This window comes from Actinocatenispora comari, assembly GCF_017312725.1.
Taxonomy (GTDB): domain Bacteria; phylum Actinomycetota; class Actinomycetes; order Mycobacteriales; family Micromonosporaceae; genus Actinocatenispora; species Actinocatenispora comari.
Map to the genome: position 1 here is coordinate 1 of NZ_BOPO01000045.1, position 57,020 is coordinate 57,020.

The 57,020-nt window shown below is 73.0% G+C and carries 50 protein-coding genes (1 of these 50 running past the window's edge); 27 read left to right on the forward strand and 23 right to left on the reverse strand.

The genetic code is table 11. From position 1 onward, the window contains the following. The 3 genes from NUM_RS13280 to NUM_RS13290 form a co-directional block, all read right to left on the reverse strand. On the reverse strand, window positions 1–353 hold a 353-nt coding region (locus tag NUM_RS13280; protein WP_207123995.1), incomplete at its 3' end, for a helix-turn-helix domain-containing protein. A gap of 122 nt (window positions 354–475) precedes the next feature. Continuing rightward, complete coding sequence (locus tag NUM_RS13285; protein WP_207125136.1) at window positions 476–1,270, reverse strand: ABC transporter permease; 795 nt, start codon at window positions 1,268–1,270, stop codon at window positions 476–478. Continuing rightward, window positions 1,267–2,133 (reverse strand): ATP-binding cassette domain-containing protein, encoded by an 867-nt coding sequence (locus NUM_RS13290; RefSeq protein ID WP_207125137.1) that lies wholly within the window; start codon window positions 2,131–2,133, stop codon window positions 1,267–1,269. Before NUM_RS13290 ends, NUM_RS13285 begins: the two co-directional genes overlap by 4 nt. A 128-nt stretch (window positions 2,134–2,261) precedes the next feature. On the opposite strand from NUM_RS13290, the gene NUM_RS13295 reads away from it, so the two are divergent. Next, window positions 2,262–3,230, forward strand: a complete 969-nt coding sequence (locus NUM_RS13295) for a TetR/AcrR family transcriptional regulator (RefSeq protein WP_207125138.1) — start codon at window positions 2,262–2,264, stop codon at window positions 3,228–3,230. A gap of 207 nt (window positions 3,231–3,437) precedes the next feature. Here the strand turns inward: NUM_RS13295 and NUM_RS13300 are convergent, their stop codons facing one another. Genes NUM_RS13300 through NUM_RS13310 form a run of 3 tightly spaced genes read right to left on the reverse strand, consistent with a single transcriptional unit; the run spans window position 3,438 to window position 7,882 of the window. Further along, the gene (locus tag NUM_RS13300; RefSeq protein ID WP_207125139.1) at window positions 3,438–4,421 is read right to left on the reverse strand and encodes a DUF2804 domain-containing protein; all 984 of its coding nucleotides are present in this window, start codon (window positions 4,419–4,421) and stop codon (window positions 3,438–3,440) included. Between the two features lie 15 nt (window positions 4,422–4,436). After that, entirely contained in the window at window positions 4,437–6,242 is a 1,806-nt protein-coding gene (locus NUM_RS13305) for an ABC transporter ATP-binding protein (RefSeq protein WP_207125140.1), read from the reverse strand. After that, complete coding sequence (locus tag NUM_RS13310; protein WP_207125141.1) at window positions 6,239–7,882, reverse strand: ABC transporter transmembrane domain-containing protein; 1,644 nt, start codon at window positions 7,880–7,882, stop codon at window positions 6,239–6,241. The genes NUM_RS13305 and NUM_RS13310 overlap by 4 nt, the downstream gene beginning before the upstream one ends. Before the next feature lie 392 nt (window positions 7,883–8,274). Between NUM_RS13310 and NUM_RS13315 the strand changes: the two genes are divergently transcribed. The 4 genes from NUM_RS13315 (at window position 8,275) to NUM_RS13330 (ending at window position 12,495) form a co-directional block, all read left to right on the forward strand. After that, window positions 8,275–9,336 (forward strand): iron chelate uptake ABC transporter family permease subunit, encoded by a 1,062-nt coding sequence (locus tag NUM_RS13315; RefSeq protein WP_207125142.1) that lies wholly within the window; start codon window positions 8,275–8,277, stop codon window positions 9,334–9,336. Between the two features lie 68 nt (window positions 9,337–9,404). Beyond that, window positions 9,405–10,421: a FecCD family ABC transporter permease gene (locus NUM_RS13320; RefSeq protein ID WP_207125240.1), complete on the forward strand. Its 1,017-nt coding sequence runs from the start codon at window positions 9,405–9,407 to the stop codon at window positions 10,419–10,421. 26 nt (window positions 10,422–10,447) lie between these two features. After that, on the forward strand, window positions 10,448–11,419 hold the full coding sequence (locus NUM_RS13325; RefSeq protein ID WP_207125241.1) for an ABC transporter ATP-binding protein: 972 nt from the start codon (window positions 10,448–10,450) through the stop codon (window positions 11,417–11,419). A gap of 35 nt (window positions 11,420–11,454) precedes the next feature. Further along, window positions 11,455–12,495: an iron-siderophore ABC transporter substrate-binding protein gene (locus NUM_RS13330; RefSeq protein ID WP_207125143.1), complete on the forward strand. Its 1,041-nt coding sequence runs from the start codon at window positions 11,455–11,457 to the stop codon at window positions 12,493–12,495. 97 nt (window positions 12,496–12,592) lie between these two features. Here NUM_RS13330 and folK read toward each other — a convergent pair whose 3' ends face one another. After that, complete coding sequence (gene folK / locus NUM_RS13335; RefSeq protein WP_207125144.1) at window positions 12,593–13,111, reverse strand: 2-amino-4-hydroxy-6-hydroxymethyldihydropteridine diphosphokinase; 519 nt, start codon at window positions 13,109–13,111, stop codon at window positions 12,593–12,595. A 127-nt stretch (window positions 13,112–13,238) separates the two neighbouring features. Here folK and NUM_RS13340 point away from each other — a divergent pair, with 127 nt between their 5' ends. After that, on the forward strand, window positions 13,239–15,302 hold the full coding sequence (locus NUM_RS13340) for a glycogen debranching N-terminal domain-containing protein (RefSeq protein WP_207125145.1): 2,064 nt from the start codon (window positions 13,239–13,241) through the stop codon (window positions 15,300–15,302). A 179-nt stretch (window positions 15,303–15,481) separates the two neighbouring features. Beyond that, window positions 15,482–16,408, forward strand: coding sequence for a zinc-binding dehydrogenase (locus NUM_RS13345; protein WP_225918546.1), 927 nt, complete (start codon window positions 15,482–15,484; stop codon window positions 16,406–16,408). A gap of 133 nt (window positions 16,409–16,541) precedes the next feature. Here the strand turns inward: NUM_RS13345 and NUM_RS13350 are convergent, their stop codons facing one another. After that, window positions 16,542–17,357, reverse strand: a complete 816-nt coding sequence (locus NUM_RS13350; RefSeq protein WP_207125147.1) for a class I SAM-dependent methyltransferase — start codon at window positions 17,355–17,357, stop codon at window positions 16,542–16,544. Window positions 17,358–17,574: 217 nt separating this feature from the next. Here NUM_RS13350 and NUM_RS13355 point away from each other — a divergent pair, with 217 nt between their 5' ends. The 5 genes from NUM_RS13355 (at window position 17,575) to NUM_RS13375 (ending at window position 22,658) form a co-directional block, all read left to right on the forward strand. Continuing rightward, window positions 17,575–17,976, forward strand: coding sequence for a hypothetical protein (locus tag NUM_RS13355; protein ID WP_207125148.1), 402 nt, complete (start codon window positions 17,575–17,577; stop codon window positions 17,974–17,976). Between the two features lie 728 nt (window positions 17,977–18,704). Next, entirely contained in the window at window positions 18,705–21,224 is a 2,520-nt protein-coding gene (locus NUM_RS13360; protein ID WP_207125149.1) for a sensor histidine kinase, read from the forward strand. A 32-nt stretch (window positions 21,225–21,256) separates the two neighbouring features. Then, a complete protein-coding gene (locus tag NUM_RS13365; protein WP_207125150.1) occupies window positions 21,257–21,685 on the forward strand; it encodes a roadblock/LC7 domain-containing protein in 429 nt (142 codons plus the stop codon). 4 nt (window positions 21,686–21,689) lie between these two features. Further along, window positions 21,690–22,064, forward strand: coding sequence for a DUF742 domain-containing protein (locus NUM_RS13370; RefSeq protein WP_207125151.1), 375 nt, complete (start codon window positions 21,690–21,692; stop codon window positions 22,062–22,064). A gap of 45 nt (window positions 22,065–22,109) precedes the next feature. Next, window positions 22,110–22,658 (forward strand): GTP-binding protein, encoded by a 549-nt coding sequence (locus NUM_RS13375; protein WP_207125242.1) that lies wholly within the window; start codon window positions 22,110–22,112, stop codon window positions 22,656–22,658. 9 nt (window positions 22,659–22,667) lie between these two features. Here the strand turns inward: NUM_RS13375 and NUM_RS13380 are convergent, their stop codons facing one another. From NUM_RS13380 to NUM_RS13390, 3 genes are read right to left on the reverse strand one after another with little or no spacing between them, the layout of a single operon-like run. Continuing rightward, window positions 22,668–23,483: a hypothetical protein gene (locus NUM_RS13380; protein ID WP_207125152.1), complete on the reverse strand. Its 816-nt coding sequence runs from the start codon at window positions 23,481–23,483 to the stop codon at window positions 22,668–22,670. Beyond that, window positions 23,480–24,139 (reverse strand): hypothetical protein, encoded by a 660-nt coding sequence (locus NUM_RS13385; protein ID WP_207125153.1) that lies wholly within the window; start codon window positions 24,137–24,139, stop codon window positions 23,480–23,482. The genes NUM_RS13380 and NUM_RS13385 overlap by 4 nt, the downstream gene beginning before the upstream one ends. Window positions 24,140–24,160: 21 nt before the next feature. Continuing rightward, window positions 24,161–25,249 carry a hypothetical protein gene (locus NUM_RS13390; protein WP_207125154.1) on the reverse strand — a complete coding sequence of 363 codons (1,089 nt, stop codon included), beginning with the start codon at window positions 25,247–25,249 and terminating at the stop codon, window positions 24,161–24,163. A gap of 381 nt (window positions 25,250–25,630) precedes the next feature. On the opposite strand from NUM_RS13390, the gene NUM_RS13395 reads away from it, so the two are divergent. Beyond that, entirely contained in the window at window positions 25,631–25,876 is a 246-nt protein-coding gene (locus tag NUM_RS13395; RefSeq protein WP_207125155.1) for a hypothetical protein, read from the forward strand. Between the two features lie 55 nt (window positions 25,877–25,931). Here NUM_RS13395 and NUM_RS13400 read toward each other — a convergent pair whose 3' ends face one another. The 5 genes from NUM_RS13400 to NUM_RS13420 all read right to left on the reverse strand — a co-directional run bounded on the left by NUM_RS13400 (window position 25,932) and on the right by NUM_RS13420 (window position 30,044). Further along, complete coding sequence (locus NUM_RS13400; RefSeq protein WP_207125156.1) at window positions 25,932–26,378, reverse strand: hypothetical protein; 447 nt, start codon at window positions 26,376–26,378, stop codon at window positions 25,932–25,934. A gap of 183 nt (window positions 26,379–26,561) precedes the next feature. Continuing rightward, on the reverse strand, window positions 26,562–27,461 hold the full coding sequence (locus NUM_RS13405; protein WP_207125157.1) for a diacylglycerol/lipid kinase family protein: 900 nt from the start codon (window positions 27,459–27,461) through the stop codon (window positions 26,562–26,564). A 149-nt stretch (window positions 27,462–27,610) separates the two neighbouring features. Then, window positions 27,611–28,648 (reverse strand): ABC transporter permease, encoded by a 1,038-nt coding sequence (locus tag NUM_RS13410; RefSeq protein ID WP_207125158.1) that lies wholly within the window; start codon window positions 28,646–28,648, stop codon window positions 27,611–27,613. Further along, window positions 28,645–29,559: an ABC transporter ATP-binding protein gene (locus NUM_RS13415; RefSeq protein ID WP_207125159.1), complete on the reverse strand. Its 915-nt coding sequence runs from the start codon at window positions 29,557–29,559 to the stop codon at window positions 28,645–28,647. The genes NUM_RS13410 and NUM_RS13415 overlap by 4 nt, the downstream gene beginning before the upstream one ends. Next, complete coding sequence (locus NUM_RS13420) at window positions 29,556–30,044, reverse strand: GntR family transcriptional regulator (protein WP_207125160.1); 489 nt, start codon at window positions 30,042–30,044, stop codon at window positions 29,556–29,558. Before NUM_RS13420 ends, NUM_RS13415 begins: the two co-directional genes overlap by 4 nt. Window positions 30,045–30,309: 265 nt before the next feature. Between NUM_RS13420 and NUM_RS13425 the strand changes: the two genes are divergently transcribed. Beyond that, entirely contained in the window at window positions 30,310–31,695 is a 1,386-nt protein-coding gene (locus tag NUM_RS13425) for a glycosyltransferase family 39 protein (protein ID WP_207125161.1), read from the forward strand. Between the two features lie 167 nt (window positions 31,696–31,862). On the opposite strand, the gene NUM_RS13430 is transcribed toward NUM_RS13425, so the two are convergent. Beyond that, window positions 31,863–32,564, reverse strand: coding sequence for a dienelactone hydrolase family protein (locus NUM_RS13430; RefSeq protein WP_207125162.1), 702 nt, complete (start codon window positions 32,562–32,564; stop codon window positions 31,863–31,865). A gap of 737 nt (window positions 32,565–33,301) precedes the next feature. Here NUM_RS13430 and NUM_RS13435 point away from each other — a divergent pair. Next, complete coding sequence (locus tag NUM_RS13435) at window positions 33,302–34,042, forward strand: NAD-dependent epimerase/dehydratase family protein (RefSeq protein ID WP_207125163.1); 741 nt, start codon at window positions 33,302–33,304, stop codon at window positions 34,040–34,042. Window positions 34,043–34,149: 107 nt separating this feature from the next. Here NUM_RS13435 and NUM_RS13440 read toward each other — a convergent pair whose 3' ends face one another. After that, window positions 34,150–34,545 carry a hypothetical protein gene (locus NUM_RS13440; protein ID WP_207125164.1) on the reverse strand — a complete coding sequence of 132 codons (396 nt, stop codon included), beginning with the start codon at window positions 34,543–34,545 and terminating at the stop codon, window positions 34,150–34,152. A 223-nt stretch (window positions 34,546–34,768) separates the two neighbouring features. After that, window positions 34,769–35,563 carry a 4'-phosphopantetheinyl transferase family protein gene (locus NUM_RS13445; protein WP_207125165.1) on the reverse strand — a complete coding sequence of 265 codons (795 nt, stop codon included), beginning with the start codon at window positions 35,561–35,563 and terminating at the stop codon, window positions 34,769–34,771. Window positions 35,564–35,622: 59 nt separating this feature from the next. Between NUM_RS13445 and ligA the strand changes: the two genes are divergently transcribed. Further along, window positions 35,623–38,715: an NAD-dependent DNA ligase LigA gene (gene ligA / locus NUM_RS13450; protein WP_207125166.1), complete on the forward strand. Its 3,093-nt coding sequence runs from the start codon at window positions 35,623–35,625 to the stop codon at window positions 38,713–38,715. A gap of 81 nt (window positions 38,716–38,796) precedes the next feature. Here the strand turns inward: ligA and NUM_RS13455 are convergent, their stop codons facing one another. Then, window positions 38,797–39,744, reverse strand: coding sequence for an ArsR/SmtB family transcription factor (locus NUM_RS13455; protein ID WP_207125167.1), 948 nt, complete (start codon window positions 39,742–39,744; stop codon window positions 38,797–38,799). A 91-nt stretch (window positions 39,745–39,835) separates the two neighbouring features. On the opposite strand from NUM_RS13455, the gene NUM_RS13460 reads away from it, so the two are divergent. Continuing rightward, entirely contained in the window at window positions 39,836–41,062 is a 1,227-nt protein-coding gene (locus tag NUM_RS13460) for an MFS transporter (protein WP_207125168.1), read from the forward strand. Window positions 41,063–41,188: 126 nt separating this feature from the next. Here NUM_RS13460 and NUM_RS13465 read toward each other — a convergent pair whose 3' ends face one another. From NUM_RS13465 to NUM_RS13475, 3 genes are all read right to left on the reverse strand, one after another. Beyond that, the gene (locus tag NUM_RS13465) at window positions 41,189–41,803 is read right to left on the reverse strand and encodes a nucleoside/nucleotide kinase family protein (RefSeq protein WP_207125243.1); all 615 of its coding nucleotides are present in this window, start codon (window positions 41,801–41,803) and stop codon (window positions 41,189–41,191) included. Between the two features lie 93 nt (window positions 41,804–41,896). Continuing rightward, window positions 41,897–42,721, reverse strand: coding sequence for an MOSC domain-containing protein (locus NUM_RS13470; RefSeq protein WP_207125169.1), 825 nt, complete (start codon window positions 42,719–42,721; stop codon window positions 41,897–41,899). Window positions 42,722–42,865: 144 nt separating this feature from the next. Next, window positions 42,866–45,037, reverse strand: coding sequence for an MMPL family transporter (locus NUM_RS13475; protein WP_207125170.1), 2,172 nt, complete (start codon window positions 45,035–45,037; stop codon window positions 42,866–42,868). 126 nt (window positions 45,038–45,163) lie between these two features. On the opposite strand from NUM_RS13475, the gene NUM_RS13480 reads away from it, so the two are divergent. From NUM_RS13480 to NUM_RS13525, 10 genes are all read left to right on the forward strand, one after another. Then, window positions 45,164–45,886 (forward strand): TetR/AcrR family transcriptional regulator, encoded by a 723-nt coding sequence (locus tag NUM_RS13480; RefSeq protein WP_207125171.1) that lies wholly within the window; start codon window positions 45,164–45,166, stop codon window positions 45,884–45,886. A 290-nt stretch (window positions 45,887–46,176) separates the two neighbouring features. Beyond that, entirely contained in the window at window positions 46,177–47,133 is a 957-nt protein-coding gene (locus tag NUM_RS13485) for a tellurite resistance/C4-dicarboxylate transporter family protein (RefSeq protein WP_207125172.1), read from the forward strand. 139 nt (window positions 47,134–47,272) lie between these two features. Beyond that, window positions 47,273–50,887 carry a nitrate reductase subunit alpha gene (locus NUM_RS13490; RefSeq protein WP_370466987.1) on the forward strand — a complete coding sequence of 1,205 codons (3,615 nt, stop codon included), beginning with the start codon at window positions 47,273–47,275 and terminating at the stop codon, window positions 50,885–50,887. A 46-nt stretch (window positions 50,888–50,933) separates the two neighbouring features. Further along, window positions 50,934–52,676: a nitrate reductase subunit beta gene (gene narH, locus NUM_RS13495; RefSeq protein WP_207125173.1), complete on the forward strand. Its 1,743-nt coding sequence runs from the start codon at window positions 50,934–50,936 to the stop codon at window positions 52,674–52,676. Next, complete coding sequence (gene narJ, locus NUM_RS13500; RefSeq protein ID WP_207125248.1) at window positions 52,669–53,268, forward strand: nitrate reductase molybdenum cofactor assembly chaperone; 600 nt, start codon at window positions 52,669–52,671, stop codon at window positions 53,266–53,268. Before narH ends, narJ begins: the two co-directional genes overlap by 8 nt. Next, window positions 53,268–54,026, forward strand: coding sequence for a respiratory nitrate reductase subunit gamma (narI, locus tag NUM_RS13505; RefSeq protein ID WP_225918548.1), 759 nt, complete (start codon window positions 53,268–53,270; stop codon window positions 54,024–54,026). The genes narJ and narI overlap by 1 nt, the downstream gene beginning before the upstream one ends. A 98-nt stretch (window positions 54,027–54,124) precedes the next feature. Then, window positions 54,125–54,505, forward strand: a complete 381-nt coding sequence (locus NUM_RS13510) for a RidA family protein (RefSeq protein WP_207125174.1) — start codon at window positions 54,125–54,127, stop codon at window positions 54,503–54,505. 253 nt (window positions 54,506–54,758) lie between these two features. Further along, window positions 54,759–56,045, forward strand: a complete 1,287-nt coding sequence (locus NUM_RS13515; protein ID WP_207125175.1) for an MFS transporter — start codon at window positions 54,759–54,761, stop codon at window positions 56,043–56,045. Window positions 56,046–56,076: 31 nt separating this feature from the next. Continuing rightward, the gene (locus NUM_RS13520; RefSeq protein WP_207125176.1) at window positions 56,077–56,448 is read left to right on the forward strand and encodes a DUF427 domain-containing protein; all 372 of its coding nucleotides are present in this window, start codon (window positions 56,077–56,079) and stop codon (window positions 56,446–56,448) included. 72 nt (window positions 56,449–56,520) lie between these two features. Beyond that, window positions 56,521–57,020, forward strand: the 5' portion of a protein-coding gene (locus NUM_RS13525; protein ID WP_207125177.1) for a TetR/AcrR family transcriptional regulator. Its footprint extends 85 nt past the window's final position; the window shows 500 of its 585 coding nt (coding positions 1–500); the start codon lies at window positions 56,521–56,523; its stop codon lies beyond the right edge, outside the window.

Genomic DNA, 57,020 nt, shown 5'->3' on the forward strand with positions numbered 1-57,020 from the left:
CGGCGCGACAAGCCCAGCCGTCGTAGCCAGCGACCCACGGTCGTGATGCTGACGGTGATGCCTTCTGCCGCCAACTCGACCGTGATCAACCGCGCGGACAGCTTCCGGTGCCGGCGCAGGTCTTCGATGCGGTCCACGACCGCTTGGTCGAGTCGATGCGGGCTACGCCGTGGCCTGGAGCGCCGGTCGACCAGACCCGCCTCGCCTTCGGCCCGGTACCGGTTGACCCACTTCGACAGACACTGCCGTGACACGCCTGCCTCAGCGGCCACATGCGCGATCGGACGGGTGTGGCAGCGTCGGACCAGACGCAGCCTGCCGGCCGGGGTCAACGGGGCATTACGGTGGGACACGACGGGTCTCCTCGACGGCCAGGGCGTGTTGTCAGCGCTTCACATCCTGACCGCCAGGAGACCCGTCCCTGCTAGCGGCCCAACTACCTCCCCGGCGTCAACAACCTCACGAACCACAACAGCTAGCGGTCCCGGCTGCGCGGGAAGCGCCAGACGACGAGAACGGCGGCGACGGCGATGATGCCGCCGCACCACGCGAGCGCCGCCCATGGCGCCGTCTCGCCGCCCACCAGCAGGCCGCGGATGGTCTCGATGATCGGGTTGACCGGTTGGTACGTGGCGACCGGCTGCAGCCAGCCGGGCATGGTGTCGATCGGCGCGAACGCACTCGACACGTACGGCAGGAACAGCAGCCCGAACCCGTACGCGCCGGCCGCCTCCGGGCTGCCCGCGGCCAGGCCGACGAACGCGAACAGCGCGGTGACCGTGATGATCCACAGGGTCACGAGACCGAGCGCGCCGAGCCACTCCACCGGGGTGGCGTCCGGCCGGAAGCCGACGGCGACGGCCACCCCGATCACCACCGCGGTCGCGACCAGGTTGCGGATCATGCTGGCCACGGTGTGCCCGACCAGGACGGTGGCGGCGGGGATCGGCATCGAGCGGAATCGGCGCATCGCGCCGCGGGTGAGGTCCCGGTTGACCGAGACGGCGACCGACGACGCGCCGAAGCCGGCGGTGATCAGGATGACGCCGGGTACCACGTAGTCGATGTACCCGTCGCCGGAGATGGCGCCGCCGAAGACGAACGTGAACATCAGCATCAGCATGATCGGCAGAGCGACGGCCATCACCAGGCCCTCGCCGTCACGCAGGCTGTGCCGGATGCTGCGGCCGACGAAGATCGTGCTGGCCCGCAGCGGGCCGGTGCCGTACCGCACGGTCGGGGTGTGGGCGGGCTGGGTGAGGGTGCTCATGCGGAGATCTCCTCCCGGTGGGTCAGCGCGGCGAACGCGTCGTCGAGGGTCGGCGAGCGCAGCTCGACGTGCGCGCCCAGCTGGCCGGTGTCCAGGTCCGCGACGGCGCGGCGGAGCGAGTCGGCGGTGCCGTCGGTGTCGATGCTGCGCAGCTCGCGACCGTTCGCGTCGAGCAGCACCAGCCGCTGACCGCCGACCCGGGCGGTGAGTTCCGCCGCGGTCCCGTCGGCGATGATGCGGCCGCGGTCGAGCACCGCGATGCGGTCGGCGAGCGCCTCGGCCTCGTCCAGGGTCTGCGTGGTCAGGAAGATCGTGGTACCGGCCGCGGCCAGGCCACGGACGTCGTCCCAGACCTTGGCCCGGCTGGCCGGGTCGAGCCCGGTGGTCGGCTCGTCGAGGAACAGCACGCTCGGCTGCCGCAGCATGGAGGCCGCGAGGTCGAGCCGGCGGCGCATGCCACCGGAGTAGGTGGACACCGTGCGTCGTGCCGCCTGCCGCAGGCCGAACTGGTCGAGGAGGTGGTCGGCGCGGGCGGTCGCGGCACCGCCGAGGCCGAGCAGGCGGCCGAGCATCACGAGGTTCTCCCGGCCGGTGAGCAGCTCGTCCAGGGTGGTCTCCTGGCCGGTGACCGACAGCTCGCGCCGGGCCGCGGCGGGATCGGCGAGCACGTCGACGCCGGAGATCGTGACGGCGCCGGAGTCCGGCAGTACCAGCGTGGTGAGGATCGAGACCAGTGTGGTCTTGCCGGCGCCGTTGGGTCCCAGCAGCGCGAACACGCCGCCACCGACATCCAGGTCGAGTCCGTCGAGGACCGGCTCGCGGTAGGTCTTGCGCAGTTCTGCGACGTGGATGCTGCCGTGCATGGTGCTCCTTCCGTCGATGGTGGGCGACGCCGTGCGCGGCAGAAGCCGTATGCGTCGTACACAGTATGCGTCGAAAACAGTATGCGGTCAACACAGTGTGCATGGCATACAGTGTCGACGGAGGTCAGATGGCACACGATGAGGACGTCTCGCGCACCGTCTCGCTCGCCTGGGGGGTGGCGGCGGCCCCGCAGCGCGGGCCGAAGCGCGAGCTCAGCCACGAACGGATCGTCGAGGCGGCGATCGAGATCGCCGACGCCGAGGGGCTGTCGGCGGTCACGATGCAGCGGGTGGCCCAGTCGTTCGGCTTCACCACGATGGCGCTGTACCGCTACGTCGCCACCAAGAACGAGCTGTACACGCTGATGCTCGACGGGGCGGTCGGTGACACGGCGGTCCCGGTCGACACCGACGACTGGCGGACCGGCCTGGAACAGCTGGCCCGGTGGCTGCTCGACATCTACTGGGCACACCCGTGGCTGCTCGACATCCCGCCGACGGCGGAGTCGCTGCTGCTGCCCGGCCAGGTACGGGTCGTGGACGCCGGGCTGCGGGCAATGCGGACCCTGCCGATCACCGACGACGAGCGGCTGGGGCTGATGCAGCTGATCTCGACGTTCGTGCGCGGGCACGCCCGTACGGTGCACGAGGTCCGGCACGGCCCCGGGGTCTCGGCGGCGACCCGGGATCTCGCCCGGGAGGTCGTCACGATGGCGCGGTTCCCCGGCCTGGCGCCGCTGATCGAATCCGGTGCCTTCTTCGGCGATCCCGCCCAGCTGCCCGGGGACACCGACGGTGCCGACCCGGACAGCTTCGCGCTCGGGTTGAAGGTGCTCCTCGGCGGCATCGAGGCGGCGTTCGGCCAGCGCGCGACCCCACCCGATCCGGCGGGCTGCCCCGAACTGGACCCGCAACAGGCGCTGGAACGCGCCGAGCAGGAGTTGCAGCAGGCGATCGCCATCCGCAAGGCGACGCAGCGCCGGGCGACCGAACTGGCCAAGGCGGAGAACCGGGCCCGAGCCGCCCGCGACAAGGCCAAGCAGGAGGCGAAGACAGCCGCGAAGGCCGCCACGCAGGAGAAGCCCGCGCCGCGGTAGCAGCCCAGGACGCTCTGGAAGCCCGCGCCGCGGTGGCAGCCCGCGCCGATCGGGAAGCCCGCGCCGCGGTAGCAGCCCACGCCGATCGGGAAGGCCACGCCGCGGTAGCAGCCCCCAACCGTGCGGGGGAAGGCCGGCGTGCGCCAGCAGGTCGCTCCGTGGTGGCGGAGCGCTCGTCGGTGGCCGCCGGCGCCGTCCGGCGCGCGGTCACCAGCGCTGGTTGGCCTCCTCGGCCCAGCCGGTCAGGCCGGTCAGCTCGACCCGCTCGCCGTCGTCGGTGGCGGCCCAGCCGTCGAAGTGGCCGAAGCACTGGTGCGTGGACGAGGCGACCACGCCGAGGTTGGTGCGGGATGCCTTGACGTGGAAGGGAACGAACCGCACGTCGACCCGGTCGCCGTGGATGCGCCACGGCGCGCGCCAGTCGCCCTGGTCGTACTCCCAGGTCAGTTCGGCGCCGATCTTGTGCAGCCGGCCGTCGACGAACAGCGCGTTCTCGGTCGTGCCGGTGCCGACGGTCCACCGGCCGCCGAGTTGCAGGCCCCGGCCGGGCGCGCAACCGGCCGCCCAGTTCCACGAGATCCGGTACGGCCAGCGGCCCCGGCCGTGATCGAGCACCGCGAACGAGTCGGCCGCCTCGACGCGGTGTTCGGTGTCACCGAGCCGCAGCGTGCCGGACACCGGTCGGCCGAGATCCTTGACCGTGTACTGGAACCGGCGAGCGCTCCACGGCACCACCACGCCGAGCGACTCGTGCCCGGCCGGCAGCGGGACGGTCAGGTCCAACTCGACGCCGGGCAGCCGCGCGCCGATCGTCGACCCGGCCGGCCCCTGCTCGATCCGGATCGCCAGGGCGCCGGCCCGGCCGACGACCGTACCGGCGCCGCTGCGGTCCGGCAGCACGGTGCCGCGGGCGAACGGCACGACCGCCTGCCGGCCGTGCTCGACGCCGGTGTCCCGGTCGCGGACCCAGACCTCGTGCAGCGCCGCGTAGTCCAGCGACGAGACGGTCAGCCCGATCAGGTGCCGCGGCGTGACGACTCCCCAGTACTCCCAGCGCTTGGTGCGGCCCCAGCCGCGCAGGTTGGCCCGGTGCAGCGGGGTGCGGGTCCAGCCGACGGCGGCGGGGTCGAGCCGGCCCCGGCCGGTGCACAGCTCGACCGGTTCGGTGATCTCGCGCTCCCGGGTGCCCATCGCCCCACCGTACCGTCAGTCCACAGTGGACGTCGACGCCCCGGCGCGGGGCGGTGCCCCGCCGGCGCCGGCCGCCGCCGTGGCGGTGGTCCAGGTGCGCCAGAGCCGGGCGTAGCGGCCGTCGGCGGCGAGCAGCGCGTCGTGCGTACCGGACTCGACGATCCGGCCGGCGGCGAGCACCACGATGCGGTCCGCGGTCGCCGCCTGGGCCAGCCGGTGCGTCACCACGATCGCGGTGCGTCCGGTCAGTGCCGCGTCGGCGGCGGCCTCCAGCTCGCGGGCGGCGGCCGAGCCCGCCTCGGCGCTCGCCTCGTCCAGGATCGCCACCGGCGGGTCGCGCAGGATCAGCCGGGCCAGCGCGATCTGCTGCTCCTGCGCGGCGGTGAGCCGGTGCCCACCGGTTCCCACCCGGGTGTCCAGACCGCCCGGCAGCGCGGTGACCCAGCCAGTGGCGCCGACCCGGGCCAGCGCCGCGGTGAGTGTCTCGTCGGTGGCCTCGGGCGCGGCGAGCCGCAGGTCGTCGCGCAGCGTACCGGCGAACACGTGGGTCTCCTGGGACAGCAGCAGAACGCTGGCCCGGACCGTGTCGTCGGACAGCTCGGCCAGCGGTACGCCGCCGATCTCGACCACGCCCGCGTCGGGCTCGTGCAGCCCGGCCGCGACCCGGGCCAGCGTGGTCTTGCCGGCCCCGCTGGTACCGATCAGGGCGACGCGTTCGCCGGCCGCGACGGCCAGGTCGATGCCGCCGAGCACCTCGTGCCCGGCCCGGTAGCTGGCGTGCACGCCCCGCACGGTCACCGCGGCGCCGGTCGGCCGGCCGGTGTCGGCCCGGTCGGTACGCGGTGCGTGCAGCACCCCGACCAGGCGGGTCAGGCTCGCGCCCGCCTGCTGCACCGTGTCGGCGAGCGCCAGCACGGTGTTGATCGGATCGAACAGCCGGGAGAAGTACAGCGCCGCCGCGGCCGCCGCGCCGATCGTCACGGCATGGCTGCCGACCAGCACGAAGCCGACCGCGAGGATCGCGGCCAGGCCGACGAACTCGGCCACGTTGAGCCGCCCGAAGAACCTGGTGAGTACCCGCGTCGCGGCGAGCTGCTGGCGCACCGCGACCCGCGAGGCGTCGAGGACAGCGGTGCGCTGGGCGCCGGTGAGCCCGAACGCGCGGACCGTCGCCGCCCCGCCGCTCGCCTCCAGCAGCTGGCTGCCGCGGGCGCCCTCGCTGCGCCGGTTCGCCGCGTAGATCGGCGACGAGGTCTTCAGGTACCAGCGCAGCGTGTGCGCCTGGATCGGCACCGCGAGCAGCGCCGCCACGCCGAACCGCCAGTCCAGTACGGCCAGCCCGGCGATGGTGAGCACGATGGTCAGCAGCGAGCTGACGAACACGCCGAGGGCGTCCTGCGCCGCCTCGGACACGTGCTCGATGTCGCCGGTGACCCGGGCGATCAGGTCACCGGTACCGGCCCGCTCGACGGTGCTGGTCGGCAGCCGCAGCGCCGTGTCGACCACCTCCTCGCGCAGCTGCGCCAGCGCCGGTTCGGTGGTCCGGGCGACGAGCACGCCGCCGGAGTGGGTGAGTACCGCCTGCGCCGCCGCGGCGCCGACCAGGGTGACCAGCGCGACGGTGACCATGGTCGGCGGTCGCTCGCCGGTGATCGCGTCGACCAGCCACCCGATCGCCAGCGGTACGGCGAGGCCGGTCACCGAGGCGAACAGCAGCGCCGCGGCCGCGCCGGCCAGCACCCGCCGCCGGGTGCCGAGCAGCCGGCGCAACGCGCGCAGCGTCTGCCGCCCGCTCGCCACCGGCAGCAGCTCGGGCGTCACGGCGCCACCGCCTCCGGCCGCGCCGCGGCGAGTGGAACCGTGCGGTCGCAGGCGGCGAGCAGCACCGGGCTGGTGGTGAACACGAGCGTGGTACGGCCGCGGCGCAGCTCGGCGAGGCCCCGCGCGATGGCCGCTTCGGTGACGGAGTCGACCGCACTGGTCGGGTCGCGCAGCACCAGCACCGGGGCCTCGGTGGCGAGGGCCCGGGCCAGCGCCACCCGCTGCCGCTGCCCGCCGGACAGCGCGTACCCGCGCTCGCCGACCTCGGTGTCCGCCCCGTCCGGCAGCGCGTCGAGCACCTCGTCGACGGTGCTGGCGGTCATCGCGGCGGCGACCGCCTCCGGCCCGGCCGCGGCGGCGGCCACGTTGGCGGCGACCGTACCGGCGAACAGCGTCGGCTCGTCCGACACCACCAGGGTCGCCGCCCGCCGGGCCGGATCGAGGGTGGCGAGGTCGACGCCGTCCAGCAGGATCCGGCCGGCCGCCGGCTCGGCCTGCCGGGACAGGCAGGCCAGTACCGCGTGGATGTCGGCCGGCCGGTCGGTGACCACGCCGGTCAGGCGGCCCGCCGGTACCGTCAGGTCGAGACCGGCGAGCGGGCCGGTGCACAGGCCCTCGATGCGCAGCTCGCCGGCGCCGGCGGGGTCCGGCGTGCCGGTGCCGACGGTGACGGCGGGCGGCGCGGCCAGTACCGCGGCGATCCGCTTGGCGGAGGCGAGCGCGCGGGCTCGGGCCACGCTGAGCGAGGTGAGCCCGGTCAGCGGCCCGATCAGGAACTGGGCCAGGCCCAGCGCCGAGATCACGCTGCCGACGCTGATCGTTCCGGCCAGCGCGAGCCGCCCGCCGACCAGCGCGATCGCCGCCAGGTAGCAGCCGTTGAACAGTGCGGCGAGCCCGCGCACCGACGCCGAGGTGCGCGCGGCGGCGATCGACGCGTCCCGCGACCGGGCGCTGTCGCGGCGGTACCCGTCGCTCGCGGCACCGGCCGCCCCGATGCCGCGCAGTACTCGCAGCCCGGTGACCAGGTCGGTGGCGAGCGCGGCGGTGCGCGCCGCGGCCTGCTGTTCGGCCCCGCTGCGGGTCTCGAACCGGCGGGACACCCGGTGCGTGACGGCGAGCAGGATCGGCGCTCCGGCCAGTACCAGCAGGCCGAGTGGCCAGGAGATCCGCAGCACCACGACGGCGGCGAACGCCACCGCGCAGGCGGCGGAGAAGCCGCCGGCGACGGTACCGAGGAAGCGGCCGACCCGGTCGGCGTCGGAGGAGGCGATGCTGACCAGCTCGCCGGGGTGCCAGCGGTCGGTGACCCCGCCGGCCGGATCCAGGATCCGGTCGGTGAGCCGCAGCCGGAGCCGGTGCCCGCCGTGCTGCGCGGCGCGGATGGCGGCCCGCGCGCCGAACCGGTACGTCAGGGACAGCAGCACGAACGCCGCGGCCAGTACGACCAGCCAGCGCAGGATGTCGCCGGTGCTGCCGCCGTCGACGGCGTGGTCGACGACCAGCCCGATGGTGACCGGGACGAGTGCCTCGCCGACCTCGTGCGCGGCGAACAGCAGCGCCGCGGCGGCGAGTGCCGCACGGTGCCGGGCCAGCGTCGCGGTGAGCAGGCGACCGCCCGTACCGGGGTCGGGGGATGGCATGAGGGTACCCTAAGTTCGAGCTCGCCGGATCGTCCAGGTGATGTGGCGAGCGCCCTTCGGTCCCCGGGTTCGGCCGCCGGCCGGATCGTTCCGGCCAGGTCGGCCGCCAACGGTCGCCGCGGCGGTTCGGCGGCGCGCGAGGGCATCGGCGCGCGGTGTCGGGTCGGTCGGCTCACACCGGCGTACCCCCGCTTGGCAACTTCAGCAGGTTAGCCTAACCTAATCGACGGCGACGCGGGAGGGAACGCGCCGCCGCGTCGTGCGCCGGTACGGGTCGGGCACCCCACGGCCGCCGGCGCCCGGGACGGCACAGGGGGTCGGATGGCGGGCACGGTCGTGCCGGTGCGCGCCCCGTACCGGGCCGTAATCGAGCGTCTCGCGGGAGGTCCTCGATGACCACCAGCGCACCGACCCGCCCCACGCCGAGCCGGGGGAGCGGCACGCCCGGCCTCGCCCGTACCGGCGGCGGCCGCGGCGGCTGGTTCGCCCTGACGCTGCTGGTGCTTGCGGCGGTGGTGCTGCTGTCCGTCGCCATCGGGGCGAAGAACATCGCCCCGCACACCGTGCTGGACACGCTGTTCGGGCACCGCGGCTCCGACGACGACCTGATCGTGCTGGACGTACGGCTGCCGCGGACGGTGCTCGGGCTGCTGGTCGGCGCCGCGCTCGGGGTCGCCGGCGCGCTGATCCAGGCGATGACCCGCAACCCGCTGGCCGATCCGGGCATCCTCGGCGTCAACGCCGGCGCCTCGTTCTTCGTCGTGCTCGCCGTCGGCGCGTTCGGCCTGACGAGCATCTGGTCCTACATCTGGTTCGCGTTCCTCGGCGCGGTGCTCGCCACGGTCGCGGTGTACCTGGTCGGCTCCGCAGGCCGTGGCGGCGGCAGTCCGGTCCGGCTCACCCTGGCCGGGGTGGCGCTGTCCGCGGTCCTGACCGGCATCGGCTCCGGCATCACGCTGCTCGATCCGGCCGCGTTCGACCAGCTGCGGTACTGGAAGGCGGGCTCGCTGGCCGGCCGCGGCTACGACATCGTGCTGGCGGTGCTGCCGTTCCTGCTCGCCGGGCTGGCCGTCGCGGTCGCGATCTCGCGTTCACTCAACGCGGTGGCGCTGGGCGACGAGCTCGCCGCCGGGCTCGGCGTGCGTACCACCAGGATCCGGCTGTTCGGGGTGGTCGCGGTGACGCTGCTGTGCGGCGCGGCGACCGCCGCGGTCGGGCCCGTCGCGTTCGTCGGGCTGATGGTGCCGCACGTCGCCCGCTGGCTGATCGGGCCGGACCAGCGCTGGATCATCGCGTTCAGCGCGGTCCTCGCGCCGGTCCTGCTGCTGGTCTCCGACGTGCTCGGCCGGCTGGTGGCCCGGCCCGGCGAGTTGCAGGTCGGCATCGTCACCGCGGTGGTCGGCGCGCCGGTGCTGATCTACCTGGTACGCCGCAGGCAGGCGAGCGGCCTGTGAGCCTCGGTACGCAGCACAGCGACGGGCCGGCCGCGCCGAGCCGGGTCGACTTCGGCCGCCGGGTACGCATCCTGCGCCGCCGCCGCGGGTCGGTGTCGCTGCGCATCGACCTGCGTACCGCCGGAGTCTGCCTGGCGCTGACCGGGCTCGGCGTGCTGGTGGCGCTGATCGCGTTGGGGCTGGGCGACTTCCGGGTCTCGGTACCCGACGTGGTGCGGGCCCTGTTCGGCGCCTCGGACCGGGCCGTCGGGATGGTCGTGGTCGACTGGCGGCTGCCCCGCGTGCTGCTCGCCCTGCTGCTCGGTGCCGCGCTCGGCCTCAGCGGCGGGATCTTCCAGTCGCTGACCCGCAACCCGCTCGGCAGCCCGGACATCGTCGGCTTCAACACCGGGGCGTACACCGGTGCGCTGCTGGTGATCGTCTTCGTCGGCGGCGACCACTACCTGACCGCCGGTGGCGCGCTGGTCGGCGGCATCGTGACCGCGGCGGCGGTGTACCTGCTGGCGTTCCGGCGCGGCGTGCAGGGGTTCCGGCTGATCATCGTCGGCATCGCCGTCGCCGCCATGCTCGGCTCGGTCAACACCTGGCTGCTGCTGCGTGCCGACCTGCAGACCGCGATGTCGGCCGCGGTGTGGGGCGCCGGTTCGCTCAACGGGCTCGGTTGGGGCAGCGTCACCCCGGTGGCGGTCCTGCTCGCCGTACTGCTGCCGTGCGTCGCCGTGCTCGGCCCGAAACTGAAGTACCTGGAGCTGGGCGACGACACCGCCCGCGCGCTCGGGCTGCGGGCCGAACCGTTGCGGTTGGGCCTGATCGTGGTCGGCGTCGCGCTGACCGCGGTGGCCACCGCGGCGGCCGGGCCGATCTCGTTCGTCGCGCTGGCCGCACCGCAGGTCGCCCGCCGGCTCACCCGTACGCCGGGCGTCGGGTTGCTGCCCGCGGCACTGCTCGGCGCGGTACTGCTGCTGGTGTCCGACCAGCTCGCGCAGCACGCGCTGCCGGCCGACCTGCCGGTCGGCGTGGTCACCGTGTCGATCGGCGGCGCATATCTGATCTGGCTACTGGTCAAGGAGGCGCGCAGGCAGTGACGACCGAACATGCAGGCCCGCGGGCGCTGCCGGCCGACCGCGAGCGCGCGCCGGCGCGGCTGCACGCCGACGGGGTACGGCTCGGCTACGACGACGCCGTGGTCGCCGACGACCTGTCGGTGGCGATCCCGGACGGCGAGTTCACCGTCATCATCGGCCCGAACGCGTGCGGCAAGTCGACCCTGCTGCGCGCGCTGGCCCGGCTGCTCAAGCCGCGGACCGGCGGCGTCTACCTGGACGGCAAGCTGATCGAGCGGTACCCGGCGAAGCAGGTCGCCCGCCGTCTCGGCCTGCTGCCGCAGACCTCGGTGGCGCCGGACGGCATCACCGTGGCCGACCTGGTCGCCCGCGGCCGGCACCCGCACCAGAAGCTGCTGCGCCAGTGGTCGTCCACCGACGAGGCGGCGGTGGCCGCCGCGATGGCGGCGACCGGCGTCACGGAGCTGTCCGCCCGCCGGGTCGACACGCTGTCCGGCGGTCAGCGGCAACGGGTCTGGGTGGCGATGGTGCTCGCGCAGCAGACCGAACTGCTGCTGCTCGACGAGCCGACCACCTACCTGGATCTGACCCACCAGCTGGAGATCCTGGAGCTGTGCCGGGACCTGCACCGCGAGCACGGCCGCACCCTGGTCGCGGTGCTGCACGACATCAACCACGCCTGCCGGTACGCCACCCACCTGGTCGCGATGCGCGACGGCCGGATCGTCGCCGCCGGACGGCCGGAGGCGATCGTCACCGCGGAGCTGATCGAGGAGGTGTTCGGGCTGCGCAGCCTGGTCGTTCCGGACCCGGTGTGCGGCGCGCCGATGGCCGTGCCGTACACCCGATCCACGCCGGGCCCGCCCGCCGCGCCGGTCACTTCTCGACCGGACTCGGCCAGCTCGCCCACATCGGATTCACCCCGGCCGTCCACATCGGACTCACCCCGCCCGTCCACATCGGACTCACCTCGGCCGGCCGCGTCCGACGCCCCCTCGACAGTCCACATCGGACACTGATCGCTCGTTGCTCGCACAACTCGGAGACTGACACCATGCATCTTGCCAAGCGCCTCACCACCGTCGTCGCGGCGGCCGGGCTGTTGTTCGGCGTCGCTGCCTGCTCGACCGGGCCGTCCGGCGGCACCGACCAGGGCAGTACGGCCAAGGCGGACGCCGGGGCCTACCCGGTGACGATCGACTCGGCGCTGGGAGCGGTGACGCTGAAGAAGCAGCCCAAGCGGGTCGTCACGATCGGCTGGGGCAGCCAGGACGCGGCGCTCGCCCTCGGAGTGGTACCGGTCGGGATGCAGGACATGAGCACCGACGCCGGCGTGGCGGGCGGCATCCTGCCGTGGGACGAGCCGAAACTGCACGGCGCCGAGCCGACGCTGTTGAAGGTCAGCACCGACTCGATCCCGTACGAGAAGATCCTGGCGCTGAAGCCGGACGTGATCCTCGCCGTCTACTCCGGCATCACCAGCCAGCAGTACCGGAAGCTGTCGGAGATCGCACCGACCGTCGGGTACCCGGACAAGCCGTGGATCACTTCCTGGCAGGACCAGCTGTCGATCGTGGGCAAGGCGCTGGGCCGCTCGACGCAGGCGAAGAAGCTGACCGCGCAGACGAACGCGACGATCGCCGCGGCGGCAAAGAAGCACCCGGAGTTCCGGGGGAAGACGGCGGCGTTCGGCTCCGGCACCGAGGCCGGGAACTTCAACTTCTACTACGACACCGACGCCCGGGTGCAGCTGCTCAGGCAGCTCGGCTTCGACCTGTCGCCGTCGGTCAGCAAGCTCGGCGTCGGCGACTCGACCGCCTCGTTCGCCAAGGCGGTCAGCCTGGAGAAGATGCCGCAGATCGACACCGACGTGCTGGTCTCCTGGTACCTGGACGCCTCGACCCGGTCCGGCATCGAGAAGAGCCCGCTGTTCCGGCGCAACCCGGCCGTCGCCCGCGGTGGCTACGTGCCGATCACCGACCCGGTCTTCGTGTACGCGACGAGCGCGGTCGACGTGCTCTCGCTGCCCTGGATGCTGGACCGCTACCTCCCGCTGCTGAGCAAGGCGGCCACCGGCAGGAGCACCGCGAAGTAACGCGGCCGCCACGCGCCGGCAAGCGGTCGCCACGAGGCGCGGGTGTCACGGGACGGCGCGGCCCGCGCCCACGCAACGGTGCGCGGGTGCTGCGCGGTCAGAGCGGGCCGATGCGGGTCACTCCCGGTACGTCGGCCGCGACCGGTTCGGTGCGCAGCAGCGCGGTGATCGGGCCGTGGCCGGGTAGCTCCGCGGTCGGCTCGATCTCGGCCCAGGGCACCAGGACGAAGGCCCGCAGGTGCGCCCGCGGGTGCGGCAGCGTCAGTACCGGGTCGTCCTGCCGCACCGGTTCTGGCCCGCCGGGCCCGTCGCGCCACACCGCGATCACGTCGACGTCGAGGGTGCGCGGCCCGTACCGCCGGGCGGGGTCACGGACCCGGCCGCCCGCGGCCTCCAGCTCGTGTGCCAGCGCGAGCCACCCGTCGGCGTCGACGGCGTCGTCGGCGACCACCGCAACCGCGTTGAGGTAGGGCGGCTGGTCCGGATCGCCCCACGGCGGCGTCTGGTATCCGCCGGACACCGCGACCAGCCGGTCACCCAGCCCGCGCAGCGCCGCCCGCAGCGTCGCCTCCCGGTCGCCGAGGTTCGCCCCCAACGCCAGCACCGCTCGACTCACCGGACCACCCCCGGGGCCAGTCTGCCGTACCCGCGGCAGCGACGTCGATCGGCGTCGGCTGCCGATACGCTGGGCGCAACGAGGGGCCCCGGCCGGACGGCGCGGTGAGCCAGCGAGGGGGAGCACGGTGCGGCCACAGCCATTCCTGCACGAGTTGGTGACGGTACTGGCGGCGCCCACGGTGGCGCTGTCCGGCGCGGACGGCCAGCTGCGTCCCGGCGGTACCCAGGGGGTGCTGAGCGCCGACCGGCGCATCCTCACCGAGCTGACCGTCACGCTGGACGGCGTCGAGCCGACCCCGCTCGGGTACCGGCTGGGCGCGGCCGAGGCGGCCACCTTCACCGGCGTCGCCCGGCAGCTCGGTGACGCCGGCGCGGACCCGACCGTCCTGGTGGTCCGGGACCGCACCGCGACCCCGGACGGCCTGACCGAACGCATCACGGTACGCAGCCGGGCGCACGCACCGGTGCACACCAGGCTGGCGCTGCGGGTCGGCGCCGATCTCGCCGGGCTGCCGGCGATCAAGCTCGGTGAGCCGGTGCCGCCGGTACCGCCGCGGCGCGACACCGACGCGGTGCTGCGCTTCGCGGCGCCGGGGTCGGCGGACGGCGCGGTGCTGCGGGTCGACGTGCTGCCGGACGAGGTGCTGCTCGACGATGCCGGCGCGCAGCTGTCCTGGCCGCTGGATCTCGACCCCGGTGCACAGTGGACGGTGCTGGTGCGGGCCCGCGGCGAAGGCCGGCGCGGGCCGTTCCGGGCGGCGCCGACGCTGCCCTGGTCGACGCCGCGGATCCGGTCCGCCGCACCGGACCTGGACCGGACGATCGAGCGCGGGGTGGCGGACCTGGCCGGCCTGGCGATGGCCGACGACGAGCAGCCCGACGAGGTGTTCCTGGCCGCCGGCTCGCCGTGGTTCTTCACCCTGTTCGGCCGCGACTCGCTGTGGGCGGCCCGGATGCTGCTGCCGCTGGGCACCGGGCTCGCCGCCGGTACGCTGCGGATCCTGGCCCGCAACCAGGGCCGCCGGGACGATCCGGCCACCGGCGAGGCGCCCGGGAAGATCATCCACGAGGTCCGCGACGAGTCCGGCGGCGTCGGCCTGCCGCCGCGGTACTACGGCACCGTCGACGCCACCGCGCTGTGGGTGGTGACGCTGCACGAGGCGTGGCGGTGGGGGATGCCGGCCGCCGAGGTGCGCGAGCTGCTGCCGGCGCTGCGTGCGGCCCTGGGCTGGCTGTCCGGGCCGGCCGACGCGGACGGTGACGGCTTCGCCGAGTACGTCGACGCGAGCGGCTCCGGGCTGGTCAACCAGGGCTGGAAGGACTCGCCGGACGCGGTCCAGTTCGCCGACGGCACGCTCGCCGCGCCGCCGATCGCGCTGTGCGAGGCGCAGGCGTACGACCACCAGGCGGCGCGGGCCGGCGCGGCGCTGTTGACCGCGCTCGGCTCCGACGCGGACGCCGACACGGCGGCGGCGCTGACCGGGTTCGCCGACCGGCTGCGCGAGCGGTTCCGCACCGCGTACTGGGTGTCCGACGCGCACGGCCGGTTCCCCGCGCTGGCTCTGGACGGGACGAAGCGGCCGGTGCCGGTGGCGAGCTCCAACCTGGGCCACCTGCTCGGTACCGACCTGCTGGACGCCGACGAGGCGGCCGCGGTGGCGCACCGGCTCGGCGCCGCAGACCTCGCCGACGCGTACGGGCTGCGTACCCTCTCGGCCGAGGTGGCCGGGGCCAACCCGCTCGGGTACCACACCGGGTCGGTGTGGCCGCACGACACCGCGATCGCGATCGCCGGCCTGGCCGCCGAGGGGCACGGTGCGCTCGCCGCCCGGCTCGCCGGCGGGCTGCTCGCCGCCGCACCCGCGTTCGGGTACCGGTTGCCGGAGCTGTTCGCCGGCACCGGCCGGGACGAACCGGTACTCGCCTACCCGGCGTCCTGCCGGCCGCAGGCGTGGGCGGCGGCGGCCCCGGTGGCGTTGCTCGCGGCGGCACTCGGACTGCGCCCCGACGTACCGAACGGGACGCTCACCGTGGCGCCGGACCCGGCGTTCGCCGACTGGTTCCCGCTGACCGTGTCCGGGCTGCGGCTCGCCGGTGCGCCGCTGTCGATCGAGGTCGCCGCCGACGGTACGGCCGCGGTCGAGGTGGCCGCCCCCGACATCACCGTCACCAGCGGCGCCACCCGGTAGCCGGCGGAGCCAGCCCCCGGCGCGGTACACGGCCGAGCGGGGCCCTTCGCGGGCGGGCATGCCGTCGCCGGCTCGGCGCCGACCGCCGACGTCGCCTCGGCCGCCGTGGTCGCCCGCGAGCGCGCTAGCTTTTGTCGGGGCGGAACGCTCCGCCGAGGAGGGGGGATCCGGTGCGGGCGGTGGTGCAACGGCAGTGGGGCGGCCCGGAGGTGTTGCGGATCGAGCAGGTGCCCGACCCGGTGCCCGGGCCGGGGCAGGTGTCGATCGCTGCGCAGGCCTGTCCGATCACGTTCGTGGAGACGCAGATCCGCGCCGGTGGCGGCCCACCCGCCGCGCGCACGCTGCCGTACCGGCCGGGCAACGGCACCGCTGGTGTGGTGCGCGCGGTCGGCCCGGACATGCCGGCCGAGCTGGTCGGTCGGCGGGTGGTCGCGGTGACCGGCGGCGGCGGTTACGCCGAACAGGCGGTGGTGGCGGCCGACGAACTGATCGACGTGCCCGATGCGGTCACGCTCGACGATGCCGCCGCGTTGCTCGCCGACGGCCGTACCGCGATCGCGCTCGCGGCCGCCGCCCGCATCACCGCCGGTGACCGGGTGTTGGTGCTCGCCGCCGGCGGTGGGCTGGGCAGCCTGCTGGTGCAACTCGCGCGGTCCGCCGGCGCCGAGGTCGTCGGCGCCGCCGGGAGCGCGGCGAAGCGTGCACTCGCCGCGCGGGTCGGTGCCGCGACCGTCGTCGACTACACCTCCGACGGCTGGGCCGACCGGCTCGGTGCGGTCGACGTGGTGTTCGACGGCGTTGGCGGTCCGGTCGGCGCGGCCGCGTTTCCGCTGGCTCGTGCCGGTGCGCGCTACGTCGTGCACGGTGCGGCGAGCGGCGCGATGACCGTGCCCCCGGCCGACACCGGCGTCGAGGTGGTGCCGTTGTCCGCGGTCTCGTTCGGTCCCGGTGGCGCGAGGGCCCGGTCGGCCGAGGCGCTGGAGCTCGCCGCCGCCGGTCGGTTGCGGCCGACGATCGGGCAACGCTTCGCCCTCGACGAGGCCGCCGCCGCACACGCCGCGATCGAGTCCCGGCGCTCCCTCGGCAAGACGCTCCTCGTCCCCTGATTCCGGTCCGCCCTGGACCGACGCGTCGATGGCCCGCACGAGCCCGCGGCGGGTCTCCAGCGGTTCGCCTCGGGTCACGGCGAGTCCGTGATCGACGCCTGGGTGCGCCGACCTCGCTCGCCGAGCTGGTGCGTCAGAACCGGAACCGCACGATCCGGGTGGAGCGTTTCATGCCCGGTACCAGGTTCAGGAGGCGGTACATTCGGCGAGTCCGCGCCGGAGCCTTGGCCAGCAGCACCGGCGCGTCGTACATCGGCGCCTCGTCGACGTACCGGAGCCGCGGATGCCAGTCGGCCAGCGTGGCGGGGTCGTTGAAGCCGCAGCGGAACCGGGTGCCGTACCGGCGCAGCGTGGGGTCCCACTTCGAGGTGCGCCACGCCCAGACCGGCACCGTGTCGAGCTGTATCTGACCGGTGGGGAAGGCATCGACGACGCTGGTCAGCAGCCGGCGCAGGTCGGGCTCGGTCAGGTAGGGAACGAGCCCCTCGGCGATCACCAGTACCGGCCGGCCGCGGGGGAGTCGCTCCAGCCAGGTCAGGTCGGTGACGCTGGAACCGATCAGGGTGTGGTGCTCGCGTGGCGGCAGGCACTGCCGTCGCAGCTCGATGACCGCGGGGTAGTCCAGGTCGTACCAGTCGACGGTGGCCGGCGGGTCGGTCCGGTACACCCGGGCGTCGAGGCCGCAGCCCAGGTGCAGCACCGCCGCGTCCGGATGGTCGGCGAGGAAGCTGCGGGCCCAGTCGTCGTGGGCCTTGGCCCGCACCACCGCGACCAGGCCGAGCTGGCTGGTGCCGAACGCGCGGTTGTCGTAGTCGGGGTCGAGGCGGCGCATCGCCTGCTCCGCGTGGTCGTCGCCGAGGATCGGGTCCGGCAGCCGGTTGTCCAGCGTCTTGGCCCTGAGCACGGGGCTGAGGGTCTTCTGCACTCCGACGAGTTCACCGTCGTTCATGACTGCGAGGGTACACAGAGTTCATAACTTTGTGAAACTTGTGAAGTGTCGACTGCTGCACGCCGGGCCCCGGCGAGAGCAGAGTCCGCCTCGCCGGCTGCGAAGTTCACTGGTACTTCAACATTCAGCCACGGTCGAAGGTTGTCGCACCGTCGGCCGGCGAGCTGATCTGCTCTGGATCGTCTGGCTGGCAAGCACTCTGGAGCAGGAGAGCAGCATGAAGCAGTCTCGAGGGCGTCTGGTTCACCGCATCATCACCCTGGCCGCGGCCGCCGTGGCCGGTCTCGCGCTCTTGGCGGCCGGCCCGTCGGCCGCGTCCGCCGGTACGAGCCGGCAGGTCGGTCCGGCCATGTGGTACGACTGCGGGAGTCCCTACCCGTGGACGAAGACCTTCACCGCCGACGGAGTTCGGATCCGTACCCGTCCCGCCACCGGCACCGTGGTGGGCCTGGCCTACCAGGGCGACCGGTTCACCATCACCGATGACGCGACCGTCAACGGAGACATGTACTGCTACGGCACCGATCTGCGCACCGGGGTACGAGGATGGGTTCCGTTGATCTACTTCGGCACCGGCACCTGCATCAACTGCGTGGCACCGGCAGGTAGGTCCGAATGACCCAGGCCGACGGCCCGGTGCCGTCGGCTGCGGAAACCCGGGCGACGTGCGGACGCCCGCCGTCCGATGCGCTCCGACGCGATGGCGACCGTGGACCGTCCGAACCTGCACCGAGGACCATCGCGACGCCCGGTGGCGTGGAGTACCCCGCCCCGCGGGACGAGCAGCCGGCGGGTCCGGTCAGCGATGTTCGTCATCTGAATCGCGCCTTCGCCCGGACCGTGCGTGGTCCGTGAAGCGGCTCGTCCCCTCATCGGGGGTGAGGTTGAACACGTGGAGGCGGTCGGCCCGGCGCCCTGGGTGCGGGCTGATCAGCGCGGCTGGAGCCGGTGTGAGCCGCATCGCCTGCACGGAGCCCGGCCCCGGTCGTGTCGGCCGGGTTTGTCGGGTTACGCACGCGGAGCATCGGTGTTTTACTGCCCGGTTCGGCAGGTCGCGGTGTCGGCGCCGCGACGCTGCCCGACGTGCGTGGGAGGCGCGTCTGCCGTGCGGTTGGCGCGATTTCGGACAGGGTAGAGTGCGGGGCCGTGCATGGCATAAGTCGCCATAGTCCCGTCAACACCGTCATTGGGGCTGTCCTGCCTCGTTGAGGTTGGCTGAGACCTCGACGGCGACCATCGGCGCGGCTCGATGGTCTGGTACGACGTGGCGGCACAGTGTGTGGACGGGAACGGCGCCGGTGCGGGGGCACGCGCTTGCAATATGTCAACCGTTGTTGATGGAGCGCAATGACTAGTCAGCAGACCCATCAGCGCCAGGCGGGTCGGGACCGCCGACCCCGGCGCCAACGATCGATTCGGCAAGGTGTTGTTCGTGTCGCGCTGGTTCCCAGCGTCGCGCTGATCGCGTTGTGGCTGGCCGGCGCCTCGTATCTGGGGTACACCGGCATCTACGCACGTCAGGTCGCGTCGAGCGTGCGGCAGGTGTCGATCCCGGCGGTCAACGGCCTCGCGTCCCTGCAGAAGGAACGTCAGCTGAGCATGGCGGAGCTGGCCAAGTCGGTGGCGACGCCGGCGGGTACGCGGGAGCTGAACGCTCAGCGCGGCACCAGTGACGAGGGCCTGGCCTCGATGCAGAGCGCCGCGAAGGCGGCGTTGGGCAGTGCCCCGGCATCGATCAAGGACCAGATGGCGACGGTCACGGGCTACCTCGGCGAGCTGCCGACGATCCGCTCGCAGGTCGATGCGAGAACCATCAGCCCGCAGAAGGTCTACGCGTTCTACAACAAGATCCTCGACGCGTCCATTCAACTGTTCAACACCCAGGCGCGCATCATCCCCGACTCGACCGCGTCGCAGGGTGGTTTCGCGGCCACGGACCTGTTCCGGGTGTCCGACCTGATGTCGCGAGCGGGATCCCAGGCCGCTGGTGCCTTCGCGGCGAAGAACTTCAGTACGAGCGGCTACCTGACCTACGTCCAGCTCGTGGGCGCGTATCACTCGCAGCTGAGCAACGTCGAGGCGAACCTGCTGCCCGATGTTCGTGCCGGGGTTCGGCGCATGATGCGCAGCGACGAGTGGTCTCGGCTCACCGCCGCGGAGAACGCGATCCTGGCCGACGGCGCCTGGCATCGCGGCGTACCGGCCGGGCTTCCGGTGGATGCCGCCGGATGGGGCAAGCTGACCGACCAGGTCTCCGACGATCTGATCGGGCTGGCCAAGTCGCAGGCGGACGAGGTTTCCGCGCAGGGGTTGTCCACCGGTAACCAGAACCTCGGCTGGGCGATCGGCGGCAGTGTCGCCGCCGCCGCGGTGGTGGCCCTGGCGATCCTGTGGGCCCTGCGCCGGTCCAGCGTGCTGGTCGGCCGGACGCTGATCCCTCGTATCCGCCAGCTCGGTGAGGACGCCAACCTCATCGTGCGAACCCGTTTCCCGCAGATCCGGGAACGGCTGGCGGCGGGTGAACGGGTCGATGTGCGGGAGGAGCTCGGCCAGATCAACTCCGCCGGTGACGACGACGCCGAGCAGGGCCAGGACGAGATCGACAACGTACGAAAGACGCTCAACGACGCCGTCGTGCTTGCCGCCGACGCCGTGGTCAGTGAGGGCCAGGCACGTGCCGGCGTGCTGCGCGTGTTCCTTGGCATCGCGTACCGCAACCAGCGTCCACTGCAGCAGGCCAGCCGCGCACTCGACACCGAGGAGCGTGCCGAGGAGGACCCGGCCCGGCTGGAGAAGTGGTTCCGGGTTCACCACCGGGTCAACCAGGTTCGAGGCGTCAACGAGAGCCTGATCATCCTCGGCGGCGGCAAGCCGGGGCGGAAGTTCCAGTCGCCCATTCCGTTGCTGCAGGTGATGCAGGCCGCCAAGGCGCAGGCCGAGGACTACGACCGGGTCAAGCTGGAGACCGCCCCCGAGGTCCGGGTCCGTGGCGACGCGGTGAACGGTACGGTCCACCTGCTCACCCAGCTTCTCAACAACGCGATCGGGTTCTCCAGCTCCGAGTCCGACGTGCGGGTGCGCGGTGTGTATGTGGACCGGGGTATCGCCATCGAGGTCGAGGACCGCGGCATCGGGATGGCGCCAGAGGATCTCGACCGGGCCAACGCCATGCTCAAGCAGGCGCCGGAGTTCAACATCAACGCGTTGGGCGACGGATCCCAGCTCGGCTTCTGGGTCGTCGCGCAGCTGGCCAAGCAGCTCGGGATCACGGTCACGCTGACGACGTCTCCCTACGGTGGCGTGCTGGCGGTCGTCCTGATTCCCAAGGCACAGCTGGACAACGCGGCAGAGCGCAGCGGTGACATCTCCCGCATGGCCGGCAGCATCGACGTGCCGCGCGACGTCGAACAGACGATGCAGATGCCGGCCTTCGTCGGCGCCCCACCCGCGCCGCGCCGGCCCGATCCGGCTTCCAGCGCAGCGCGTACCAACGGCGCCGCGCACCGCCTCGACAACGGTCAGGCGCACCGTCCCGCGCCGACCGCTCGGCCGGTCAGCCCGGCCCCGCGCATCCCCCCGACGGTAGGCCCCGCCTCGTCGAGCCCCCGGGCCGTCGGCGAGGAGCCCCCGGCCCGCGTGACCGCGATCAGGCAGCAGCCGCCGACCCCCGACCACGCTGCGCGGCCCGAGCGGCCGCCGTTGCCGGAGCGTCAACCGCAGCAGCACATCGCGCCGCAGCTTCGCGAGGATCTGGAACACCCCGGCGCGCCGGAACAGGCGATCGACATGGGAGATCCGGAACTGATCCGCAACCGGTTGGCACGGTTCCAACGGGGCAGCAACGCTGGCCGCGCTGAGGACAACTGAACACATCCCTTGACAGGAAACGGCAAAGCATCATGAGTGAGACTCCCACCACCCCGATGAACGTCGACTGGGCGCTGGACGATCTGGTCGAAGGTCTCAATGCCCTGTGTGCCGTGGCCGTGTCGACCGACGGCATGCTGATCCAGCGGTCGCGGCGAATCAGCAGGGACAGCGCCGACTCGCTGGCGGCCCGTGCCTCTTCGCTGGCTAGTATTGCCCGCGGGATTTCCCGGCAGTTCGGTAGCGGCCCCATGCAGCAGACCATTGTGGAAATGAAGGATGCTTATCTGGTCATCACCGCGGCCGGTTCGAACGCGTGCCTGGCGGTACTCGCCGACGTCAACGCGGATCTCGGTCAGGTTGGTTATGAGATGAATCGTCTGGTGAAGCGTGTCGGGGCGCATCTCGGGTCGCAGCCTCGCGACACGACAGCCGCCTTGAATGGTGGCTTGGAAGGATAATCATATGGCCGGGAACGACGATGAATGGCTCGACGATGACGCCGGCGGGCTGGTCCCGCTTTACGCGGTTGCCGGCCGCCGCGCAACCGCCGAAATTTCCAGTGACTTGAATCTGGGCAGCATGGTGAGAGCGACGACGGCAGATCTCGATCCCACCTATTTCGAGCCTCATCAGGTCCAGATCCTCCGGCTGTGCCAACGGTGGCTGACGGTCGCGGAGATCTCCGCGATGAACAAGGTCCCGCTGACGATCACGAAGAGGCAGTTGGCTGATCTGATCGACCGCGGCGTGCTCGCCGTCAGCTCCGGGACCACGAGCTACGCCGGTCCCACCCGGGACAGACTCGTCCAGGTCCTTGACGGCCTGCGCGCCATGTGATGTGAGGAAGGAACGATCTTGGAGCCGCAGTCGGTCAAGATTGTGATTGCCGGGGGATTCGGTACCGGCAAGACCACGCTCGTTGGTTCGGTGAGCGAGATCCCGCCACTGACCACCGAGGAACTGTTGACTGAAGCCAGCAAACCGGTCGACGACCTGGCCGGTGTCGAGAGCAAGACGAACACGACCGTCGCACTGGACTTCGGCCGGCGAACCATCAACGACGAGGTCGTGCTCTACCTGTTCGGCACCCCGGGGCAGGACCGGTTCTGGTTCATGTGGGACGAGCTGGCCCTCGGGGCGCTGGGCGCGCTGGTGCTGGTCGACCCGCGTCCGGCGCGGCTGAACAGCAGTTTCGCCGCGGTCGACTACTTCGAGGCTCGTCGCATCCCGTACGTGGTCGGGGTGAACATGTTTCATGGCGTCTGCGCCTACGAGGATCACGAGATCCGCAGCGCGCTGAAGCTCGGTACCGAGGTGCCGTTCGTACGGCTCGATGCCCGGGACCGGGAATCGGTCCGCCGAGCGCTGATCCGGCTGACCGAGCATGCTCTGGCGCGGCTGCCGGTTCTCGGGGAGCCGGCAGCCAGGTGACGCCGTCCGTCAGCCCCGCAGCTGGTCGCGCCAGGCGCCGAACCCGCTGATCAGGTCGTCCGGCGCACCGGCGAGGCGCAGCCGTTCGACCCGATCGTCGATGTAGTGCCGGTACAGCGGTCGCAGCTCGGCCAGCAGCGGCAACGCTGCGTCGGGGTCGAGCGGCGCGCCCGCCCGTACCGACGCCGCGAGCCGCACCAGCGGCGCCGAGACCGGGTCGGGCTGCGCGAAGTACCAGTCGAGCGCGACGTCGTTGCCCGCCGGGGCGCCGTCTCCGGCCGTGGCATGCAGGAAGCGCACCGGGAACAGCACCGCCTTGGTGAACAGGACGGTGTCGGTCACCAGCCGCTGCGGGTGGTGGAACTCCGCCACGACCTCCGGTACCGCGAGAACGCTCAACGCGAACCGGCCACTGTCGACCAGCAGCTCGGTCCGGCCGGGACGCGCGACCGTCGCGCGTACGTCGACTCCGAGCAGCAGTTGCCCGTGGTCGGCCAGGTCGAGGCGGTCGAGCGCCGGGAACCGCCCGTCGTCCCGGCCGGCGCGCAGCGCGGGCAGCGACGCCCAGAAGGCCGACACCTTGCCGTACAGGCCGGCCCGCTCCCGCACCGCGGTGGCGCAGTCGTCGGCGCGCTGCCGGTCGCCCTCCCGCGCGTCCGCCAGCACGACACCGAGATCGATGTCGCTCGCCGCCGGCGCGTACCCGCCGTGGGCCAGGCTGCCCAGCAGGTACGCCGCGGTCAGCCGCTCGCCGAAGGCGTCCTGCCAGATCCGGGCGGCATCGAGAGCCACACCGCGGGCCCGATCCTGTGCCGGGTCGGTCATGCGGTGGCGGTGTCGCGTACGGCGCACTCGGCGATCCGGTCGGACACCAGCGTGATGATCTGCCAGCCACGGTCCATGATCGTGACCATCTCCTCGACGGACCAGTCCGATCGGCTGCGCAGCAGCCGGTAGCCCATCTCCAGGTGCTCGACGTCGTCCTCGTCGTGCTTGGTGAAGTACTCGTCGTGCGGGAAGGCCCGGACGCCGGCCTGGCTGAACACGAGGCTGCCCGCTTCCAGTACCAGATGGGCCAGCATCGCCCGCTGCATGCCGGGCAGGGTCCGGAACTGTTCGATGAACCAGGCCGCGCCCGCCTCGATGACCGGATCCCAGACGACCTGGTCGCCACCGCCCCGGCTGCGCTTCAGGATGTCGTTGTGGCCGACCTCCTCCTGCCAGTGCTCCATCGCCAGCGCAAGCAGTTCCGGATCCGGGTCGGTCTGAATCCGGGACGCCTCCGCCTGGACCCGCGCGGTGGTCATCCGCTGAAACGCGTTGGACCATGGCTGCAGCAGCGGCAGCGTCGCCTTCTTGGTCTCCTCGCTCACCGTGTCGTCGACGAGCAGCTGGCACAGGCGGGAAGCGCGGTACTGCTCCTGCCTCTGGTTGTTGTACGCGGCGACGCGATCCACGTCTGAGCGCTCAGGCTGGCCCACGGTGGTCTCCTTTTCGGTGGTTCAGGCTCGATGGGCAGTTGCCACCGGCACTGCGGATTGCTGTGCGAACGTGGGGAACCGGAAGTAGGTGGTCACATCGCCGCTCCGGCCGGCGCGATGGCTGACCAGCTCCAGCACCCCGCGGCCGCCGTCGGCCCGCCGTGGTGCGAACGCATCGGTCAGCGCCACGAACCGTTGTGGCGGCACACCTTCCGAGCCCAACAGCGCGGCCGTACGCTCGACCGACTCCTGCTCGCAGGTGGTCAGGCTCGGCATCCGCAGGTAGGTGGTTGCCTGGACGGCCTGCTGGTGCCCGGATCGAAACGCCAGGCAGGTCAGCGGGGCCGCGCCGGCGTGGTCGCGGCCGGCGGTCAACATCCGGTAGGCGGACAGCGCACGGCCCTCGTCGTGTTGCAGCGCAACCGAGGCGACGCGATTCAGTTCGGCAATGTCCACGTCCTGGTGACGGTAGTAGATCTTCACCCGCGCCACCGAGCTGTCACCGATGTCGAGCCCGACGAACTCGATCTCTCGCGAACCGTAGCGGGCGCCGTTCTCGATCCGGTGCCGCGCATGCGCCCAGGCACGTTCGAGGCCCATCAGCTGCATGGCCTGTTCGACGATGGCGTACCGTCGCGCGACCGGCCACCCGTACAGTCCGAAGTAGACCTTGTGCGCCGGCGGATCCGGTGCCCGCCAAGCCATCGAGTGCCACAGCGGCGCGGCCGGTGGCTGCCGGAACAGCGGGCTGATCGAGGTGAACATCGACGAGCCGGACCACAGGTTCCAGCGAGGGTCGCTGGCCCCGATGCGAGGCGGCACATCGGACAGGCAGTCGAACAACATCCGCAGCTCCGGGTGCGGCCCGGACCAGTTCGCCGACACCTCCGCCGGGAATCCGTCGTCGGCAACGTAGGACGTCTCGCGCGGTGCCGCCTCGATCCGGTCGTCAGCCCAGTCGGGCAACAGCCGCTGCAGCTCTCGCGTGGCATGATGCCGCTGCTCGGCAGCGGCGCCCAGCGTTTCACACGCTGTAGCCCAGATATCGGTGAGGTACTCGCCCAGAGTGCGGCCAGATACGGGCCGCTGCGTAAACGGCGACAGGCTCATCGACCGTCACAGCCTGTTCTGATGCGAAGTAATGGAGGGTTCCCCGAACGACATGAACACAACCGTGGGTTACTGCCCATTTCTGCCTCTGAACTCGATAGGCGATACAACGACCTGGTGATCCCCAAACGTCACGACGATCAATATAAGGAGCGGGACGTTGTTGCGGAATAGCTCAGGACGAGTTCCATCTCGGCATCACAAGGCGCTCATACATCGGGTGATTGTGTAGCCACGGTGGGTGGTGAAGGTGCTCGGTGCCGTGGCGGCAGCGGCGAGGCGCCGGCACCCGGACGGCACCCGCGCTCGTCGCCGCGGGTACGCCCAGACCACCCTGCGCGACCGCGAGGCTCGAACCCTCCGTCACGCAACTGGGAAACGGTGGTCGATCCGCCCGCGTACCTGCGGCGGTCGGTACTGAGCCGGCGCACCTCGTGGGTGCGTCGACGGCAACTCGAACGCCGTCATGCCCGCCTGCGGGCCACCGGTCTGGTACCGGAACTGCGGTTGACCTCGCCCGGGGAGCCCGACCGGGGGCCGCTGCCGACCTGGATCCGGCTGCTCCCGCTGGCGCCGGCACTCCTGGTGGCCGGCGTCCTGCTGGCCCTGCGCCGCCGCCGCAGTTGAACGACGTCCTCGCCGACCGCGCCACCATCCACCGGCCCGGTGCGGGTCGAGGCCCTCATCGGGTCAGCGAGTGGCTTCGGCGGAAGCGGGTCTTGCCCGGAGCGAAGCGCACGCCGTCCTCGTTGTGGAAGCCGACGAAGCCGCCGACGACGGCGCCGGCGGCGAGGCAGCCGCCGAACAAGGTCAGCGTGAAGCCGGTGTCGTCCTGCGAACCCGACCAGGTGAGCAGGGTGAGGAACAGCACCAGGGTCGCCAACACCGCCCCCAGCGCGGACGACAGCCAGGCCAGCCGGGCCCGTCGCGCGGCCCGCAGGCCGAAGACCCGCAGCTCGACCTCGTCACCGCACGTCTCGCAGCGGACCACGGCCGTGACGGTGTGGCGATCCTCGCGCGGCACCCGGATCCGAGTGATCGAGAAGAACTCCAGGTAACCGGTGACCTGGAGGCGGGCCCCGCGGACGTGCTTGAGGTGTACTCGTGGATAGCGTCCGACCAAAACCACGAGGCCCCCTGGGCTGGCGCGAGAACAGTGGCGCCATGCTCGCACTGCCGCGTCGATCTGGACAAGTACGACCGGCGGGCCGCTCGCGTCCTGGTCAGGCCGGCGATCGGCTGCTCGCCCCACCGCGCACGCGGGGACCGGGAGACCGCTCGGTGGTCGCCGCGGTCCGCCGGATCCTCCCGGTCACGGCAGGCTTTCCGGTACGCATACGGTCAGCGACCGGGGCCGCAGCGTGGCGTGCAGCCGCGCCGAGGTCGCGATCAGATCGCCGTCGAGCTCCCGTGCCTGGGGGCCGACGCTGCGGACGGTGACCTGCCGGCAGCGATGTACCTCCATCCGTGGCGGCCGGGACTTCCGCAGCAGCAGCGCGGTACCGAGCCTGGCCCAGTCGGTCAGCGACCGGGGCGTGACGATCGCGACGTCGACGGTGCCGTTGTCGGGTTGCGCGTCGGGCAACAGGTCCAGCCCGCCCTGCAGCCGCCCGACGTTCGCCACCAGGACCGACCGTGCCCGGCGGCGCAGTGGTGGCCGGTCGTCCAGCGCGACGGTCACCCGCATGGGACGGTCGTGCAGCCGGCGTGCCCCGCCCAGCAGGTAGGCGAACCATCCCAGCCGCGCCTTCAACGGCTCCGGGGTGGCGTCGAGCATGTGCGCGTCGAAGCCCATGCCCGCCATCACTGTGAACACCTCGCCGTCCACGACGCCGACGTCGATGCGCCGTCGGCCACCGTCGATCGCCAGCCGTGCCGCGGCCGCGGTGTCGGTGGGGATTCCGAGGTTCGCGGCGAGCAGGTTGCCGGTGCCACCGGGCAGGACGGCCATCGGTACGTCGGTGCCGGCCAGTGCGCCGGCGCAGGAGCGCACCGTGCCGTCGCCGCCGCAGACGAACACCAGCTGGGCGCCGGCCCGTACCGCCTGCCGGACGAGGCCGCCGCCGGGCTCCTCGGTGGTGGTCTCGTACCAGTCCGGCTGGGCCCAACCGGCCGCGTCCAGCACCTGCGTCACGTCGGCGCGAACCCGCCGGGTATCGGCCTTGACCGGGTTCGTCACCACCGCGCAACGCGGCGGATCCTCGGCATCCATGCGACACAGTCTGCCGGTTCCGGATCGCGCCCGCCGGTCGAGCGCCGAGCCGAGGCGACCGGCTCCCGGGCACCCTGCGTCCGGGTCGTCGACCACGGCCGCCGGAGGGGCCCGCGGAGCGGCTCTCGCCGGGGCCGCTGGTTCGCCGGCTAGACCGAGAGCCTGGTGAGCCGCCGCAGGGTGAGCAGACCGAGCGTGACGGCGAGCAGCGTCAGGCCGGCACCCTCGATGGTCTGGAACATCCAGAGGCGGCTCGCGGGTTGGTAGGTCTGCCAGATGCTGGCGTGGTGCGCGGTGAGCCAGCCTTCGATCTGGTGCGGCGTCATGTTCACCAACCGGGGGAAGGTCGGGTCGGTGTCCTCGTCGAGGCGCCTGCCGTGCCCATCGACGATCCACGAATGCAGGACCAGGTTGCCGTGCTGCGGGCCGCTCTCGGGCACCGACATCGCCGAGGTGACCGGGAACAGCGCCAGCAGCCGTGGCCGTACCAGCCAGGGAACGAGGATCGCGGGTGTCGCGTAGGCGATCGCGGTGACGGCCATCGCCGGCACGGTGCGGCGCAGCGCGACTCCGCAGAGGAGACCGAGGGCGAACCCGAACAGGCTCCAGCCGGCGAGGCTGCCGGCACCCAGGTCGAACGTCTGCGCCGCCCACCGTCCGCCGCGCGCGTCGGTGAAGTCGAACAGGTGGTACCACCAGGAGAACAGCGCTCCGAGCGCAACGGTGCCGGCGCCGACGACCGCCGCGAGGAAGACCATCTTGCCGGCGACCAACCGGTGCCGCCCGACGCCCTGCGTCCACGCGAACCGGATGGTGCCGGTTTCGAACTCGCGCGCAAGCAACGGCGCGCCCACGAACATGCCGATCAGCGGCGGAACGAGATGCAGCCCATCGACCACGAAGCCGGCCAGGGAGGCGGGTGGCCGGCTTGCGAACAGCGACAACTGGATGCCGCAGCGACCGCCGTGGATCGCGGAGCCGATGAGGGCTCGGCAGTGGTCCAGCCCCATGGCATGCCAGGTGACGCGCATGCCCAGCCCGGTGAGTACCAGTGCGCCCGCGGCGGCGGCCAGCGCGATGACCAGCGTGAGCAGGACCGCCCGGTGTTGTCGCCAGACCACCCAGCTCAGCCGACGCCACGGTACCGATGCGGTGGCCGCCGGTGCTCCGGCCCGCACGGCGCTCATGCCGGTACCTCCCGACTCCCGGTGGTACCCGACGGCCCGGGAAGTGCCGTGGCGTCCGGCTGCCGCAGGTAGGCCAGCACCAGCTCCTCCACCCCGACCGGCTCGGCGCGGAATCCCGCCGCGGCCGCCGGCCGCGGATCGTCGCCGCAGCGGGCCAGCAGCCGGGTCTGCTGATCGGCGCGCTGGGCGGAGACGATCGACAGTCCGGCGGGCAGCAGGTCGACGTGATCGGTGCGGCCGACGAGCATCCGGTGCCCGGCCACCAGGGAGTCGATCTCCCCGGCCACCTGCACGTGCCCCTCGGAGAGCACGACCAGGTAGTCGGCCACCCGGTCCAGCTCGGCGAGCAGGTGCGAGGAGAACACGACCGAGAGACCGTCGGTGGCCACCGCCTCCAGCACCGCGGCCAGGAACTCGTGGCGGGCCAACGGATCGAGCCGGGCCAGCGGCTCGTCGAGAATCAACAGCTCGGGTCGGCGGCCGAGCGCCACGGTGAGCGCGAGCTGTGCCTGCGTGCCGCTGGACAGGGCGCCGAGCTTCGCCGAGAAAGGTACCGCCAGCTCCGCGACGCGCTGCCGCGCCCACTGGTGGTCCCAGCGATCGTTGAGGTGGCCCGCCAGCCGCAGCGTGTCGGCGACCGACAACTGCCGGTACAACGGCGCGTCCTGCGCGACGAACGCCACCCGGGACAGGGCGGGGATCGACCCCGGCGCGACTCCACCCAGCACCGACAACCGGCCGGCGCTCGGCACCCGCAGTCCCACCGCCAGCTCCAGCAACGTGGTCTTGCCGGATCCGCTGGGGCCCACCAGAGCCACGACGTGACCGGCCGGGATCGCCAGCGTGCAGTCGCGCAGGGCCCAGACCCGTCGGTACCGCCGGCCGAGGCCGGAGGCCTCGATGATGTTCATGCCACCACACCGCCGCGTCCGCGCCGCCGCGACGGAGGTGCGCTCGGTCGGGCGTAGAACTCCCGCGTCGCGGCGGCGAACAGCGCGTTCGTGGTCTGCTCGTCCAGGCCGGCGGCCTGCGCCGAACGCAGCCACGCGACCAGTTGCTGCCGGAGCCGGTCGAGCTCGGGCAGGCCGACCGTGCCGGGCGTGCCGTCCACGAACGTACCCAGCCCCGGGTGCCCGGACGCGATCCCCAGATGCTCCAGCTCCTTGTACGCCTTGAGCACCGTGTTCGGGTTGATCGCCAGCTCGGCGACCACGTCCTTGACCCGCGGAAGCTGATCGCCCTGCCGCAGGTAGCCCAGCCGCAGCGCCTGCTGCACCTGCTGCACGACCTGCAGGTACGGCGGGACGCCACTGGCCGGGTCGAGGCGGAACCGGATCGCCGCCCGGCCCGCCTCGGCGCCGTGCTCCGGATCACCGCCATCTTTACCTATTCCCATGGTTATATGGTACTGCGCGGTCGGGCCTCGTCTCCAGCCGCCCGAGAAGATGGGGGCGACCTTGCCCATCCCGTTCACACACCACCTCGACCGCGATCGTCGATCACCCTCGTTCGTCGTCCCGCTTCCCCGCAGTCCGTGGCGACGAGCGCCCGCCGGGACACCAGGCATCGGCGAGATCGCGGCCGGATGCCCGCAGCAGCAAGCCAACCCGGGAGCCGACCAGCCGGACCGCGCAGCCGAGCCGGTCCGGTGGCTCGTCGCGGTGCCGGCATCGGCCCTGTCGCTGACGGTGAGCTGCCTGTCCATCGGACGGCCCGCGCTGTCGACCGACGAGCTCGCGACCTGGAGCGCCGCGTCGCGCACCCTGCCCCAACTGGCGCACCTGCTGACCCACGTGGATGCGGTCCTCGGCCTCTACTACCTCGCCCTGCACGCCTGGTGCCAGCTGTTCGGCTACGGCGAGACAGCCCTGCGCGCGCCCAGCGCGCTCGCGGTCGCCGCCGCGGCTGGTATGACGACGGTGCTCGGTGCGAAACTGGCCGGCACCCGCACCGGCGTACTGGCCGGGCTGCTGCTGGCCGTGCTGCCTGCGACCACGCAGGTCGCGCAGACCGCCCGCGTCTACGGGTTCGTCCTGGTGCTGGGCTGCGTCTCGCTGTACCTGCTGCTGCGCGTCACCGGGCCCGGCCCCGCTCGACGACCGACGCGGGTGGCGTACGCCCTGACGGTGGTGCTGCTCGGCGGTCTGCACCTGATCGCCTGCGCCACGATCCTGCCGGTGCACCTCTACCTGCTCGTCCGGCACGCCCGCCGGTCGCGCGCCAGCATCGGTCGAACGACGGCGCCGCTGGTCGTCGCGGTCCTGGCGCTGATTCCCCTGGCCTACACCGGTTACCTCCAGCGCAACCAGCTCGACTGGGTCGACACCATCGGCTTCACCGGCTTCGTCGACACCGCCAGCCGGGAACTCGTCGGCTCGCCGGGCCTGGTACTGCTGCTGGGAGTGCTGGCCGGCTGTGGCGTCGCCGCCGCGGGCCGGTCCCGCCGAGTGCTCGTGGGGTGGGCGCTGGCACCGGTCGCCCTGCTGTTGGCCACGTCGATCTGGGTCCCCCGCTACGCGGTGCTCGCGGTACCCGCCTGGGCGATCCTGGCCGGCTGCGGCGCGGCGCTGCTGCGCGCACCGATCGCTCTGACCGTACTGTTGGCGTCGGTGACCGTGGCGGGCATGCCGCGGGGCGAGGCGATCCGGCGCCCCGACGGCCACGGGTTCGACACCCGGGCTGCCGCAGCGCTGATCGCCGGCCACTGGCGGCCCGGCGACGGGCTGATCTACCGGGCCGACAGCTGGACCACGCCGCTGATGATGCGCTACTACCAGCCGGGCCGCGCGTTCGCTACACCGCTGGCAAGGCCGGACGCCGCGCGGATCGGGTGGTACACCGGTACGCCGCGGCCGGCCACCTACCGGAATCTCGGCGGCGCCGCCCGGCTGTGGTACGTGCGGCGAGGAGACCATGCCGCGCATCCGCTCGACGCCACCGGCGACTCCATCGCACCCGCCGCCGAACTCACCCGCCACTACCGGGTCGCACGCACCTGGCTGCTGCCGCACACGCTGACCGTCCTGCTCCTGACGCCGAAGCGATGAAGTTCATCAGCCCCGGCTCTCGCCTGCTGCGAAGGCTCCTCGGGTGAGGCGCGGAGCCGACCGGGCTCCGCCTCCTGACACCGCGGCCGGTCATGGCCGGCGGTGACCCCGACCCGGTGCGTACGCGGCGAGGCCGGCCGCCAGGGTCCCGGACGGCGTACCTGCGCTCAGGGATCGGTGTCGTCCTGGCGGGAGAGGCCGCCGTCGGTCGCCCCGTGCCCGCCGACCAGGTGGCGGTCGAACCACTCGGCCGCGGCGCTCGCGACCTCGTCCAGCGCGCCCGGCTCCTCGAACAGATGGCTCGCCCGGGGGACGATCCACAGCGACGAGACGCCACCCAGCCGGCTCGACGCGTCCTCGTTGAGCTCCAGTACCTGCCGGTCGAGCTCACCGACGATCAGCAGGGTCGGTGCGCGGACCGCTCCGAGCCGACCGCCAGCCAGGTCCGGGCGACCACCGCGGGACACGACCGCGCGTACCTGTCGCGGCCGGGCGGCCGCAGCCTGCAGCGCCGCCGCGGCCCCGGTACTGGCACCGAACAGTCCGAGCGGGAGCCGGCCCGTCGCGGGCCGATCGGTCAGCCAGTCGATGATCGCCGCCAGCCGTTCGCCGAGCAGGTCGACATCGAAGCGCAATCGCCCGTCGACCGCGTCGGCGCGTTCCTCCTCGGCGGTGAGCAGGTCGGTCAGGACCGTCGCGAGCCCGACCTGGGCGAGCCGGCTCGCCACCGTGCGGTTGCGCGGGCTCCGCCGGGAACTGCCGCTGCCGTGCGCGAACAACACCACCCCACCCGCATGCGGCGGGACGGCCAGGTTTGCCGTCAGCATCGCTCCGGCGACGGGCACCGCCACCTCGTCGTCGTGGCCCATCTCGTTCCCCCCGGTCCACCAGCCACCCGGGTACCCCGTGCACCACCGGTCATGCCCACCGGACGGCGCCACGGCGCCGGCGCACCGCACGCCGCGCGGCGGCCGCGCCCGCACGATTTCCGTTGAGCTGGGGGGTTTGCGGGCCGGATCGTCGGGAATCGGGACAACATCATGCCGTGTCCGCCGATCGGTCCGGTCCGCTCCCCGCGGGCCGGCCTCGCCGTCGGTGCCCTGGCCGTGGCGACCTCCTCGGTGTTCATCGACCTGTCCGGTACCAGTCCCGGCACCTCGACGTTCTACCGATGTCTGCTGGCGGTACCGCTGCTGACGGTCCCGGCCTGGGCGGAGCGCAGATCGCGCGGGAACGTGGATCGACGCGGCGTGCTGACAGCACTCGCCGCGGGTGTTCTGTTCGCCGGCGACGCGCTGCTGTGGACCGCGGCCATCGGCGAGCGTCGGTCAGCTCGCCGGTGCCGTGCTGGTCCTTGCCGGTGCCTACCAGGTGGCGCGCGGGCGTGCGCCCGACCGGGCCACCCGGTCGACATGACCTGCTCGCCCGTACCACCCGGCGGTGTCGGCCGGCCGCTCGGGCACGGGTGCCGGGTACCCGTTGCGCGGACGGATCACGCGCCCGGAGCCGGTCTGGCGGTGCGGCGCGTCGCCGGCGTGCGCACGGCACAGGATCCGCGGCTCTGGTACGAACGGACGGGTCGTTCGCCAACGGGGAGGGAGCCGCCATGACGGTCCTCGTCACCGGCGCCGCCGGCAACGTCGCGGGCATGTTGCTGCCGTACCTGGCCGACCTGCCGCTGCGGCTGACCGACCGGGTGGCGCCGCCGGAGATGCCCGGCGCCGAGACGGTACGCGGCGAGCTGACCGCGCCGGGCTTCGCCGCCGCCGTGCTCGACGGGGTCTCCGCGGTGGTGCATCTGGCCGCCGTGCCGCATCCGGGTACGTGCTGGGACGGGTTGGTGGAGCCGAACCTCGCCGGGATCGGCGCCCTGCTGACCGCCGCGGCCGAGCACCGTACGCCGAAGCTGGTGCTGGCGAGCAGCGTGCACGCGATGGGTGGACACCTGTCCGCCGGCCGCGTTCCGATCCGCGAGACGTGGTCGCCGGCGCCGTGCTGCCCGTACGGTGCGACGAAGGCGTTCGCCGAGGCGGCGGGCCGGGCCCATGCGCACCGTACCGGGGCGTCGGTGGTGAGCCTGCGCCTCGGTGCGGTGCAGCCGGAACCGTTCACCGCCGGGCTGCGCCCGGCCTGGCTCGGGCCCGACGACCTCGGCCAGCTGGTCCGCCGCGCGCTGACCACCGAGGCCGGATCCGGTGTGTACCACGGCGTCTCGGCCGGATCGGCCAGCTGGTCGACCGACCGGGCGACGGCCGAGCTGGGCTACCGGCCGACTCTCGACGCTGCCCGGTACCCGGTGGACGACGACGATGCGACGTCGCTCTGCCCACCGGCGACCCGCCGATGAACGCCGATGCGGCCGAGCACGGCGCCGACCTCACGCCATGCCGTGCGCCCGGGCCGCCGGTTCGTGCCTGATGCGCCGGGCCGGCGGTGCTCGATCGACGGGGCCGGTCAGGCGGTGGCGACGCCGACGGCGGCCATGATCAGCGCGGCGGCCAGCAGTACGGCGCCGCCGACGGTGAGGGTATTGCCGGCAGACCAGTGCCCGCGCCGGCCGATCGCCAGGTGCACGAAGAAGCCGCCGGACTGGGCGAGCACCCCGACGAGCAGCAGCAGGCACAGGATCCACCGGGCGGTGTCGCCGAGGCCGCCGCGGGCGGACAGGTCGAGTACCACCAGGGTGAGGACGAGCAGGACACCGGCGTGCGCGTGCCCGGCCCGGAACGACGTGGTCTGGTGGTCGTTCAGCTTCCCGGTCGGCAGCAGCCGCAGCAGGGAGTAGCCGCCGAACATCACGGTCGGGACGGCGACCAGCGCGACGACGGTGAACAGGGTGATCGGGTCCATGGTTCCCTCCGGCAATCTAGTCATCGACTAGATTGCCGGAGCGAGGTGAACTTGTCAATGGCTAGATTGTCGCTCCCGTTCGTCGCCGTGCGCCCCGACCGACCGAGCCCCTCCGCTACGACGTCCGGGCGTGCGGTCCCGGCCGCTTCGGATGCGACGTCCGCCCGTGCGGCGTCGGCGGCCTGCGGTTCGACGTCCGGGTGTGTGGTGTCGGCCGCGTCCGCTACGACGCATCCGGGCGAGTGGCCTCGGCCGGCTCCACCGCGACGTGCGGATGGGGGGACGCGGCCGTCGGCTCACGCCGAACCGGCGCCGTCCCGGCCCCGGCCGTCAGGTCGGTGATCTCGCGCCGCGTCACGCGCGGCGCCGCGGTGGTCGCGAGCGCCGCGGTGTACCCGTCGGGTACCGGCAGGGTGGTCAGGGTCAGCGGCTCGGTCGGCCAGCCCGGCGGCGGTACGGCGAGCCGCGCGGTCGGACCGTCCACCTGGACCGACGCCAGCGGTACGGTCAGGCCGTGCCCGGCGAGCTTGACCGCGGCCTCCTTGCGCGTCCACAGCCGCAGGAACTGCGCCGATCGCTCCGTGGCGGGCAGCGCGTCGAGGTCGGCCTGCTCGGCGGCGGCCAGGGTACGGGCGCCGAGCAGGCCCGGGTCCAGCCGGCGGTCCAGCCATTCGATGTCCGCCCCGACCCGGCACGCCGAGGACCAGGCGAGCAGCACCAGCCGGCCGGCGTGCGACACCGAGTAGTCCAACCCCGGCGCGCCCCGCAGGTACGGCTTGCCGTGGTCGCCGCCGTCGGAGCACAGCCGGCAGCTCCGGCCGATCTCCACCCGCTCGGCCGGCACCCCGAGGTACGCCGAGCCGAGCAGTCGCTGCAGCGCCCGGGACAGCACGAACAGCCGCCGTGCCTCGACCGACACGTACCGCGCGGAGCGTTCGGTCTCGGCGGTCGACAGCAGCGGCTCCGCCTGCCCGGCCAGGACCACCGCGTCCGCCACCCACACCTCGACATCGGCCATGCGACACAAGGTAGGGAATGGGTTTGTCCGCCGCCGCACCGGCCGGCATCATGCACGCCATGACGGATCGCGAAGTTCCCACGATCGAGTGGGCACCGGTCACCCCCGAGCGGTACCAGGAGTGGCTCGCGCCGGTGCGGGTCCGCCTGATCGAGCGCGTCCGCACCGGCACCGCGGCGGCCGAGGCGACGGTGGACCGCGCGCTCGGCACGATGTTGCCGGACGGCGCCGGTACCCCGGGCCAGCACCTGCTGTCCGCCCGGGCCGGCGGCGAGCCGGTCGGCCAGGCGTGGCTCGCCCTGTCCGGGCGCACCGCGCTCGTGCACGACCTGGCGGGCGAGCAGCTGCTGCCGGCGCTGGAGCAGTACGCCGCCGGGCTCGGCGCCGACACCATCAAGATCACCGTGCTGGGCCGGGACCGGCAGCTGGCCGCGCGGCTCGCCGAGCAGGGGTACCAGGTGGTCAACACCCAGATGCGCCTCGCGCTGGCCGACGCCACCGACGCCGGCCCGCGGCGCGAGCTGCGCCCGATGACCGCCCACCAGTGGACCGCGTTCCGGGCCAGCCAGGAGCGCGACTACGCGGCGGAGATGCTGCGCGCCGGCCAGTGCGGTACCGAGGCCGAGGCCACCGAACGCGCGGAGCGGGAGCTGACCGAGCTGCTCCCCGCCGGCCGCGACACCCCCGACCAGCAGTTCCTGATGGGCTACCACGCCGGCGAACCGGTCGGTTTCCTCTGGTACAGCACCGAACCCGACTCGGCCTTCGTTCTCGACCTGCTGGTGTACGAGCAGCACCGCCGGCGCGGCCACGCCGCCGGGATGCTGCGCGCCATGCACGACCGGTGCCGCGACGCCGGCCTGACCGCGGTCGGACTGTCGGTGTTCGGCTTCAACGACGGCGCCCGCGCCCTCTACGACGCCCTCGGCTACCACCCCACCGAACAGGTCCTCGGCAAGCGGCTCGGCCCGGCAAGCCCGGCCCGGCAAGCCCGGCCTAGGCCGGCGTCGGGTGGGCGGAATTCTGTCGGTGGGGGCGGGCAGGATGGCGGCATGACGGTGCCTGTTGCGCAGATCGTGGATGTCGCCGCCTACACGCGGGCGGTCGAGGAGGCGGTGGCGGCGGCCGCCGCCTACTACGCGGGCGGTGGCTCGCCGCTGGACGACGACGCGTACGACGCGCTGGTGCGGGGCATCGCGGCGTGGGAGGCCGCGCACCCCGACGAGGTGTCGCCCGACTCCCCGTCCGGGAAGGTCGCCGGCGGTGCCGCGGAGGGCGACGTGCCGCACACGGTGCCGATGCTGAGTCTGGACAACGTGTTCTCGCCGGAGCAGTTCGAGGCGTGGGCGGCGTCGCTGTCGCGGCGGCTCGGCCACGACGCGGAGCGGTTCAGCGTCGAGCCGAAGCTGGACGGGTTGGCGATCGCCGCCCGGTACGTCGGCGGGCGGCTGGCCCGGCTGATCACCCGCGGCGACGGGACGGCCGGGGAGGACGTCTCGCACGCGATCGGCACCGTCGACGGCCTGCCGGCCGAGCTGGCCGTGCCGGTGACGGTGGAGGTGCGCGGCGAGGTGTTGATGACGACCGTGCAGTTCGAGCAGGCCAACGAGGCGCGGGTGACGCACGGCGGCGAGCCGTTCGCCAATCCGCGCAGCGCGGCGGCGGGCAGCCTGCGCGCCAGGGACCGCGCCTACCCGGCGACGATGACGTTCTTCTGCTACGGCCTGCTGCCGCTGCCGGACACCGAAGCCGCCCTGGCCGCCCGGCTGGCCGATCTCGCCCACGGCGAGCTGATGGAGCTGGCCGCCGAGTTCGGCGTGAACACGACGGCGACCACCCGGGTTCCCGGCGGCACGGCCGCGAGCGTGGCCGACGTGCTGGCGCGGATCACCGAGATCGCGGCACTGCGGGCCGAGCTGCCGTTCGGCATCGACGGGATCGTGATCAAGGCCGACCTCGCCGCCGACCAGCAGGCCGCCGGGTCGGGTTCGCGGGCCCCGCGGTGGGCGATCGCGTACAAGCTGCCCGCGGTGGAGAAGATCACCCGGCTGCTCGACGTGGAGTGGAACGTCGGCCGCACCGGCATCATCGCCCCGCGCGGCGTGCTGGAGCCCGTCGAGATCGACGGTGCCATCATCACCTACGCGACGCTGCACAACCCGGCCGACATCACCCGCCGCGACCTGCGGCTGGGCGATCAGGTCATGGTGCACCGCGCAGGCGATGTCATCCCGCGCATCGAGGCACCGGTCGCGCACCTGCGCACCGGAGCCGAGCAGCCGATCGTGTTCCCCGAGGTGTGCCCGCGCTGTGGCTCGGCCATCGACACCAGCCAGGAGCGCTGGCGCTGCGAGCGGGGCCGCGACTGTCACCTGGTGGCGTCGCTGTCGTACGCGGCGGGTCGTGACCAGCTCGACATCGAGGGGCTGGGCGGCACCCGCGTCGTGCAACTGGTCGAGGCCGGGCTGGTGGCCGACCTCGCCGACCTGTTCACCCTCACCCGGGATCAGCTGCTCGCCCTGGACCGGATGGGGGAGACCAGCGCCGACAACCTGCTCGCCGGTCTGGCCGCGGCCAAGGCGCAACCGCTGTCGCGGGTGCTGTGCGCGCTCGGCGTCCGCGGCACCGGCCGGTCGATGTCCCGGCGCATCGCCCGGCACTTCGCCACCATGGACGCCGTCCGCGCCGCCGATGCCGAGGCGTTGCAACAGGTCGACGGCATCGGTGCCGAGAAGGCGCCCTCGATCGTGGCCGAGCTCGCCGAGCTGTCTCCGCTGATCGACAAGCTCGTCGCCGCCGGGGTGAACATGATCGAGCCCGGCGCGGTTCCGCCGGCCGTCGTCGAGGAGCCGCACGACGGCGACGACCCGACCGCCGCGGGCGACGTCGGCCCGCTGGCCGGGATGACCGTGGTGGTCACCGGCGCCATGAGCGGGCCGCTGGCGAAGCTGAGCCGCAACGAGATGAACGAACTCGTCGAACGCGCCGGCGGCCGTTCCGCCAGCAGCGTGTCGAAGAAGACCAGCCTGGTCGTCGCGGGGGACAACGCCGGTTCGAAACGCGCCAAGGCCGAAGACCTCGGCATCCGCCTCGCCACCCCCGACGAGTTCGCCGCCCTCGTCGCCGACCTGCTCGAACCGAGCGGCCCCTGAGGTTCCGCGGCGCTTCCGGCAACGCCGCCGAGCGCAACCGCCGCAGCACGCCGGGGCGACCGAGCCGGCGACGAGGACGTCTCAGCCGGCGTCGGCGGCGACGAGGGCGTCGCCGAGCGGGGTACGCCAGTACAGCACGGTGCGGCCGGAGCGGCGGCGCAGCACCACTCCGGCCTGCAGCAGCACCCGCAGGTGGTTGCCGACCGCACCGATCGGCAGCTCCAGCGCGGCGGCCAGGCGGGTCGGGCTGGCCGGCTCGTCCAGCAGCCGCAGCAGCGCGGCCCGGTTGGCGCCGACCAGCCCCGGCAGCCCGCCGGTGCGCCGGGCGTCGGTGTCGGCCAGCCGGCCGGTCACCGGGTAGTAGATCGCGTACGCGCGCGGTTCGGCCCAGCCGACCCAGGTGCCGTTCGCGTGTACCGGGACGAAGTACAGCTCGGCGTCGCCGGGCAGTGCCCGGGTCGGCCGGTCGTAGCTGTTGATCCGCAGTTCGCCGTCGCCGATCCACTCGCGATGCCGGCCCAGATCCCGCAGTACGGCGGCCCAGCCCTGGCCGGCGAGCCGGGCGGTCCGGGCGACGATGTCGGCGCGCAGGACGCGTTCCCGCCGCGGCCATTCGATGTCCAGCGTGTGCGTCCAGACCCAGCCCAGCAGGCCGGTGGCGACGTCGGCCAACCGGGCGCCACGCAGCGCGGTCGGCAGTTGCCGCATCGCCGTTTCCTCCAGGTCGGCGCGCAGTGTCGCGGTGGGGACGGCGGCCAGCGCGGCCAGCTCGTCCTGGATGCTCGCACCGGGCGCGATCGGCGGTGCGCACAGGTAGCCGGCCAGCCAGCCCGGCCGGCTGCCGCGGCGGTCCCGGAAGCTGCACTCCAGCAGCGCCCGGCGGCGCGGCATGGCCGCCAGCATGTCCGCGAAGGCCTGCCGGTGCGCCGCGTGGAACGCGCGCTCGGTGGCATCGGTGGGGCGGGTGAGCGCCTTCAGCGCCGCGACGAGCTCGGCCCGCGGCGAGACGGTGAATCGCGCCCGCGCCAACAGATCCACCGGAACGCGCCAGGTGCCCAAGGTTTCGCCTCCACGCGAAACAGTACCGGGACGGGGCGGCGTGCGGGCATGCTGCTTGCTCGTGCGTACCTATCGGGAGCTGTTCGGGGTAGCGGAGTTTCGGACCGTGTTCGGGGTGCAGTGCCTGACCATGGCGGCCGCCGCGGTCGGCAGCCTGGCGCTGGGCACGATCACGTACGCGGCCACCGGCAACGCGGTGCTGTCCGGCCTGGCCATGTTCGGCGGGCCGCTGCTGCGGGTGATCGCCTCGTGGTTCCTGCTGTCCGCCTCGGATCTGCTCCGGCCGCGGCAGGCCCTGCTGCTGATCGCGGGGGCGACCGGGGTCGCCGACGGGTTGCAGGCGATCCCGGGGCTGCCGTCGGGCGCCCGGTTCGTGATCCTGGCACTGCCCTGGGTGGTGATGTCGGCGACCGGCGGGGCGATCCAGGCGCTGGTCGCGGACATCCTGCCGGACGGCAGCTACGTGTTCGGCCGGGCCACCCTGAACATCGCGATCGGCGGCATGCAGGTCGTCGGGTACGGCCTGGGCGGCCTGCTGCTCGTCGCCCTCGACACCAGCGAACTGTTCCTCGTCGCGGCCGGCGCGTCGGCGCTGGCGCTGCTGCTCGTCGCGGTCGGCATCGGGGACCATCCGCCCCGGTCGACGGCCGCCTCGGTGGTACGCCGGGCCCGGCAGGTGAACGTCTCGCTGCTGCGTTCCCCGCTGGTACGGCCGGTCTACCTGGCGGGCTGGATCCCGAACGGGCTGGTCGTCGGGTGCGAGTCGCTGTTCGTCCCGCTCGCCGGCGGCCGCGCCGGCTACCTGTTCGCGGCGACCGCTGCCGGCATGCTGCTCGGTGACGTGCTGGTCGGCCGGTTCGTTCCCGCGAGGATCCGGGACCGGCTCGTCGAGCCGCTGCGGTTCCTGCTGGCCGCGCCGTACCTGCTGTTCCTGCTCCGGCCGGCGCTGCCGGTGGGGCTGGTGCTCGGCTTCGTCGCCTCCGTCGGGTACGCGGCGAGCCTGCCGCTGCAGGACCGGCTGGTGCGCAACACCGAACAGCAGATCCGCGGCCAGGTACTCGGCCTCAACTCGACCGGCATGATGGCGATGCAGGCGATCGGCGCGCTGGTCGCCGGGCTGCTCGCGCAGTCGTTCGGCGGCGGCACGGCGGCCGCGGCGACCGCGGTGGGGCTCGTCGGCTGCGCGTCGCTCGCCACCACCGCGCTGCTGGTACCGGGACTGCGCCGGTCCCGGCTGCTCGCCGCCGCGGAACGGCCAGCGCCCGTCGCCGCCCCGAGCGACACCTGATCGCCGGCGGCCCGGGGTGCGGCCGGCACCCGGTCGGACCGCAGCGGGCCGTCGGGCGCCGGCCGGCCGGCTGGTGGCCGGAACCGCAACGCAGGTGTGGAACAGCAAGGTAGGGCCGGCGCGCGGTCAGAGCCGGACGACGGCGTCGGCGGCCCGCCGGGTGCGCGCCACCAGGTCGGCGTTGCGCTGGTCGCTGCCGTGCGCCCAGGCGTGCGCCAGCGCCGGCGGCCGGCCGTACCCGAGGTGCCGGTTCACCAGCCGGCGCAGCCGCAGTGCCTCGTCGACCGCCACATACCAGCAGGTGTCGAGCAGGCCGCGCACCGGCGACCAGGGCGGCTCGTCCAGCAGCAGGTAGTTGCCCTCGGTGACGACCAGCCGGGCGGTCGCCGGGTCGACGGCGAGCTCCGCCGCGTACGACTCCTCGATCTCGCGGTGGAACCGGGGTGCGTAGACGACCTCGCCGCCGGCCCGGATCCGGCGCAGCGTCGCCACGTACCCGGCGGCGTCGAACGTGTCCGGCGCGCCCTTGCGGTCGGCCCGGCCGAGCCGGTCGAGCGTGGCGTTCGCGAGGTGGAAGCCGTCCATCGGCAGCAGGCAGGCGCTCGCGCCGAGTGCGGCGACGACACGTTCGGCCAGCGTGCTCTTACCGGCGCCGGGCGGCCCGACGATGCCCAGGATCGGCAGGCCCGGCCGGTCCGCGAGCGCTCGCGCCGCGGCGACGGCGGCGTCGACCCCCACGATGTCGGTCGCGCCCGCCCCGGAGGTGTCCCCTCCGGCGACGGGTTCGTCTCCGGTCCGGCCCGGAGACGAGCGACGGCCCTCGGCGGCCACCGGTCAGCCGAGCGTGATCGGGTCGTCGAGCCGGATGGTGCCGGTCTGCAGCGGGATCAGCCGGACGCCGAACCACACCTTGCCGTCTTCCCGTCGGTGCCGGGACAGGGTACGGATCGGCTCCTTGCCGTGGATCCGGGTGTCCGGGTCGATGGTGGTGAGCACGCACCGGTCGCACCGCTCGGCGAACCGGAACGGTACCGAGCCGATCGTGACCCGGTCCCAGCCGTCCTCGGCGAACGGCTCCGCCGCGCCGTCGACCACCACGTTCGGCCGGAACCGCACCATCGACAACGGGTCACCGGCCGGCTCGCCGTGGTCCGCCCTGGTGGCCGTCACCCACTCGTTGAGCCGGTCCAGCGACGCGATCGTGGTCAGCAGCAGCGGCCCGGTGTCGGCCAGGCTGACGCGGTCGCCGTCCCGCCCGCCGTGCTTCGCGCCGACCGCCCGCCGGCGCGGATCGTCCTGCCAGCCCAGCCGTACCGGCTCGGCCAGCACCTCGGACAGCCAGTCGTCGGCGGTCTTGCCCGCGGCGAGGCACCGGTCCAGCCGGCTGATCGGGGTCGGCAGCGGCTCGGCGTCGCCGGCCGGGTGCGGCACCGTCAGCGGCTCGTACCCGGGGGCGGACAGGACGAGGCCGTCCGCCGTCGGTGTCGCGGTCACCGTGAGCATCCGGTCGTTGGTCCGGGCGGTGAGCGTGTCGCCGGCCGCGTCGACCACCAGCCAGCGCCGGTCGTCGCGCAGCCCCCACGGCTCGACCGACGCCTCGGCCAGCTCGCTGCCCCGGGTCGACTTGACCGGGTAGATCCGGATCCTGCTCAGCCGCATGCCGCCCAACCTATCCGCCACCCCGCCGTACCGCTGTGCGCTACCACACTGCCGCGCCGCACCGGCGGGGGCCAGTGGCTGTCGGTGGACCTCGTGCTCGGCTGCGCCGGGCCCCTGATCGGGGTCGCGAGGCCCACCAGCCACTCAGGCGACGGGTTGCGGGGTGCGTTCGGGTTTCGGGGCGCCCTCGACGTCGACGTGCGGCAGGATCCGGTCCAGCCAGCGGGGCAGCCACCAGGCGGAGCGGCCGAGCAGCGACATCACCGCCGGTACCAGGGTCATCCGGACCAGGAAGGCGTCCAGCAGCACGCCGAGCGCCAGCGCGAAGCCCATCGAGGCGACGGTCATGTTGTCGCCGAAGACGAACCCGGCGAACACCGAGATCATGATCAGCGCGGCGGCGGTGACCACCCGGGCGCCGTGCCGGAACCCGGTGCGTACCGCCTGCTGCGGGTCGCCGTGCCGGCTGTGCTCCTCGCGCATCCGGGACACCAGGAACACCTCGTAGTCCATCGCCAGCCCGAACAGCACGCCGATCAGCAGGATCGGCAGGAAGCTGAGCACCCAGCCGGACTCGGCGACGTGGAAGGCGCCGGCGAGCCAGCCCCACTGGTACACCGCGACCACCCCACCGATGGCGGCGAGCAGCGACAGCACGAACCCGACCGCCGCCTTCAGCGGTACCAGCAGCGAGCGGAACGCGAACGCCAGCAGTACCAGCGAGAGCCCGACGACGATGAGCACGAACACCGGCAGCGCGGCGGACAGCCTCGACGAGATGTCGATGTAGAGCGCGGTACTGCCGGTCACGCCGATCCGCGCGCCGGTGGCCCGGTGGATCGAGCCGGCGTCGTCCCGGATCCGCTGCACCAGGTCCTTGGTCTGCTGATCGTTCGGGCCGGACGACGGGATCACGGTGATGATCGCGGTCGTCTTGTCGGCGTTGAACGTCGGCGCGGCCACCGCGGTGACGCCGGTGCCGGCCAGCCGCTGCCGGACCGCGAGGGCGGCCCTCGTCGGGTCGGCGGTGCCGTGCAGGTCGGCGGCGACCACCAGCGGCCCGTTGAAGCCGGGCCCGAAGTTGTCCGCGATCAGCTCGTACGCGGCGCGGCTGCCGGAACCGGCCGGTTCGGCGCCGGCGTCCGGCAGCCCGAGGCTCAGCTTCGGCGCCGGGATGGCCAGCACGCCCAGCACGATCAGCCCGGCGATCAGCACCGGCACCCGGCGGCGGGTGACGAACCCGGCCCAGCGGGCGCCCAGCCCGCGTTCGCCACCGGCACGGTGCTGCCGGCGCCGCAGGATCGGCAGCGGTACGGCGTCGAGCCGGCGCCCGGCGACCGCGAGTAGCGCGGGCAGCAACGTGACGGCGACCAGTACCGAGACGATGACCGTACCGGCGGCGGCCAGGCCCATGATCGTCAGGAACGGGATGTTGACCACCGACAGCGCGGCGAGCGCGATGAACACGGTGGTACCGGCGAACACGACGGCGGAGCCGGCGGTGGCGTTGGCCCGGCCGATCGACTCGCCGACCGGCATCCCGTCGCGCAGCTGGCCGCGGTGCCGGGAGACCACGAACAGCGCGTAGTCGATGCCGACCGCCAGCCCGATCATCAGCGCGAGCACCGGTGCCACGCTGTTCATCGAGATCGCGCCGGACAGCGCGGTGATGCCCAGGTACCCGATGCCGACCCCGACCAGCGCGGTGACCAGCGGCAACAGCGCCGGGATCAGCGAGCCGAAGACGATCAGCAGCACCACCACCGCGACGACCACGCCGATCGCCTCGGTACCGCCGATCTGGGAGGCGTTGCTGAACGCCTGGCCGCCGACCTCGGCGCGCAACCCGTCGTCCCGCAGCTGCCCGGCGAGCTGCCGGATCCGGTCCTTGGTGGCGTCGCCGACCTCCTGGTCGGGCTTCGCGAACTGGATGGAGATGTACCCGGTGCGGTGCTCGCCGCCGGAGATCGTCTTCGCCTGGTACGGGCTGAGCGCGCCGACGACGCCGTCCACCTTGCCGAGCTGGGCGGAGGTGGCGGACACCTGCCGCTGGATGCCCGGTTCGAGCAGGCTGTGCCCGACCGGCGCCTGCACGACGAGCTGCGCGCTGCCGCCGGACGCGGCCGGGAAGCTGCGGTGCAGCTGGTCGATGGTCTGCTGGGCGGGGGTGCCGGGCACGCTGAACGTGTCGGCCAGGGTGCCCTTCAGCGTCACCGCCGCGGTGGCCATGCCCACCAGCACGACCAGCCAGGCGGCGATGACCCACCACCGGCGCCGGTGGGCGAACCGGCCCAGCCGGTAGAGCAGACCAGACATCGACACTCCTCGCTCGACGACCCGTGCGCTCCAGTTTCGCAGGAGTGACTCTCGCGTGCGAGTGACTCCTGTCAATGTGTGGAGCCGGTCACGCCGGTACCCCTCAGCGGGTCATAGGGTGGGCGGATGGTGGCGAAGGCGGACGGGCTGCGGGCGCGCAAGATGGCGCGGACCCGGGAAGGCATCGCCGCCACCGCGCTGGACATGTTCGCCGACCGCGGGTACGAGCAGGTCACCATCGAGGAGATCGCCGCCGCGGCCGAGGTCGCGCCGAGCACCGTCTACCGGCACTTCGCCACGAAGGAGCAACTCGCCCTGCACTACATCGGCGGCGGGCTGGCTGCGGTGCTGGCGCGGCTGCGGGCGATCCCGGTCGACGCACCGATCGGCGACGCGCTGAGCGAGGCGCTGATCGGCGCGCTCGCGCAGTTCGACCAGACCGTCGACGTGCCCCGGGCGCTCGCCGCGCAGGACCTGATGGCGGCGAACCCGGCGGTACGGGCGGCGATGCACGGCGAGGTCGCCGAGTTCCGGCGGGAGCTCGCCGGGGAGATGCGGCACCGGCTGGCCGGTACCGCCGACACCGTCGTCCCGGCGCTGGCCGGCGCGCTGGTGGCCGCGGTGTACGAGCTGGCCCTCGAGGCCTGGTACGCGGCCGGCGGTCGCACCCCCAGCCGGCAGTTCGCCGCGGAGGCGATCGAGGTGCTGGCGCTCGGCGGCATCCCGCTGCCCCGGCAGGACGTCGGCTCCGCCCGCGGCAACCTGGACGCGCTGCTCGCCGCGAACGCCGACACCCCCGCCACCAGCCGGCACCGGGCGGCGAAGGCGGCGCGCGAGTCCGAGCGCTGACGTCCCCGCGCCAGCCGGTCCCGGGCGGCGTGAGGCCGGCGGCTGACGCGATCGCCCGTCCGATTTGCCAATAGCGAGGAAAGGGGTGCGCGCGGCACCGCGCGCTTCTACGCTCCGAAAGGTGACTGTCACCGACCGCAGATCACGTCGGGGCGGGATCGGTGGGCCACGGAGGTACCGCCGGTTCCGCCCGATGCCGCCCCGGTCAAGCCCATGAACCCCGCCGACGTGTTTCGTCCCGCGGAGGCGGCGGCTGGAACCGCCGACGTGTTTTCTCCCGGGGAGGTGGCATGAACGGGGAGTTGGACCGAGTTGCCTCGACCGTGCCGCCGGGGGCCGGAGCGGCGGTGATGGGTACCGCGATCCTGTCCACCGGCATGGCCGGCGTGCCGGTGCTGTGGCTGTCGTACGTGCTGGTCGCGATCGCCGCGGTGCTGTGGCTGGCGCTGGCGGCGCTGTTTCTGACCCGGCTGCTGGTGCACCGGGCCCGCTGGGTGGCGGACGCCGACGTACCGCCGTCGCTGACCGGGGTGGCCGGTACCTGCGTGCTCGGTACCCGGCTGAGCATGCTCGGCTGGCTGCCGGTGTCGGTGGCGCTGCTGGCGCTGGCGGCGGCGCTGTGGCTGGTGCTGCTGCCGCTGGTGCTCCAGCACTGGAAGACGCCGACGGTCGGGGTCAACTTCCTGCTGTGCGTCTCGACCCAGGCGCTCGCGGTGCTGTCCGCCTCGGTGGCGATCGCCGAGCAGCTGCGCTGGCTGGCGGTGGTGGCCGGGGTGTTGTTCCTGGCCGGCCTGGTGGCGTACGTCAGCGTGCTGGTGACGTTCGACTTTCGGCAGGTCGCGCACGGCGCCGGGGACCACTGGGTGGCCGGCGGCGCGCTGGCCATCTCCACCCTGGCGGCCACCAAGCTGTACCTCGCGGCCGGCCTGCTCGGCGTCTCCGGCGGCGTGCTGCGGGTGGTGGCACTGGTGCTGTGGGCGCTCGCCGCCGGCTGGTACCTGGTGCTCGCGGTCGGCGAGGCGATCTGGCGCCGGCCGCACTACGACGTGCGTCGCTGGTCGACGGTGTTCCCGCTCGGGATGACCGCGACCGCCGCCATCAATCTCGGGGTCGCGGCGCAGCTGCCGGGGATCCGTACGGCCGGGCAGGTGTTGATCTGGCCGGCGCTCGCGGTGTGGGCGGCGGTCGCGTACGGCGCGGCGAACAAGCTGCGCAGCGCAGCACTCGACGTGAGGGGGACCCCGTGACGCTCGACCGCGACGGTACCGGCGATGGGAAGGGAACCCCGTGACGATCGAACGCGACGGTACCGGCGGCCCGCTCCCCAGCGACGGCCGGATCGCGCCCACGGCCGGCCCGGTCGACGACGGGGCGTTGCAGGCGGCGCTGCTGCGGGCCGGGCGGTTGCTGACCCGGCGCGAGGTCTCATCGGACCTGCACGACGTGTACCGCCGGGGCGGCCGGGAGGGGGATGCCTTCTACCGCAACCGGTGGGCGCACGACAAGGTGGTGCGCTCGACGCACGGGGTCAACTGCACCGGCTCGTGTTCCTGGCAGGTGTACGTGTCCGACGGGGTGATCACCTGGGAGGCGCAGGAGACCGACTACCCGTCGGTGGGGCCGAACTCGCCGGAGTACGAGCCGCGCGGCTGCCCGCGCGGTGCCGCGTTCTCCTGGTACACCTACTCGCCGAGCCGGGTCCGCTACCCGTACGTGCGCGGGGTGCTGCTGGACATGTACCGGGAGGCGCGGCACCGGCTGGGTGACCCGGTGGAGGCGTGGGCCGAGATCACCGCCGATCCGGACCGGCGGCGGCGGTACCAGCGGGCCCGCGGCAAGGGCGGGCTGGTCCGGGCGTCCTGGGACGAGGCGCTGGAGATCGCCGCGGCGGCGCACGTGCACACGATCAAGCGGTACGGGCCGGACCGGATCGCCGGGTTCTCCCCGATCCCGGCGATGTCGATCGTCTCGCACGCCGCCGGCTCGCGTTTCGTCGAGCTCATCGGCGGGGTGATGACCTCGTTCTACGACTGGTACGCGGATCTGCCGGTGGCGAGCCCGCAGGTGTTCGGTGACCAGACCGACGTGCCGGAGTCGGGTGACTGGTGGAACGCCGCCTACCTGGTGATGTGGGGCTCGAACGTGCCGGTGACCCGCACGCCGGACGCGCACTGGATGTCCGAGGTGCGCTACCGCGGCACGAAGGTGGTCGTGGTCTCGCCGGACTACGCGGACAACACCAAGTTCGCGGACGCCTGGCTGCCGGCACAGCCCGGTACCGACGCGGCGCTCGCGATGGCGATGGGGCACGTGATCCTGCGCGAGTTCTTCGTGGACACCCGGGTCGACTTCTTCACCGACTTCGCCTGTCGCTTCACCGATCTGCCGTTCCTGGTCACGCTGTCCACACAGGACGACGGGTACCTGCCGGGCAAGTTCCTGACCGCCGCCGACCTCGGTGACACCGCGCCGGAGGCGCGGCACAAGACCGTCCTGCTCGACTCGGCGACCGGGGAACCGGTGGTGCCCAACGGATCGCTGGGTTTCCGCTACGCCGACTCGGGCGTGGGGAAGTGGAACCTCGACCTCGGCGACGTGCAGCCGGCGCTGTCGATGTCCGGCCCCGGTACCCAGGCGGTCGAGGTGCTGCTGCCCCGGTTCGACGCCGACGGGGTGCTGCGCCGCGGGGTGCCGGCCCGGGAGATCAACGGCACGCTCGTCACCACCGTCTTCGACCTGATGCTGGCGCAGTACGGGGTGTCCCGGCCGGGGTTGCCGGGTGACTGGCCGACCGGCTACGAGGACGCGAGCCAGCCGTACACGCCGGCCTGGCAGGAACCGATCACCTCGGTACCGGCCGGCGCGGCGGAACGGATCGCCCGCGAGTTCGCCGACTCGGCCCGGCGGTCCGGCGGCCGGTCGATGATCATCATGGGCGCCGGCGTGTGCCAGTGGTTCCACGGCGACGCGGCGTACCGGGCGATCCTGACGCTGCTGATGCTCACCGGCAGCATGGGCCGCAACGGCGGCGGCTGGGCGCACTACGTCGGCCAGGAGAAGTGCCGGCCGCTGACCGGCTGGCAGACCATGGCGATGGCGCTGGACTGGACCCGGCCGCCACGGCAGATGATCGGCACCGGCTACTGGTACCTGCACGCCGACCAGTGGCGCTACGACGGCTACCCGGCGAACGCGCTCGCCTCGCCGCTGGCCCGCGGGATGCTCGACGGGATGCACACCGCGGACACCCTGGCGCTGTCGGCGCGGCTGGGCTGGATGCCGTCGTACCCGCAGTTCGACGCGAACCCGCTGGACCTGGCCGAGCTGGCGGGCGACGATCCGGCCGGCTACGTCGCGGACCGGTTGACCAGCGGCGGGTTGCGGTTCGCGGCGGAGGATCCGGACGACCCGCGCAACTGGCCGCGGGTGCTGAACCTGTGGCGCGCCAACCTGTTCGGCTCGTCCGGCAAGGGCAACGAGTACCTGCTCAAGCACCTGCTGGGCACCGGCACCGCGCAGGTACGTTCCGGCGAGACGCCGCCGGAGCACCGGCCGCGCGACGTGGTCTGGCGCGACGAGGCGCCCGAGGGAAAGCTCGACCTGCTGGTGTCGGCGGACTTCCGGATGACCTCGACCTCGCTGCTGTCCGACGTGCTGTTCCCGGCCGCCACCTGGTACGAGAAGCACGACCTGTCGTCGACCGACATGCACCCGTACGTGCACGCGTTCAACCCGGCGATCGACCCGCCGTGGCAGGCCCGGACCGACTACGCGTTGTTCGGTGCGCTGGCCGACCGGTTCAGTGAGCTGGCCGCCGACCATCTGGGCAAGCGGCGCGACCTGGTGGTCACCGCGATGCAGCACGACACGCCGGGGGAGACCGCGCAACCGGGCGGCGTGGTACCGGACTGGCGGCGCGACGGCGAGCGACCGGTGCCGGGCAGGACCATGCCGGCGGTGACGGTGGTGGAGCGCGACTACGCCGCGATCGGGCAGAAGTGGCGGGCGCTCGGGCCGCTCACCGAGCGGCTGGGCCTGCCGAACAAGGGCGTCACGTACCACCCGGACGAGGAGGTGGCGCAGCTCGCCGCGCACGGCGGGGTGATGTCGTCCGGCGTGGCGGCCGGCCGGCCGGCGCTGGACACTGCGGCGAAGATGGCCGAGGCGGTGCTGGCGCTGTCCGCCACCACCAACGGAAGGCTTGCCGAGCAGGGGTTCCGAGCGCTGGAGGAGCGGGTCGGCAAGTCGCTCGCCGACCTCGCCGATCCGGACAGCCGGATCACCTTCGCCGACACCCAGGCCGGCCCGGTACCGGTGCACGCGAGCCCGGAGTGGTCCGGCAGCGAGAAGGGCGGCCGGCGGTACGCGCCGTTCACCGTCAACGTGGAGCGCGGCAAACCGTGGCACACGCTGACCGGCCGGATGCACTTCTTCCTGGACCACGACTGGATGGCCGAGTTCGGTGAGCAGCTGCCGATCTACCGCGCCCCGCTGGACATGTCGGCGCTGTTCGGCGAGCCGCGCATCGGGCCGGACGGCGCGAGCGTGACGGTGCGGTACCTGACGCCGCACTCGAAGTGGTCGATCCACTCGGAGTACCAGGACAACCTGCTGATGCTGTCGCTGTCCCGCGGCGGGCCGACGGTGTGGCTGTCGGTCGCGGACGCCGAGGCGATCGGGGCCGCCGACAACGACTGGGTGGAGGCGGTCAACCGCAACGGAATCCTGGTCTGCCGGGCGATCGTCAGCCACCGGATGCCGACCGGCACCGCGTTCGTCTACCACGCGCAGGAACGCACCATCGACGTACCGATCTCCGAGGCCGGCGGGCGGCGCGGCGGCATGCACAACTCGCTGACCCGGGTGCTGGTCAAGCCGACGCACCTGATCGGTGCGTACGGGCAGTTGTCGTTCGCGTTCAACTACCTCGGCCCGACCGGCAACCAGCGCGACGAGATCACCGTCGTCCGCCGCCGCAGCCAGGAGGTCCGGTACCGATGAACGGCGGCATGCGGCCGGATCGGACCCGAACGGAGGTGGCGCGCTGATGCGAGTGATGGCGCAGGTCGGCATGGTGATGAACCTGGACAAGTGCATCGGCTGCCACACCTGCTCGGTGACCTGCAAGCAGACCTGGACCAACCGGGCCGGCATGGAGTACGTCTGGTTCAACAACGTGGAGACCCGGCCGGGGCTGGGGTACCCGCGCCGGTACGAGGATCAGGAGAAGTTTCGTGGGGGCTGGGTGCGCACCGGCCGCGGGAAGCTGAAGCCGCGCTCCGGCGGGCGGTTCAAGCGGTTGCTGTCCATCTTCGCCAATCCGGTGCTGCCCAACATCTCCGACTACTACGAGCCCTGGACCTACGACTACGAGAAGCTCATCGACGCGCCGCTGGGCGACGACTTCCCGGTCGCCCGGCCGAAGTCGCTGCTGACCGGCGAGGACACCCAGATCACCTGGAGCGCCAACTGGGACGACGATCTGGGTGGCGCGCCGCAGCACGCACCGGACGACCCGGTGCTGCAACGGATGCGGACCAAGGCGAACGAGGACGTGCGGCTGGAGTACGAGAAGGCGTTCATGTTCTACCTGCCGCGGATCTGCGAGCACTGCCTCAACCCGTCCTGCATGGCGTCCTGCCCGTCCGGCGCGATCTACAAGCGCACCGAGGACGGCATCGTCCTGGTCGACCAGGACCGCTGCCGGGGCTGGCGGATGTGCGTCACCGGCTGCCCGTACAAGAAGATCTACTTCAACCACCGCACCGGCAAGGCGGAGAAGTGCACGCTGTGCTATCCGCGGATCGAGGTCGGGTTGCCGACGGTGTGCTCGGAGACCTGCGTCGGCCGCCTGCGCTACCTCGGCCTGTTCCTGTACGACGCGGACCGGGTCGGCGAGGCCGCCGCCACCGAGGACGAGCAGCAGCTCTACCCCGCCCAGCTGGACCTGTTGCTGGACCCCGACGACGACGAGGTGATCGCGGCGGCCCGCCGGGACGGCATCCCGGAGGACTGGCTGGCCGCCGCGCGTCGCTCCCCGGTGTACCGGCTGGCGAAGACCTACCGGATCGCGCTGCCGCTGCATCCGGAGTTCCGCACCATGCCGATGGTCTGGTACGTGCCGCCGCTGTCGCCGGTGGTGGACGTGTTGTCCCGCACCGGGCACGACGGTGAGGACGCGGGCAACCTGTTCGGCGCGATCGACACCCTGCGCATCCCGATCGGGTACCTGGCCGAGCTGTTCACCGCCGGCGACCCGGCACCGGTCGCCTCGGCGTTGCGCCGGCTCGCCGCGATGCGCTCGTACCTGCGGGCGGACAACCTGGGCGAGACCCCGGACGAGTCGATCCCCGCGGCGGTCGGGATGACCGGGGCACAGTTGCAGGAGATGTACAGGTTGCTCGCGGTCGCGAAGTACGAGGACCGCTACGTGATCCCGACCGCGCACGCCGAGCAGGCCGCGCAGCTGGACGAGCTGGGCTGCTCGCTGGAGACCGAGGGCGGCCCCGGCATGTACGGCTCGGGCCCGTTCGGCGAGGCCTCGGGCCGGCCGGTACCGGTGTCGATCGAGACGTTCCATGCGTTGCGGCAGCGGCAGGAGAGCGATGGACGCTCCGACACCGAACACCGCTACAACCTGCTCAACTGGGATGGTTCCGGCCGCCCGGAGGGCATGTTCCCAGCCCCGAGCGAGCCGCCCGCGGCCGTCGAACGTGGTGCTCCGGGCCCGGATCCGGGTGCCGGTCGGCCACCCGGCGGGCACGACGCGGGGGAGTCGGGCCGTGGCTGACCGGGACCGTACCGTCTGGCAGGCGGGGGCGCTGCTGCTGTGCTATCCGGACCGCCGGCTGCGGGAACTGCTCCCGCTGTTGCGGGACGCGACCGCCGGCATCGCGCCGCTGGCCCGGTTCGTCGCCACGCTCGGCGCGACCCCACTGGCCGCGCTGCAGTCGTCCTATGTGGACACATTCGACTTCCGGAAGCGGTGCTGCCTCTACCTGACCTGGTACTCCGACGGCGACACCCGGCGCCGCGGCGGCTCGCTCGCGGCGCTGAACCGGCGGTACGCGGCGCACGGGTTCGCCGTCGCGGCGGGGGAGCTGCCCGACTTCCTGCCCGCGGTGTGCGAGTTCGCCGCGCACGCGCCGGAAGGGGTGGGTCGCGAACTGCTGGTCGAGCACCGGGCCGGGTTGGCGCTGCTGCGGTTGGCGCTGACCGACGCCGGCTCGCCGTACGCGGACGTGCTCACCGCGCTGTGCGACACGCTGCCCGGCGAGCAGCCCGCCGACCGGGCCGCCGCGCTGGCGCTGGCCCGTACCGGCCCGCCGACCGAGACCGTCGGCATCGACCTGCCACTCCAGCCGTACCAGAGGGGTACCTGATGGACATCGTGTTGTGGGCGGCGCTGCCGTACCTGATGGTGGTGGTGCTGGTGGGCGGCACCATCTGGCGCTACCGCTACGACCAGTTCGGCTGGACCACCCGCTCGTCCCAGCTGTACGAGTCGCGGCTGCTGCGGTTCGCCTCGCCGCTGTTCCACTTCGGCCTGCTGTTCGTGGTGCTCGGTCACCTGATGGGCCTGGTGGTACCGCAGTCGTGGACCGCCGCGCTCGGGCTGTCCGAGAACGGCTACCACGCGCTGGCGCTCACCCTCGGCGGCGTCGCCGGCATCGGTACCCTCGCCGGGATCGTGCTGCTGATCGTGCGTCGCCGCACCACCGGCCCGGTGTTCATGGCCACCACCCGCAACGACAAGGCGATGTACGTGGTGCTCGTCGCCGCGATCCTGGCCGGGCTGTGGGTGACGCTGGTGTTCAACGCGATCGAGCGGGCGTCGACCGGCGGCTACAACTACCGTGCCACGGTCGGGCCGTGGTTCCGGTCGCTGTTCTGGTTCCAGCCGGACGTCGGCAAGATGACCGCCGCGCCGGTCGACTACCGGATCCACACCCTGATCGGGATGCTGCTGCTGACGATCTTCCCGTTCACCCGGCTGGTGCACGCGTTCACCGCGCCGGTGCACTACCTGTTCCGGCCGTACCTGGTGTACCGGTCCCGGGACGCCGCCGGTCCGCGCGGTGCCGGTGCCTCGACCGCCCGCGCCTGGTCCCCGGTCGGTACCCGCGACCGCACCCGCTGACCGCAGCGCGGCGCCGGCAGGCTCGTGTCACGATCGGTGCGAGGTCGGTTCAGAATGGCGTGGCCGACAGTCCACTCCGACCTCTCCAGGAGACGCTCGTGCCCAGAGTCGCCGTCGACACCCCGGAGGCCACCGCCGTCGGGCCGTACTCGCAGGCCATCGACACCGGTGACCTGGTGCTGCTGTCCGGGCAGACTCCGCTGGACCCCGACACCGGTGCCCTGGTGGAGGGCGGGATCGAGGCGCAGACCCGGCAGTGCCTCGCCAACCTCTTCGCGGTGCTCGCCGCGGCCGGGCTGTCGCCCGCCGCCGTGGTGAAGTGCACCGTGTACCTGACCGACATGGCCGACTTCGCGGCGATGAACGCGGAGTACGCGCGGCACTTCGACCAGCCGTACCCGGCGCGCACCACCATCGGGGTCGCCGCGCTGCCGCTCGGAGCGGCGATCGAGATCGAGGTCATCGCCGAGAACAGCTGAGCGTACGGCCGGGGTCGCGCCGGTCGGGGTTCGCCGCAGGCCGGGCGAGGCAGGTCGCCGGGGCCGGGCGAGACAGGCCGCGCGGGCCGCGAGGCAGGTCGCTGCGGGCCGGGCGAGGCAGGTCACATAGCCGGTTCGGCCGGAACGGTTGCCTGCCCAGACAGAGCTGTCTAGTGTCGGTATCTGATTAGACAGACCTGTCTGTTCGTGAACTGCCGCCGGCGGTCCGCGACCGGACCCTCCGGGGGAACCGATGACCAGCGCGACCCTGTCCGACCTCCGCCGCCCCACCGGCACGCGGCACCCGACCGCGGCGCTGCTGCTGCTCGCCTCGATCGTGGTCACCCTGCTCGCCGCCTCCGCGGCACCGACCCCGCTGTACGCGACGTATGCCGCGGAATGGCACTTCTCGCCGATCACCACGACCGTGGTGTTCGGCACCTACGCCCTCGCCGTACTGGTGTCGTTGCTGCTGCTCGGCCGCATCTCCGACCATCTCGGCCGGCGCCCCGTCCTGCTCGTCTCGCTCGGGATCGCGGTCGTCGCGATGATCGTGTTCCTGACCGCCGGCAGCGTGCCCGCGCTGCTCGTCGCCCGGGCCGTGCAGGGCGTCGCGACCGGCGCCGCCATCGGTGCGGTCGGCGCCGGCATGCTCGACCTGCACAAGGAGCGCGGCGCGCTGGCCAACTCGGTCGCGCCCGGCGTCGGTACCGCCGTCGGGGTGGTCGGTTCGGCGGCCGTGGTCCAGTTCCTGCCGTTCCCGACCCACCTGATCTACCTGCTGCTCATCGCCGTGTACCTGGCCCAGGCGGTCGGTGTACTGCTGCTGCGGGAGACGGTGACCCGGGCGCCCGGCGCGCTGCGCAGCCTGCGCCCGGAACTGAGCCTGCCGCGCGCGACCCGCGGCGCGGTCGCGGTGGCCGCGCCGGTGCTGTTCGCGGTCTGGTCGCTGGTCGGCTTCTACGGCGCCCTCGCGCCGGGCATCGTCGCCGGCATGGCCCACTCGCACGCCCCGCTGCTGGGCGGGCTGGGACTGTTCCTCGCCGCGGCCGTCGGCACCATCCCGGTGCTCGCGCTGCGCACCGTGCCCGCCCGTACCGTGCTCTACCTCGGGACCATCGGGCTGCTCGCCGGCATCGCGCTGGTGGTCGGCTCGGTGTCCGCCGGCTCCGCGGTCGGGTTCTTCGTCGGTACCGCCATCGCCGGGCTCGGCTTCGGCGCCGGCTTCCAGGGCGGCATCCGTACCGTGGTGCCGCTGGCCGCGCCGCACGAGCGCGCCGGCGTGCTGTCCCTGCTGTACATCGTCTGCTACCTGGGCATGGGCGGGCCGGCGGTGCTCGGCGGCATCCTCGCGGTACGGCTGGGCAGCCTGCCGGCCGCGGCCCGCGACTACGGCATCGGGGTGCTCGTCCTCGGTGCGCTCGCGCTCGCCGGCCTGCTGCTGCGCCGCCCGCGCCGAGCCGCGCCGGTGACGGAGCGTCCGCACGGGCGACCCGGGGCAGACTGCCCGCAAGCCCTGGCCGATCCGGTCCGGCAGTAGCACGATCGAAGGTCGAGACGGAGGAGAGACGATGGCACGCGAACGCAAGATTCCGGGGCCGGATCACCCGATCACGGTGACACCGTCGACCGCCCGGGTGGTGGTGCGGCTCGGCGACACGGTGCTCGCCGACACGACGGCGTCGGTCGAGTTGCGCGAGGCCGGCTACCCGCCGGTGCACTACCTGCCGCCGAACGCGCTGGACCCGGCGGTGCTGCGGCCGACCGACACCACGACGTACTGCCCGTACAAGGGCGAGGCGTCCTACTACACGCTGGCGGTGGACGGCGCCGAAGCGGTGGACGCGGTCTGGACGTACCGGACGCCGTACCCCGCGGTCGAGCAGATCGCCGGGCACCTGGCGTTCTATCCGAACAAGGTGGACATCACCGTCGAGCCGTGAATCGGCCGGCAGCGGGGTGGCCGAGCGGGGCGGGCCGCGGGAACATCGGGGTCGGGTACGGAGGTGGGTGCGATGGCGACGAGGGCGGAGCAGGGCGCGGCACGGAAGCCGCCCCGGGAGCGGCTGCTCGCGGCGGCGAACGAGCTGTTCTACGCCGAGGGCGTACACACCGTCGGCATCGACCGGATCATCGAGCGGGCCGGCGTCGCCAAGGCGTCGCTGTACAGCACGTTCGGCAGCAAGGACGAGCTGGTCCGGTCGTACCTGGCGGGCCGGCACGCGCGCATCGCCGACCGGGTCGCCGCCGCCATCGCGCGGCACGACACCCCGCGCGAGCAGATCCTCGCCATCTTCGACTCGCAGGCCGAGACCTGCGCCGCCCCGGGCTTCAACGGCTGCCCGTTCGTGGCCGCGAGCGCCGAGTCACCGCGCGGCGGCGTGGTCGAGGAGGAGACCGACCGGTACCGGGCGTGGCTGCGCGGCGTGTTCGCCGACCTGGCGGCGAGGGCCGGGGTGGCCGATCCGACGGCCGTCGCGCACGCCCTGCACGTCATCTACGACGGTACGAGCGT

What these genes read in the sequence shown, in the direction of transcription:
- NUM_RS13310 (WP_207125141.1), bottom strand. Translation starts at nt 7,882, where the DNA reads ATGCCATCCCCCGACCCCGGTACGGGCGGTCGCCTGCTCACCGCGACG.
- NUM_RS13410 (WP_207125158.1), bottom strand. Translation starts at nt 28,648, where the DNA reads ATGAGCGCCGTGCGGGCCGGAGCACCGGCGGCCACCGCATCGGTACCG.
- NUM_RS13330 (WP_207125143.1), top strand. Translation starts at nt 11,455, where the DNA reads ATGCATCTTGCCAAGCGCCTCACCACCGTCGTCGCGGCGGCCGGGCTG.
- NUM_RS13430 (WP_207125162.1), bottom strand. Translation starts at nt 32,564, where the DNA reads ATGGGCCACGACGACGAGGTGGCGGTGCCCGTCGCCGGAGCGATGCTG.
- NUM_RS13350 (WP_207125147.1), bottom strand. Translation starts at nt 17,357, where the DNA reads ATGAACGACGGTGAACTCGTCGGAGTGCAGAAGACCCTCAGCCCCGTG.
- NUM_RS13370 (WP_207125151.1), top strand. Translation starts at nt 21,690, where the DNA reads ATGGCCGGGAACGACGATGAATGGCTCGACGATGACGCCGGCGGGCTG.
- NUM_RS13290 (WP_207125137.1), bottom strand. Translation starts at nt 2,133, where the DNA reads ATGCACGGCAGCATCCACGTCGCAGAACTGCGCAAGACCTACCGCGAG.
- NUM_RS13480 (WP_207125171.1), top strand. Translation starts at nt 45,164, where the DNA reads ATGGTGGCGAAGGCGGACGGGCTGCGGGCGCGCAAGATGGCGCGGACC.
- NUM_RS13435 (WP_207125163.1), top strand. Translation starts at nt 33,302, where the DNA reads ATGACGGTCCTCGTCACCGGCGCCGCCGGCAACGTCGCGGGCATGTTG.
- NUM_RS13445 (WP_207125165.1), bottom strand. Translation starts at nt 35,563, where the DNA reads ATGGCCGATGTCGAGGTGTGGGTGGCGGACGCGGTGGTCCTGGCCGGG.
- NUM_RS13415 (WP_207125159.1), bottom strand. Translation starts at nt 29,559, where the DNA reads ATGAACATCATCGAGGCCTCCGGCCTCGGCCGGCGGTACCGACGGGTC.
- narI (WP_225918548.1), top strand. Translation starts at nt 53,268, where the DNA reads ATGGACATCGTGTTGTGGGCGGCGCTGCCGTACCTGATGGTGGTGGTG.
- NUM_RS13315 (WP_207125142.1), top strand. Translation starts at nt 8,275, where the DNA reads ATGACCACCAGCGCACCGACCCGCCCCACGCCGAGCCGGGGGAGCGGC.
- NUM_RS13355 (WP_207125148.1), top strand. Translation starts at nt 17,575, where the DNA reads ATGAAGCAGTCTCGAGGGCGTCTGGTTCACCGCATCATCACCCTGGCC.
- NUM_RS13405 (WP_207125157.1), bottom strand. Translation starts at nt 27,461, where the DNA reads ATGGATGCCGAGGATCCGCCGCGTTGCGCGGTGGTGACGAACCCGGTC.
- NUM_RS13295 (WP_207125138.1), top strand. Translation starts at nt 2,262, where the DNA reads ATGGCACACGATGAGGACGTCTCGCGCACCGTCTCGCTCGCCTGGGGG.
- NUM_RS13420 (WP_207125160.1), bottom strand. Translation starts at nt 30,044, where the DNA reads ATGGGAATAGGTAAAGATGGCGGTGATCCGGAGCACGGCGCCGAGGCG.
- NUM_RS13300 (WP_207125139.1), bottom strand. Translation starts at nt 4,421, where the DNA reads ATGGGCACCCGGGAGCGCGAGATCACCGAACCGGTCGAGCTGTGCACC.
- NUM_RS13520 (WP_207125176.1), top strand. Translation starts at nt 56,077, where the DNA reads ATGGCACGCGAACGCAAGATTCCGGGGCCGGATCACCCGATCACGGTG.
- NUM_RS13485 (WP_207125172.1), top strand. Translation starts at nt 46,177, where the DNA reads ATGAACGGGGAGTTGGACCGAGTTGCCTCGACCGTGCCGCCGGGGGCC.
- NUM_RS13515 (WP_207125175.1), top strand. Translation starts at nt 54,759, where the DNA reads ATGACCAGCGCGACCCTGTCCGACCTCCGCCGCCCCACCGGCACGCGG.
- NUM_RS13390 (WP_207125154.1), bottom strand. Translation starts at nt 25,249, where the DNA reads ATGAGCCTGTCGCCGTTTACGCAGCGGCCCGTATCTGGCCGCACTCTG.
- NUM_RS13285 (WP_207125136.1), bottom strand. Translation starts at nt 1,270, where the DNA reads ATGAGCACCCTCACCCAGCCCGCCCACACCCCGACCGTGCGGTACGGC.
- NUM_RS13470 (WP_207125169.1), bottom strand. Translation starts at nt 42,721, where the DNA reads ATGCGGCTGAGCAGGATCCGGATCTACCCGGTCAAGTCGACCCGGGGC.
- narH (WP_207125173.1), top strand. Translation starts at nt 50,934, where the DNA reads ATGCGAGTGATGGCGCAGGTCGGCATGGTGATGAACCTGGACAAGTGC.
- NUM_RS13360 (WP_207125149.1), top strand. Translation starts at nt 18,705, where the DNA reads ATGACTAGTCAGCAGACCCATCAGCGCCAGGCGGGTCGGGACCGCCGA.
- NUM_RS13365 (WP_207125150.1), top strand. Translation starts at nt 21,257, where the DNA reads ATGAGTGAGACTCCCACCACCCCGATGAACGTCGACTGGGCGCTGGAC.
- NUM_RS13440 (WP_207125164.1), bottom strand. Translation starts at nt 34,545, where the DNA reads ATGGACCCGATCACCCTGTTCACCGTCGTCGCGCTGGTCGCCGTCCCG.
- ligA (WP_207125166.1), top strand. Translation starts at nt 35,623, where the DNA reads ATGACGGATCGCGAAGTTCCCACGATCGAGTGGGCACCGGTCACCCCC.
- NUM_RS13475 (WP_207125170.1), bottom strand. Translation starts at nt 45,037, where the DNA reads ATGTCTGGTCTGCTCTACCGGCTGGGCCGGTTCGCCCACCGGCGCCGG.
- NUM_RS13380 (WP_207125152.1), bottom strand. Translation starts at nt 23,483, where the DNA reads ATGACCGACCCGGCACAGGATCGGGCCCGCGGTGTGGCTCTCGATGCC.